This window comes from Maribacter polysaccharolyticus (assembly GCF_028882255.1).
Lineage (GTDB): Bacteria > Bacteroidota > Bacteroidia > Flavobacteriales > Flavobacteriaceae > Maribacter_A > Maribacter_A polysaccharolyticus.
The window spans coordinates 373,375-431,045 of the sequence record NZ_JARBUY010000003.1 but is presented as its reverse complement, the minus strand read 5'-3'; the positions used below and the strand labels follow the sequence as shown (position 1 = coordinate 431,045).

Genomic DNA, 57,671 nt, shown 5'->3' with positions numbered 1-57,671 from the left:
TTTTATAAGGGCGATTTTGATTGGGCACTGACCCAATTGAAAGTACTACGAAGTTCCACCTCCCAACTAATTGCCAACGATGCCATGCAATTGAGCCTTCTTATAGCGGACAATTCTTTGGAAGATTCGACAAAAACGGCTTTAAGAAAGTATGCCCGTGCCGATCTTCTGGCCTATCAGAATAAAACCAAGGAGGCCATTTCCACCTTGGAGGATATATTACAAAACCACAAAGGGGAGAAGATAGAGGACGAAGCACTGCTCAAACAAGGAAAACTGTTGGAAGAAATCAAAGACTATGAGGCCGCAATTTTCAATTATCAAAAAATAACGGAATTCTACTCCTATGACATTTTAGCCGATGATGCTTATTTTGCCTTGGGAGAGCTCTATCGAAAGGTATTGAACGAACCCGAAAAAGCGAAAGCACAGTACGAAAAAATCATTTACAATTACCAGGATAGCTACTATTTTCCCCAAGCCCGAAAGAATTTTAGGATACTGCGAGGCGACAGTTTAAATTAAACCGCCAACAAACCCGTAAAGTGCTTTCAAAAAAAGTTAAGTGCACCTTGGGCTTGGATAGTGAACTTGAAACAAATATTATGTACATATACAACGTTACCACGAATATCGATGAAACCATACATGAACAATGGCTTTCCTGGATGAAAGAAACCCATATTCCCGAGGTTTTGGCCACCGGGAAATTCCTTTCCGCTAAAATCTGCAAGGTTTTGGTCGAAGAGGAAATGGGGGGCTTCACCTATGCGGTACAGTACACTACGGTAGACAAGGAAACCCTGCAGTCCTATTACGAAGAATTTGCCCCGGCATTAAGACAGAAAGCCCAAAAGCTGTTCTCCGATAAATTCGTCTCTTTCCGGACAGAACTAGAAGTCATAAGCGAACATTGAAACTATGGGCAGAAAAAAGAACAAGGGGTCAAAACACTTTAAGCAAGACCGTAACTATCGCCCGGACAATGGTCCCGTAAAGGCAAAAAAACATTTGGGCCAGCATTTTTTGAAGGATGAGGGCATTGCCAAACAGATTGCGGACACCCTGACTTTTAAAGGGTACCATCATGTTTTGGAAATAGGTCCGGGAACCGGGGTCTTGACCAAATACCTGTTACAAAATGAGATCGATCTCGTAGCAATGGACCTGGATTCGGAATCGATTGATTACCTCAACCAGGATTTTCCCCTGGAACATCCGCAAATCTTTGGCGCCCATACTTCCTTTAAAGTCCTTGAGGCCGATTTTCTCAAATATGACCTATCGACCCTTTTCGATGACAAGCCCTTTGCCATTACCGGAAATTTCCCGTATAATATTTCCACACAGATTGTTTTCAAGATGTTGGAATGGCGCCATAGGATCCCTGAATTTTCAGGAATGTTCCAAAAGGAAGTCGCTGAGCGTATCTGTGCCAAGGAAGGAAACAAGACCTACGGCATACTTTCGGTCCTCGCCCAAGCCTTTTATTCCGCGGAATATCTCTTTACCGTAGCTCCGGACGTTTTTGATCCGCCACCAAAAGTACACTCCGGGGTACTACGCCTTATCCGTAAGGAAAACCAACAACTCGATTGCGATGAAAAGTTATTTTTCAGGGTAGTGAAAACCGCCTTTAACCAACGTAGAAAAACACTTCGCAACAGTTTAAAAAGCTTTGAGCTTTCCGATATTCTCAAAGAAGATACTATATTTGACCAACGACCAGAACAATTGGCCGTAGCCGATTTTATCGGGCTGACAAAGAAGATAGCGAATGACTCCATTTAAACTGACAGATGAGCTTCTATTGGAAATAGAGGCGTTGATCGAAAACCAACAGAATTCCAAATTGGAAAGCCTGTTGGAGGAAGTACATTACGCCGATGTTGCAGAGATCATCAATGAGCTTAACGAGCAAGATGCCACTTACTTGATCAAACTGCTCGATAGTGACAAAACCTCGGATATACTGACCGAAATCAATGAGGATATCCGTGAATCCATTCTCAACAACCTTTCTGCCAAGGAAATCGCAGGGGAGCTTGAGGAATTGGACACCGATGATGCCGCCGATATCGTTGGGGAACTCCCCAAGGAAATGATAAATGAGGTCATCTCTGAAATTGAGGATAGGGAACACGCCAAGGACATTGTCGAACTTTTACGGTACGATGAGAATTCCGCAGGTGGACTTATGGCAAAAGAATTGGTCAAGGTTCGTGAAAGTTGGAATATCCTTACCTGTGTGAAGGAAATGCGGGCCCAAGCCGAAAACGTTACCCGTGTACACTCCATTTATGTGGTTGACGACGATGACAAACTAAAAGGAAGGTTGTCGTTAAAGGATTTATTGACCACTTCCACAAAAAGCCATATTCGGGACGTTTACATCCCCAAGGTAGATTCGGTCAGTGTGAATGAAGACCCTGAGGAAGTCGCCAAGATCATGTCGAAATACGATTTGGAAGCTATTCCCGTAGTAGATGAAATGGGACGATTGGTAGGGCGGATCACCATTGATGATATTGTCGATGTCATAAAGGAAGAAGCAGAGAAAGATTACCAAATGGCAGCCGGTATTTCCCAAGATGTCGAAGCCGATGATAGTATTTGGGATTTGACCAAGGCACGTCTCCCATGGCTGTTCCTGGGCCTTGTTGGTGGAGTGGGCGCTGCGGCGATCATGGGCGGTTTCGAGGACATGATCAGCAAACACGCCATATTGTTCTTCTTTACCCCGCTCATTGCGGCCATGGCCGGAAACGTAGGGGTGCAGTCGAGCGCGATTATCGTACAAGGGCTTGCCAATGACGACCTAAAGGGCGGCGTCGCGAATCGATTGATCAAGGAAATGCTATTGGCCGCTTTGAACGGATTGATTTTAGCGGCTGTCCTGCTGATATTCACTTGGATCTATAAGGGTGATTTTTTAACCGCTTTGGCCATTTCCATATCCCTTGTCGCGGTTATTATCGTAGCCGGACTCATAGGTACCTTTATTCCTCTTTTCCTAGATAAAAGAGGTATTGATCCCGCCATTGCCACTGGGCCGTTCATTACCACAAGCAACGATATTTTCGGTATTTTGATCTACTTCTCCATTGCCAAATTACTCTTGGGGATTTGAACCAAATGCCGGCAATTGAATATACCTATTAACCCCTCCCCTTGTTTATATGGGACACCCGCGACCAAAAAACCGAAATTTGGGGACGTCGGACCCGTTAAAAAGACAAGTACTTTATATCTTTACCATATGAAAATTTTACATCTGGATTCCAATCACCCGGTATTGATCGAGCAATTGACCCAACTCGGGTTTGAAAACCACGAGGATTACACCTCTACCAAGGAAGAAATCGAAAAAAAAATACACACCTACGATGGTATTATCATCCGAAGTAGATGTACCATTGACGCTGCATTTTTGGATAAGGCCAAAAAGCTCAAGTTCATTGGGCGTGTAGGAGCAGGCTTGGAAAATATCGATGTTGACCATGCCAAGGCAAATAGCATCTTTTTGGCATCGGCCCCGGAAGGCAATAGGAATGCCGTTGGGGAACACACTTTGGGAATGCTGTTATCGCTCTTCAACAAACTCCATAAAGCCGACCAAGAAGTCAGGAACGGTCATTGGGACCGGGAAGGGAACCGAGGTATCGAACTCGATGGGAAAACCGTAGGCATTATCGGTTACGGCAATATGGGCAAGGCCTTTGCCAAAAAACTAAAAGGTTTCGATGTAGAGGTCATTTGTTACGATATCGTTGGGGGCGTGGGTGATGAAAATGCCCGCCAAGTGGGTATTATGGAACTTCAGCAAAGAACCGACGTTCTCAGCCTTCATGTACCCCAAACAGAGGAAACCATTGGCATGATCGATGATGAATTCATCAATTCCTTTCAAAAACCCATTTGGTTGTTGAATACGGCCCGAGGCAAATGTGTGATCACTTCGGATTTGGTTAAAAATCTCAAATCGGGCCAAATCCTCGGCGCCGGATTGGATGTATTGGAATATGAAAAATCATCGTTCGAAGACATGTTCGAAGACCAAAACCTCCCTGAAGCCTTTAATTTCCTGATTGAAGCGAAAAATGTACTCTTTACGCCACACATTGCAGGTTGGACGGTCGAGAGTAAGGAAAAACTGGCCCAAACCATCGTTGATAAACTCAAGGAAAAATTTTGCTAACTTTAAGGGTAAGGAATACAAAACCCATGGAGCATGCAATCCAAAGCCACAACACCGGAACAATATATTGCCGAATTACCCGATGACCGACAGGAAGCCGTTCGAAAACTTCGGGAAACCATTTTAAGAAATTTACCTAAGGGATTCGAGGAACGAATGAATTATGGGATGCTCGGTTATGTAGTGCCCCATAGCACATATCCCGACGGTTACCATTGCACGCCCGAACTTCCTTTGCCGTTTATGAGTGTGGCTTCCCAAAAGAACTTCGTGGCCGTATACCACTCAGGGATCTATGCCAGTAAGGAATTATACGATTGGTTCGTGGGTGAATATCCCAAGTATGTAAAGACAAAGTTGGACATGGGCAAGAGCTGTATCCGGTTTAAAAAGATGGATACCATCCCATATAAACTCATCGGGGAACTTTGTACTAAGATGAGTGTGGCCGACTGGGTATCACTCTATGAGGAAAACATTAAAAAATCATAAGCGATATGGATAAAAGGGTGACAGGTCTGGGGGGCTTTTTCTTTAAGTCGAAAGACCCGGACAAGATAAAGGAGTGGTATAAGAACCATTTGGGACTAAATACCGACCCATATGGTTGTACCTTTTGGTGGAAAGACGACAATGGTAACAAGTGTTCCACCCAATGGAGCCCGATGAATGAGGACACCGAATATTTTAAGCCCAGCGACAAACAGTTCATGATGAATTTCAGGGTCGATAATTTAGTGGATTTGTTGGAAACCTTAAAAGCGGAAGGTGTGACCGTTGTGGGTGAAATCGAGGAATATGACTATGGGAAATTCGGATGGATTTTGGATCCCGAAGGCAATAAATTGGAGCTTTGGGAACCTATTGACGATGCCTTTATCTAATTTTGGCAATACTTGCACCACCCATGAATGTCCGCAATTGTTATCCTAGGCAATTCCACCGTTTACCCCATGGTATTGTTTGCGCTCTTTCGGCCCATTATGTAAGTTTTTTTACTACTTTTAACCGAATATTAACCACCAAAAACATAGATCATGTCTGAAGAAAATAAAGATTTAGGGGATAAAGCCAAGGATCTTGGTGAAAAGGCCAGTGAAAAATTCGAAGATGCCAAAGAGGCCACCAAGGAATTTGCCGATGAAGCCAAGGAAACCGCGAAAGAGTTTTCCGATAGCGCCAAGGAAGCATTCAGCGGTGCCGGAGGCGAGAACAAAAAACTACTGTCCGGAATCCTGGCGATAGTACTTGGATCTTTGGGAATACATAAATTTATTTTAGGCTATACCAAGGAAGGTATTATCATGCTTGCCGTTACCATTGTACTTGGATTTTTCACCTGTGGTATTGGTGCTTCACTGATGGGAATTTTAGGTCTTATCGAAGGCATTTTATATTTAACGAAATCGGATGAGGAATTTTACAACACCTATCAGGTAGGTAAGAAACCTTGGTTCTAAAACAATAAAGGCCGGCAATAAACGCACGGCTTTTTTTATTCAACCATTAATCGCAATATTGCGATTCTAGGTTATAGTGGGATCCCATCAACCGAAATGGACTTTATAAACCATGGAAACTCGTAAAATGCTCCGATTCGACTGGGATACCGTCTCAAAAATTTATGGGGAGGGTATTGCTACAGGGTATGCGACCTTTGAAAAGACCATTCCATCTTTCGAAGCTTGGGACAAAGCCCACCTGCCTACCTGCAGGATCGTTGCGATCGAAAATGACCATATCCTAGGTTGGGCCGCATTGTCCCCTGTATCGAGTAGATGCGTTTACGGTGGTGTTGCCGAGGTCAGTATTTATGTCGGTAAGGAACACAAAGGCCAAGGCGTGGGTATTTTGCTGATGAAAACGTTAATTTCACAGAGTGAGGAAGAAGGTTTTTGGACCTTACAATCGGGAATATTCCCCGAAAACGAAGGAAGCATCGCTTTGCACAGGAAAGCAGGTTTTAGATATATAGGAAAACGGGAAAGGATCGGGCAATTGGATGGGGAATGGAAGGACAACGTACTTTTTGAACGCCGGAGTACCTCCGTCGGTATATAAATAATGGCCCTATGGAAAAAGGGGGAAAACAATCCATATAGCTCATAAGGAATCTTTAAACAAAGGCGCATGAAGAACATACTGGTCTTATGCACGGGTAATTCCTGTAGAAGTCAAATGGCCCATGGTTATCTTGACAAGTTACAGGATGGCTTGGCCAAAATTTTCAGTGCCGGGGTAGAGGTACATGGGATAAACCAAAGGGCCATCGCCATCATGGCCGAAGATGGCATCGATATTTCGGGCCATACCTGTAACAACGTTGATGAATATCTTGACATCGATTTCGATTATATCATCACGGTATGTGATCATGCCAATGAAACCTGTCCGTATATCCCTCCGAAAAATGCCAAACGCCTACATCATAATTTCATAGACCCTACGACGTTTGATGGCACCTCCGAGGAAAAACATAAATTGTTTCTAAAGGTGAGGAATGAGATCAAGGAATACTTTCAAAAATTCATCTTACGCGAATTGCACTAATCCCCGTTGTTCTGAAGATTTTCGGCAAACTTCCTTTCGAGTTCCGCCTGAAATTCTTCCATGACGGGTTTTACCGTACTCTCGGGCAAATCGGCGATACGGATATACATTAACCCGTCTACCGAATTATTGAATAAGGGATCCACATTAAAGGCAACCACTTTTGCATTCTGTTTTATATATTTCTTGATCAGCACCGGAAGCCTAAGATTTCCGGGCTCTACCTCATTGATCATACGGTCGAACTTATTGAGATCGGCTTTGGTCTCATCAAAAATAAATTCCTTATCCGCATCTTTCAGCTTCACCTTGAACTCTTTCTTAGGGCTAATATATTGGGCCACATAAGGGTCCCAATAATTACTCTTCATAAACTCGATCATCAATGACTTAGAAAAGTTCGAAAATTGATTGCTTATACTTACCCCTCCGATCAGGTATTTATGTTCGGGATGCCGTAAGGTCGTATGTACGATACCTTTCCACAACAAAAACAAAGGCATGGGTTTCTGCTGGTATTTTTTAATGATATACGCCCGGCCCATTTCTATCGACCGGCTCATCATACCATATAATTCGGGCTCAAAACGGAATAGATCCTGCAAATAGAATCCGTCTATCCCATAATTCCTATAAATTTCGGATCCCATTCCCATGCGGTAAGCCCCTACGATCTCTTTGTCCTGATCGTCCCAAAGGAACAAGTGACGGTAATACGCATCGAATTTGTCCAAATCGATGGAATTATTGGTACCCTCCCCGATTTCCCTAAAAGTAACCTCCCGTTGTCGGCCAATTTCCTTCAGTATAAAGGGCATATCATTTGCCGTTGCCAAGAAAACCTCATAGTTCTTGCTTTGCAACAAGCGACAGTCCTTCTCCCTCAATTTTTCAATTTCCCCTTCTATCACTTCCGTGCGCACGGCCGAGGCTATTTTTTTAGGGGCTTTGGGAATTTTCAATGACGTCGGTATCTGATCGATCAAACGCTCTTTTTCATAGGCATTGGAAAGTAAGTAGGTCTTTCTTCGAAGCAGATCGGTAAATTCCTCCAAGGTCTTTTGCTCTTTTTGCATCTCTATGGATATCGGCTGACCGATCCGCACTTTTATGGCCCTGTTCCGTTGGGAATAAATTTCTGAAGGTAATTTAGCCGTTCTAAATACATCGCTTATCTTGGATAATCTATAAAAGAACTTACTATTTCGAGCGTGAAAATAGATCGGGACCACCGGCACGTTCGCTTTTCGTATCAATTTAAGCGCCGCCTCTTCCCATGGCCTATCCACAATGAGCTTTCCATCTTTATAGGTAGACACCTCCCCTGCCGGAAAAACACCCAAGGGATGTCCGTCCCCCAAATGTGCCATGGCATTTTTAAAACCGGCAATACTGCTTTGGGCATCCTTATGGTTTTCAAAGGGATTTACAGGTAAAATGTACGGGGATATCGGCTCTATCCTATTAAGAAGGAAATTTGCAATGATCTTGAAATCACTTCGATGCGACACCAATAATTTCAATAATAACACCCCATCAATACCACCCAAAGGGTGATTGGATATGGTTATATAGGCTCCCTCCTTGGGCAACCGTTTAAAATCCTCTTCGGGAATCTCAAAATTGATCTCGTAGTGCCCAAGGATGGCATCCAAAAACGCCATCCCCTCTAAATGTTTGTGTTTTTTATAGAACCGGTTTATGCCCGATATCCTCGTTATCCTCATTAGGATCCAGCCCATAAAGGTCCCCAAGAAACCATACTTATCAAGGTTAATTGCCTTGGCTACCTCCTTTGCGGTTACTAAACCCATTCGCTTTGTCATTTAGGAACCATAAATATAACAAAATCCCTGTTGGAAGTACTATTTTAGGCGGATTGAAAAATAATCCCCCTATTTATTTTACCACCAATTGCACGGTTTCATTGGCCCTTTGCTCCAATAAAACCTCCTTCCCGTTTTGCAAGGTTTTTAGGGCGTCACTATTGAAATGCCGTACCGTGTATAAGGAAACCCCTTCATGGCATACAACTTTGAACCGTGCTTTCAGGAGATTCAATAATTCCTCCAATCGGCCGAATTTATTGTCTATGCATACCGAAAAACTTATCGCGGAATTTTGGATCATGCTTACCTTCATTTTGTGATCATGCAACATTTTAAAAAGTGCACTTATATTGTCCTCCACGATAAACGAAAAATCCAAGGAAGAAAGTCGCATCAATACCTGATCTTTCTTCATAATATAACACGGTACATGGGGCTCAAGGGTCGTTCCTTTGCCAACAATGGTACCATTCCCGTTGGGATCGATAAAAGATTTCACCAACAATGGTATCTCTTTTCGTTGCAGTGGCTGCAAGGTTTTGGGATGTATGACCGAAGCGCCGTAAAAAGCCAGCTCTATGGCCTCCCTGTACGAAATCTGGTTCAATAACAGGGCATCTTCAAAATAACGGGGATCCGCATTGAGTACACCCGGTACGTCTTTCCAGATAGTGACCGATTTGGCATTTAGGCAATACGCGAATATCGCTGCGGTGTAATCGGAACCTTCCCTACCCAGCGTAGTCGTGAAATTATTGTCATCGCTACCCAAAAAGCCTTGGGTGATATAAAATTTACTTTTATCCACCCCTTCCGATATCCTGGCTTGGGTCTTTTCCCAATCGATCAAGGCATCCCGGTAATTATTACTGGTTTTTATGAACTCCCGCACATCCAACCAAGAGTTTTTTACGCCAACCTCATTCAAATAGACGCTAAGGATGGTGGTCGAAACCAACTCACCATAGCCCACAACCTGATCATATACAAAATTGTAATTAGGCGATTTGTTCCAAGCCAAGAACCCTTGAACTTCGTCGAAAAGCACCTTTACCTTTCCGAACACAGGGTGCTTATCGGTATTGAAAAGATCTACTAAAATATCGTTATGATACGTGATTACCTCCTGTATGGCAGCATCGAGACCGTTCTTCCCATCAAAATAACAATCGACCACCTTCTCCATGGCATTCGTGGTCTTACCCATGGCAGAAACCACCAAGAGGGTATTATCATGTCCTACTTCCTTTAAAACCTTTACAAGGTTCTGTACACCAGCTGCATCCTTGACCGATGCACCACCAAATTTGAAAATTTTCATAGTTTATCTAAATAATTCCTTATTCCTTTTTCATCCAACTGCACAACATCCCAATCGCGCATCACGCGAGCCCCTTTTTTTTCATAAAAAGCTATGGCGGGCTCATTCCAATCCAACACCTCCCAATTGATCCGTTTAACCCCTTTCTTGGCCCCATAATCAACGACCGCATCCAAAAGGGCCGTGCCCAGACCCGATCCACGCATGGCTTCGGCAACGATCAGATCTTCCAAATGTATGATAGGACCTTTCCAAGTAGAATAACGATTATAAACCAAGGCCATACCGACCAGTTTTGAACCCGATTCCGCCACGAAACAATGGAAAAGGACATTCTCCCCAAATCCATCCCGAACCAAATCATCAACTGTGACCTCAACGGCATTTGCCTCCTTTTCAAAACGGGCCAACTCTTTAATAAGGGTTAAGACCCCTGGCATGTCCTCCGCTACGGCTTCACGAATAGTAAATTCCATAATTGTTATAAATAAAACACAAAGTTATAAATTTAAATAATCTAATTTCTTAGAATACATGGTAGTTTCACAAAATCTGCGATATTTGTAAATAAAACACACAAATTCACTATGGTAGGCACAAAACACAAGACACTCGGAGAGTTCATTATCGAAAACCAATCCTCGTTCCAATACACTTCAGGGGAACTTTCAAGACTCTTCAATGCCATACGACTGGCAGCTAAAGTGGTAAATCACGAGGTAAACAAAGCAGGTTTAGTTGATATTCTTGGAGCTGCCGGAGAAATGAACGTGCAAGGGGAAGACCAACAGAAATTGGATGTAATGGCCAATGACATTTTTATACAAACCCTTAAAAATAGGGAGATTGTCTGCGGTATCGCCTCAGAGGAAGAGGACGATTTCATCAGTATCAATAGTCAGGATAAAAATCACCAAAACAAATATGTGGTGTTAATAGACCCATTGGATGGCTCCTCCAATATCGATGTAAACGTATCGGTAGGTACTATTTTTTCAATCTACCGAAGGGTAACCCCTGTAGGTACCCCGGTAACGATTGAAGATTTTCTACAACCCGGAAACAAACAAGTTGCCGCCGGTTATATTGTGTACGGTACCTCTACCATGTTGGTTTACACCACGGGGGACGGTGTAAACGGATTTACATTGAACCCTGCCATCGGCACCTTTTACCTTTCCCATCCGAACATGCAATTTCCTGAAGATGGTAAGATCTATTCAGTGAATGAAGGTAATTATATCCATTTTCTGCAAGGGGTGAAAGACTATATCAAATATTGCCAGCAAGAAGAAGGTGATAGGCCCTACACCTCAAGATACATCGGTTCTTTGGTATCCGATTTCCATAGGAACATGATCAAGGGCGGAATTTATATGTACCCTAAAAGCAGCGTTACCGAAAATGGTAAATTGCGTTTGTTGTATGAATGCAACCCCATGGCATTCATCGCTGAGCAAGCCAATGGTATCGCAACGGGAGGCAGGACAAGGATACTCGATATCGTACCTACCGAACTGCACCAACGCGTTCCTTTCTTTTGTGGCAGTAAGAACATGGTCTTGAAACTAAAAGAGTTCCTGGACAAATATAAATAAGAACTTGTCCGATCCCATTTGTACCCCTTCAAGTGGGATCGTCCTATTTTTTGACCAAGTATAGATAGTCATCAAAATCTATTCTTCCCGAAAAAATCGCAATTGATTTTTCGATGATCCTGTCTGCCTTTTCACTTGGGTATCCCAACCCAATGGCATACTTCTTCAACAAGACCATTTCATCATCATCGACCTCGTTATCCGCAAATATTATTTTGAAAAGATCGAACAAACGCTCCAACCTTTTTTCAGAACTGTTTTGTGGCTCGATAGGATATTTGTTCGATTTTTTCATCACCTCCTTGAATTCCGCTTCGGTGATATTCAATTTTTGTGCAAAATTATCCAATAGCCTCATTTCTTGCGCATTAACTTCCCCGTCAACAGCCGCTAACGACGCTATTGCAGCAAAATGGGCCAAATTCCTACGTTTCTCGCTATGATTGTACAAATCTAAAATAGGCATGTCTACGTTTTTAATTTAAACAAATATAAATTTTTAAAAGCGATATTTTAGGTTACAATTCATTATTTTATCGGCTACATTCAGCTTTCAAAGTTGCATAGATGTATGACAAAAGACGAACTTTACGTACTGGCGGAAGACTGGTTTGAAAAGCAAAACTGGAAGCCCTTTGCCTTTCAGAGACGAACCTGGAAGGCCTTTCTACAAGGAAAGAACGGCTTGTTGAATGCACCCACGGGAAGTGGAAAGACCTATGCCCTATGGTTCCCGATCGTCTTGAATTACATCAAGGAACATCCCGATTACAAAACCAAACACACCAAAGGCTTAAAAGCAATTTGGATCACGCCCCTACGGGCCCTTTCCCAGGAAATAAAACAAGCTGCGGAACGTGTCGCCGATGACCTGGGAACAGGATGGAGCGTGGGCATACGTACCGGGGACACGAGTACGGGTGAAAGGGCAAAGCAAAAAAGAAACATGCCCGATCTACTCATTACCACCCCTGAAAGCCTACAATTATTATTGGCCACCAAGGGGTATCCGAAAATTTTTGGGCAATGTACCGCAGTCATTGTCGATGAATGGCACGAACTCTTAGGAACCAAAAGAGGGGTTCAGACCGAATTGGGGCTGTCCCGATTGAAATCGATCACCGATAACCTTCGCATTTGGGGAATTTCGGCCACCATCGGCAATTTGGACCAGGCCCGCCAAGTATTATTGGGCCCCGACTCCATGGCCTTGGTCAATTCCGTTTTGATAAAAGCGAACCTTAAACGGGAAATCAAGATCAAAAGTATCATTCCCAACGAGATGGAAACCTTTCCATGGCGTGGGCACTTAGGCCTGCGGTTGTTGGATACCACGATTCCCATTATCACGAAAAGCAAAACCACATTATTGTTCACCAATACCCGTAGCCAATGTGAGATATGGTTTCAAAAAATACTTGAAAAACATCCTGAACTGGCGGGTGAAATCGCCATGCACCACGGGAGCATAAACAAGGAAACCCGACAATGGGTAGAACAGGCCATTCGCAATGAAAGCCTAAAAGCGGTCGTTTGCACCTCGAGCTTAGATCTCGGGGTCGATTTCGCCCCGGTTGAAACCGTTGTACAGATTGGGGGCACTAAGGGTATTTCGCGCTTTTTACAACGGGCAGGTCGCAGTGGACACCGACCGGGAGCAAAAAGTGTCATCTATTTTTTACCCACACATGCCTTGGAACTCGTGGAAGCTTCGGCCTTACAGCAAGCGGTTAAAAAGATGGCCGTTGAAGACCGTATCCCATACCTCAATTGTTTTGACGTGTTGATCCAATACCTGACCACCTTGGCGGTATCGGACGGTTTCTTCCCCGATCGAATACATGACGAAATAAAGGGCACTTTCTGCTTTCAGGCCATAAACAGGGACCAATGGCAATGGATCCTGAATTTTTTGGTCATGGGCAGCCAAAGTTTGCACAGCTACGATGAGTTCAAGAAAGTCGAAGTGGGGGACGATGGACTTTTCAAAGTGAACCACAGGGGCATTGCCATGCGGCATCGATTTCAAATCGGGACCATCGTAGGGGACGCCAACCTAACGGTACGCTATCAAAAGGGAGGGTATATCGGTACCATTGAGGAATATTTCATATCGAAACTTAAGGCTGGGGATGTATTTACCTTCGCAGGACGGAACTTGGAATTCATACGCATAAAACAAATGCAGGTACTTGTGCGGAATTCAAATAAAAAATCGACAAAGGTCCCTGCCTGGATGGGCGGGAGAATGTCTTTTTCGACCCAAATGTCCGATTTGCTGCGCAATGAACTGTACTCGGCCTCCATGCCCATAAAGAAACAGTCCTTGGAAATAAGGTCGTTAAAACCCATATTCGACAAACAACGTGAAGAAAGTATCGTACCCAAGCCAGATCAATTTTTGATCGAGACCTTTACAACCAATGACGGTTACCACCACGTCTTTTATCCCTTTGAAGGGCGGGCCGTACATGAGGCCATGGGCAGCCTGTTGAGTTATCGTATTAGCCTGCTTTCCCCCATAACTTTTTCTTTGGCGTTCAATGATTACGGCTTTGAGTTGCTTTCCGACCAGGAATTGGACATTGGGGATATTCTGGACAACAACCTATTCACTACGGACCATATGTCCGATGATCTTCAAAAAAGCTTAAATTCAACCGAAATGGCCAAACGCAAATTCCGTGATATTGCAGTAATCAGTGGCTTGGTTTTTACGGGTTACCCTGAAAAAGGCATAAAAATGAAACACCTACAGAGTAGTTCCGAACTATTTTTCAATGTGTTCAAAGATTATGAAGCCGATAATCTTCTATACCAACAGGCTTTTACCGAAACCTTTGAACACCAATTGGAAGAAGGTCGTTTACGTTTGGCCTTGGAACGGATCAACGGACAAAAGGTCGTATGGAAACATTGCTCCCAACCGACCCCGTTCGCCTTTCCCTTGATCACGGATCGATTGAGGGAAAAACTATCCAGCGAAAAATTGGCGGAACGCATCAAACGCATGACCGCTAAACTCTTGAAAAAATAACCTGTGACACAGCACGTTCAAATACACGACAACAACTTTACCCTGCACCCGACGGGTTCCCTATTCTGGAAAGAAAGATCTTCCCTTTTGATCAGCGATGTGCATTTGGGCAAGGTAAGCCATTTTAGAAAATTCGGGGCCGCGGTCCCCCTAAAAGCCCTGCAGGCCAATTTTGATCTGATGGATAGCGCCATAGCCTATTTTTGTCCCAAAAGAATAATCTATCTCGGAGATCTGTTCCATGCCCATATCAACAATGAATGGCACCATTTTGAATCCTGGGTAGAACGAACCCCATTGGAAATGATCTTGGTAACCGGCAACCATGATGTGATTTCCCCATTGAAATACGAAGCGCTGGGCATACGATCGTACCACGAGCTCATCATCGACAAGTTCCTGCTCACCCACAAGCCCGAAAACCGAAAGGGATACTTCAACTTTTGCGGACACATACACCCCAACGTTAAAATCAAAGGGATCGGCAAACAATCGTTACGGCTACCTTGCTTTTTCAAACATCAAGATCAAATGATCCTTCCAGCCTTTGGGGAGTTCACGGGATCGCATTCCCTAAAGCCAAAAAAACAGGACGAGGTATTTGCCCTTGCAGATGGGTTGGTCATAAAAATCTGACCTTACCTTTGTGCAACCCATGGCTTCCGCTTATCTTTGCACTTCAAAAAATTAACAGCCCCAATACATTCGGGCATTGAACAACCAACTGTACTGACATCCAAATCGATTTATTTGGTCATTACAGGGGTATATTAAAATAAAAGCGGTTGACCCAAACTACGATCCAACAGCTATTCGAACAGTCTCCCCCTTTACGGAAACTGCAGACTGCCATTGCCCAATCACAAAATGCCCCGGGGAATTCCAACCCTTTACGGACAAGTTTAAAAGGACTGACCGGCTCATCACTTTCATTTGCGATTTCGAGTGTCTTCAAAAGTTCGAATCGGCCTTTCCTCCTGGTTTTCAATGACAAGGAAGAAGCCGCCTATTACCTGAACGACCTGGAACTTCTCATTGGTGAAAAGGATGTATTGTTCTATCCGGGAAGCTATCGCAGGCCGTACCAGATCGAAGAAACCGACAATGCCAACGTATTGCTCAGGGCAGAGGTCCTGAACCGCATCAATTCGAGAAAAAAACCTGCGGCCATCGTGACCTACCCCGATGCCCTTTTCGAAAAAGTGGTTACCCGGAAGGAACTTGATAAAAACACCTTGAAAATCAAAATCGATGATTCCCTATCCTTGGATTTTCTTAATGAGGTGCTTTTCGAATACCAGTTCAAACGTGTTGATTTCGTGACCGAACCCGGAGAGTTTTCGGTTCGTGGGGGTATTGTGGATGTCTTCTCATTTTCCCATGACCAACCCTATCGCATCGAATTCTTCGGTGATGAAGTGGATAGTATACGAACATTCGACATTGAGACGCAACTGTCTACCGAAAAGGTGAACAAGATCACCATCATCCCCAATGTGGAGAATAAATTTTTAAACGAGACCCGTGAGGGGTTCCTGAAATATATCTCCCCCAACACGCTTGTACTGACAAAAAACCTGGAACTGATCTATGACCGATTGGATGCATTTTTCGAAAAGGCGGAGGAGTCCTTTACAACATTGTCCCAGGAAATAAAACACGCCCTTCCCGAAGAACTGTTCGTAAATTCAAAACAGCTTAAAATCCAGTTACAGGATTATGGGCTGGTGGAAATGGGCGGGGCCATGGATACCCTAAAAAAGCAACCTTCCGAAGAAATCGTTTTTAAGACGAAACCACAGCCTTCCTTCAACAAGAAATTCGATCTATTGATTGAAAACCTCAATCGGAACAACGAAAACGGGTATACGAATTATATTTTCTGTGCTTCGGAACAGCAGGCCAAACGATTTCATGATATTTTTAATGAAGTAGACCACGATATCCAATACGCCACGGTAGTTTTCCCTATTTTCCAAGGCTTTATAGACGATGACCTTAAATTGGTCTGTTATACAGATCATCAGATTTTTGAACGTTACCACAAATTCCATCTTAAAAACGGTCATTCCAAAAAACAGGCGATTACCTTAAAGGAACTGAACAAACTGGAGATCGGGGATTACGTGACCCATATCGATCACGGGATCGGGAAGTTCGGTGGACTTCAAAAAATAGATGTTGAAGGCAAAAAACAGGAAGCCATAAAACTCATGTACGGTGATCGCGATATCTTGTATGTAAGTATCCATTCCCTACATAAGATCTCTAAATTCAACGGTAAGGACGGGGCCGCTCCCAAAATCTTTAAATTGGGTTCGGCAGCTTGGAAAAAGCTGAAACAAAAAACGAAAACCAGGGTCAAGAAAATCGCCTTCGACCTCATACAGGTATATGCCAAAAGAAGACTGCAGAAAGGATTCCAATATGCGCCTGACAGTTATCTGCAATTGGAGCTCGAGGCCTCCTTTATTTACGAGGACACCCCTGACCAAAGCAAGGCTACGGAGGACATTAAAAAGGATATGGAGAGCGAGCGACCCATGGACCGCCTCGTTTGTGGTGATGTCGGTTTTGGAAAGACCGAAGTTGCCATACGTGCGGCCTTTAAAGCCGTAGAAAATGGCAAGCAAGTTGCCGTTTTGGTACCTACGACCATTTTGGCCTTTCAACACCATAAGACCTTTTCGGAACGTTTGAAAGAAATGCCGGTCAACGTAGACTACCTCAACCGGTTCAGGACGGCGAAAGAAAAAAGGGAGACCTTGGAAAAATTGGAAAACGGCAAAGTCGATATCGTTATCGGCACCCATCAACTCGTCAACAAAAATGTAAAATTCAAGGACTTGGGGCTATTGATCGTTGACGAAGAACAAAAATTCGGGGTTTCCGTCAAGGACAAACTAAAATCGATCAAAGAGAACGTGGATGTTCTCACCTTGACCGCCACCCCTATTCCGCGAACCCTTCAATTCAGTTTGATGGCGGCGCGTGATCTATCGGTTATAAACACCCCTCCGCCCAACCGATATCCCATTGAAAGCCATGTCATCCGATTCGCTGAAGAAAATATCCGCGATGCGATTTCCTATGAAATACAACGGGGAGGACAGGTGTTTTTCATACATAACCGTATTGAGAACATCAAAGAAGTTGCCGGTATGATCCAACGCTTGGTGCCCGATGCGAAAATAGGTATAGGCCACGGACAAATGGATGGCAAAAAATTGGAAACCCTGATGCTCGCATTTATGAACGGGGAATTTGATGTCCTGGTTTCCACTACCATTGTTGAAAGTGGCTTGGATGTCACCAATGCCAATACCATCTTCATCAACAATGCGAATAATTTCGGCCTTAGCGACCTGCACCAAATGCGCGGACGTGTCGGTCGAAGCAATAAAAAAGCCTTCTGCTATTTCATTACGCCCCCTTATGAGGTCATGACGTCCGAAGCCCAAAAAAGAATACAGGCCCTGGAACAATTCACCGAATTGGGAAGTGGCTTCAATATTGCCATGAAAGACCTTGAAATCCGTGGGGCCGGTGATATCCTAGGTGGGGAACAAAGCGGTTTCATTAACGAAATAGGCTTTGATACCTACCAAAAAATTATGGCCGAAGCCATTGATGAACTGAAGGAAAATGAGTTTAAGGACTTATATGAAGAAGTAGAGGGCCACCACGAAAAAGTGTACGTAAAAGATACCCAGATCGATTCTGATTTCGAATTATTGTTTCCCGATGATTACATCAATAATATTACGGAAAGATTGAACCTGTACACAGCACTCAATTCCATTAAGGAAGAGGAAGCACTACAAACATTCGAATCCGAACTGGTAGATCGTTTCGGGGAATTGCCTACACAGGTCGTCGACCTTCTGAATTCGGTACGTATCAAATGGATAGCGAATAGTATAGGTCTTGAAAAAGTCGTCATGAAAAAGGGCAAAATGATCGGATATTTCATCTCCGACCAACAATCGGCCTTTTATCAAAGTGCTAAATTTACCCAGGTATTGCACTTTGTACAATCCCATGCCAACCTTTGCAAACTGAAAGAAAAGGAAACCCGGAACGGACTTCGGCTATTACTGACCTTCGATAAGATAACTTCGGCCGAAAAGGCCCTGAAGGCCTTGGCGCCATTCGAAAACCTGAACACCCCTATAGTAAAGGACGCTTAATGATTTTAAGGTTACCCCCGTTTAAAATCATTTACAGGTATTTTGCATAAAACCAACATTCGGGGCACTTCCGAATACCCAAAAATGTTTATCTTTCTGGTCAAATAACCAAAATACGATGTTGAAATATCTTCTTGCCCTTGTTATGGTATTTTCCATAACGGCAACTTCCGCACAAATCAGTGACTCCTTATACATACACCAAAATTACGACCTTAAGGAATACCGCATTCCCATGCGCGATGGGGCGGAACTCTTTACCGTGGTTTACACCCCTAAGGACCTATCGGAAAAAGCGGCGATTTTACTGAACAGAACCTGTTACAATGCCTCTAGGCATACCGATTACAATATTATTGGCTACCCTTCCACCTACCTGTTGAGAGACAATTATATACTGGTGTTTCAAGACGTACGGGGCAGATACATGTCTGACGGGACCTTTGACAACATGCGGCCCAATATCCCGGGCAATAACCGCAAAAACAAAACCGATATTGACGAAAGTTCGGATACCTGGGATACCATTGATTGGTTGATCAAAAACATCAAGGGCAACAATGGGAAAGTCGGTATGTATGGCATATCATACCCTGGGCACTATGCGGCGGCGGCCCTTCCCGATGCCCATCCTGCCCTTAAAGCTTCTTCCCCCCAAGCGCCGATTGCAGATTTTTTCTTTGATGATTTTCACCATCAAGGGGCCTATCTACAGAGTTATACTGCAGCTTTTGCGGTCTTTGGCTATCAAAAGGACAGTCTTACCCGGGAACCCTGGTATATCGATAAAATAAAACGCTTTTATGATGATCCGGCAGCGGATGGTTATGATTTTCATTTACGGTTGGGGCCCCTGAAAAATATCACCGAAAAATACCACTATGATAATTTCTTCTGGAAACAGATCACAGAACATCCCAATTACGATGAATTTTGGCAAAAAAGAAACATTCTTCCGCATTTGAAGGATATAAAACCTGCGGTAATGACCGTTGGGGGTTGGTTCGATGCCGAAGATCTATACGGACCGTTGTCGATATACAAGACCATTGAATCCTCAAGTCCGAAAGCAAAGAACACCATTGTCATGGGGCCTTGGGCACATGGCGGTTGGGCCAGGGAAAACGGAAAGACCATACACAACCATATTTATTTCGGGGACAGTATCTCTTCCTTTTATCAAAAAGAGATCGAACAGAAATTCTTTGCCCATTATTTGAAAGACCAGGACATCAACCCACTTCCTGAAGCGTATATGTTCGATACCGGCATTAAAAAATGGAAGACCTTCGAAGCTTGGCCTCCAAAGGAAATTGAACCCATAACCCTGTATTTTGGTGCAAAAGGCAAACTTTCGATCAACGAACCTACCGATACGGAGGCCACTTTCGAATACCTTAGCGACCCCATGAAACCCGTACCCTATACCTCGCAAACCGAAGGACTTACCTTTACCCCTCGGCGATTTATGTCCGATGATCAACGACAGGCTTCCCGAAGACCCGATGTATTGACCTTCGAAACCGGGATGCTTTCGGAAGATATCGTTCTTGCCGGGGAAATACTTTCAAAACTCAAGGTATCGATGACGGGCACCGATGCGGACTTTATCGTAAAGCTTATTGATGTTTATCCCGATGACCATCCCAATTATGAACATAATCCTGAAAATATTGTCATGGGCGGATATCAACAATTGGTACGATCCGAGGTGTTTCGGGGAAGGTTCAGAAACGGTCTTGACAAACCCGAACCTTTTATACCCAATGAACCCACCGATGTTGATTTTCGTTTGCAGGATGTACTGCATACCTTTAAAAAAGGGCACCGTATCATGATCCAGATCCACAGTACCTGGTTTCCGTATATCGACCGTAACCCCCAAAAATATGTCGACAACATCTACAAGGCCGAAGCATCGGATTTTATAAAATCGACCATAAAAATCCATGGTTCCTCTTCCGTACTTATAGGAAATTCATTGGAGTGTTGCCAACCTCCCATCCTACAGCAAACAGAGGACATCATTAAGAATTAAAATTTACAACCCCTTTGACCTTTCCAACTGCAACCAAAATTTGTAATTTGGACCGATTTTTGATTTTACCCGATTTATGAAGAAACTACTTTTTATCCTAGCCGTTTTCCTTGGCTTACAAATTAACGCCCAACATACCATTTCAGGAACATTTTCCCCTGCCAAAGAATATAAATGGGTAATTGCCTATCAGCTAAAACCGAGCTCCCAAAACTTTGTGGTCGACACGGCGATTAAAAACGGGGTATTCGAGTTAAAGATGCCGGAGAATGCTGCAGCAGGCACCTATAGATTGGTCTATGCCATTCCACAGGAACAATTTTATTTTGATGTCATTTATAACGGAAAGGAAGATATAACCCTTGCCTTTGATGCGACCTCTGGTGTATCGTTCTTCAATTCCAAGGAAAATATTCTTTTCAACACCTATTTTAAGGAAATAACGGATCTGGAACGACAGATTACCGATTACTATACCTCTGGCAACACGGATAAAAAGGATTTCATAGCACTTACAAAAGCGCTTCAAAATGTTCAGGACACCTATGAAAAGCGATCTATGGGTACGATGGCCCATCACTTTATCACCAGTAATAAACCCTATATCCCCAAAGATTCACCAACGGTCTATTCCTATATTGAAGGCAAAAAGAAACACTACTTTGATGCCTTGCAATTTCAAGATACCCTTTTACAGGCCTCAGGGTTTTTAACCGATAAATTGCTTAATTATACCTTTACGGCCCTTCCATTGAAAACGATGACCGATCAGGAAAGGCAGGAAGCCATGAATGCCAACGTCAATAAGATCAATGAAATTTTGGCCCATATCGGCGACCCGTACAAAATGCATGTTTTTTACAGTCTATGGACACAGGCCGCTACAAGCGCTTATGATATCACTTCCGATTACATTTATCATACGTACTTGAAAAAATTGGCCATCGCAACGAAAAACAAAAAATTAATAGGTGAGATCGAAGTACATAACCGACTTCGTATGGGAGCGGTGGCCCCCAATATCAAATGGGAAAAGAACAAGGTGCCCTTTACCCTCCAAGGGTTGCAAGGGGCAGAAAATTATATCCTTGTATTTTGGAGCAGCACCTGTAGCCACTGTTTGAATGAACTTCCCGCGTTGCATAAGAAATTGGAAGATTTTGGGTCCGAATCGGTAAAAGTGGTTGCCGTCGGACTCGAGAACGATTCCATAAATTGGGAAAAAGAATCGGCCCGTCTTCCGCATTTTGAACATGCCATTGCATTGGGCAAATGGGAAAGCGCCTATGCCAAGATCTATGACATCCAAAAGACCCCTACCTATTTCATATTGGACAAGGACAAACGAATTATCGCCAAACCCGAAACCGATAAAGACGTCGTGGTATTCCTGGAAAACAAATAAACCCTTACAAGGTTTTTAGGTCTTTAATGGTCTTAAAGGCGATATCGACCTGTTCATCGTTGACGATGATCGTAAACTCATTGGTCGTCGAAATAACCTCATAAAGGACGATACCTTCCCAAGCCAAGCGTTGGAAAATAAAATAATAGATTCCCGGAACCGAAACATTCTCTGACGGAAGTTTTACCGTTATCGAGGAAAGGTTATTCGCCTTTTGTGTACAGCGCTCCATTTTAAAAAGCCGTTCAACCGTATCATCCATCAGATTACTGATAACGATATTCATCTCATTTACCCCTCTGGACGAAGTATAAAACACATCCTGATTGGAATGTATTTCTTCCAATAATTTTGCTTGTTGGGTTAGAATGGTGTCAGAGGCCAAAAAGGTATAATCGGTAAGCGATGATCGCACGGTGATTTCACCGATATTCTTTAAAACCTTGATTATCTTATGGGTCGCCCTAAATTCCAAATCATCGGAAAGGCGTTTTAAAGCCATTACAATAGCCCCATTCCTGACATCCTTACCCAATTGCTCTTCGATTTCGGGCTTAACGATCCTTGAAAGCGATGTTAAATTTATTATACCCTGGGCCAAGGCACTTTGAAGAAACGGTTTCTTCTTAATATACTCTTCAACTACGGAGGAAATTGTTTTCATGGTCAAATTAATTAGTGCAAATATAACATATTGTTACATATAAAACAAATTGTGCAAAAATAAATTTAGAAATGGTAAAAAGCATTTTCCAAATGATCGATTTTAAAGACGTTTTTGTTCTTAAGGATCGTAATCACATCAAAACGGACTTCGACATCCAGATCTTCTTCCACGACATAATGGTCTGCCCCCTGCACCAATAGATCGATTTTCTTTTTGGTAATGGTCTCTGCAATATTTTCAATAAAGTCACTACTCCGCGAACGTACCTCGACAATGGCCAGAATAGTGTCTTTTTGGGCAATGATATCTATTTCGGACTTAAGATATCTGTAATTCGTATATTTGATGACATAGCCTTTATTGCGTAGGAAATCTACCGCAATCCGTTCTCCTTCTTTACCAAATTCATTATGTTTGCCCATAATATTTTATGTTTATTGTTAAAAATTATGCATTTTATCGAATATATTTAGCTTTCATCGTCTTTTTGATACATATCACCGTTATTTGGAATGCATAACAACGAAAATACTTGGATTTACATAATATCCAATTTGATTAGCCGTTAAGAATCTGCCCCCTACGCACATGAACGTTCTTAAAGCCTAAAAATACTATGGAATACTTCGTTAATTGTAACACCTCTACATTAGCGCCGTACACGACACCTTTGGATATTACCAGGGTTGCGCATCTGTACCGAAGATTGGGGTTCAGTGCCTCGGTTGAGACGATAAAACAAGGGGTCGGACTTTCAGCCGATGCTTTGGTAGATACACTTGTGAACCAGGCCATTGGTATGGCTCCAACCCCCGCACCTACTTGGGCAGATTGGAACAATGGTGACTATCCCGATGATGATGATGTCGCAAGCGATCTTAAGCGGGAACAACTGGAGTCGTGGAAAATCACTTATGCCAATGCCCTATTGGCCAATAATCTCAGGGATAGGCTCAGTTTTTTCTGGAGCAATCATTTTGTTACCGAAATAGACGTTTATAACTGTAATTCATTTCTTTATTATTACGTTAACTGTTTGCAACGTAATGCCATCGGTAACTTCAAAACCTTTGTCAGTGAAATTGGGTTGACCAGCGCCATGCTCTACTATTTGGATGGAGCCTATAACAATGGGAACAACCCAAACGAAAATTATGCCAGGGAATTGTACGAGCTTTTTACCTTGGGTGATGGCAATGGGTATACCGAAGACGATATTATTGAAACGGCCAAAGCCCTTTCAGGTTATGTCAACCGTGGGGATATTGGGTGTGAGGCGGTGACTTTCGACCCCACCAATTTCAACACCGAAAACAAGACCATTTTTGACCAAACGGGCAATTGGGGGTATGATGATGTCATCGATATCCTTTTTGAACAGCGCCCCGACCAAATTGCCGAATTCATTTGTAGAAAACTCTATGAATTCTTTGTACACCCCGATTCGAAGGATGAAGCCAACAATGCCCAAGTGATCATAGATGGCATGGCCAGTACCTTCATTTCGAACGATTTTGAATTGGCCCCGGTCTTGTCCCAATTATTCAAAAGCCAACATTTCTTTGATGATGAGGCGATTGGAGTGATCATAAAGAGTCCGTTCGATTTTTATTTCAATTTTTTGAACGAATCCGGATTTGCCTATACCGATACCAACGTAGCCGAAATGGTCAATTATTGCGAACTGCTCAGTCAGGAACTCTTCGATCCTTTCGATGTTGCCGGGTGGCAAAGGGACCGCTCTTGGATCAATACCAATTTCATCATCGGTCGTTGGTTGACCATAGAATCCATACTTGAGGATTTCTATCAGGCCGATAATGAACAATTCAGGGACTTTGGTATGGCCATTGTCGGCGATGACGGCCTAACGAGTAACAATCCGGAAACGATTGCAAGACCCATCATCGATTTTGTACTGTCTAAAGGCTTACTTACCGAATCGGATTATGAAAAGGCCTTCTCAGTATTCCGCAGCGATGTGGATGACACCTACTATGAAGGCGGCACGACCCCTTCCTGGACCTTGGCAACGTGGCAATCAGCCCCATTCCAAGTGTATTTATTGCTTCAGTATTTGGCAAGAGAACCTGAATTCCAACTTAAATAAACCTACGACTATGTGCGATATCCACGATAACACTCCCCATAAAGGCCTGGAACACCAAGGCCATGACCAAGAACATAAAACCTGGAGCCGAAGATCTTTTCTTCAGGCCATGGGCATTGCCGGTACGGGGACCATGGTCCTGGGTGCCAATATGCTAACGGCTTCGGCACCTTCACCTTTGACTGCGGCGATAGCGGCGGCTGAAACCGATAAAATCTTAATCCTGATCCGCCTATCGGGGGGTAATGACGGACTTAGTACCGTTATTCCCATTAACCAATATGACTCCTATGCCAATGCGCGGCCCAATATTTATATCCCGGAAAGTAAAGTATTGAAACTCACCGATGAATATGGGGTACCTTCCTATATGAAGTCACTCGAACCCATGTGGGCAGATGGCCAATTTAAAGCGGTCCACGGGGTTGGATACGAAAACCAAAGTCTGTCCCACTTTACGGGATCCGATATTTTTGCCAATACGGATCTGACCACCACGGGTTTCAGTGGGGAAAATACCGGATGGATGGGAAGGTATTTCGAAAACATCTATCCCGATTACCTTATCAATCCCCCAGCAGCCCCAGCGGCAATCCAAATAGGGCAATTCGGCAATTTGGTATTCCAAGGGGAAGAGACCAATTATGCCTTTGTGACCTCCAATGTCGACCAACTACAGGAAATCGCGGAATCTGGCCTACAATATAGTTTGGATGATACCCTTTTCGGGGATTGCATGTATGGCGATCAATTGAAATTCCTACGTGGGGTAGCAAATACCACCTACGAATATTCAGGACTTATTCATGCTGCCTATGAAAGAGGACAAAACCAAGTGGAATACCAGGACAATGGTTTCGCCAAACAATTGGCCCTATTGGCCCGTTTGATCAAAGGTAATTTAGGGACCAAGGTATATATGATTTCCATGGGCGGTTTCGATACCCATGGCAACCAGCCCTTGATCCACGAACAACTTATGACCAACCTATCGGTGGCCATCGACAATTTTTATGATGATATTGCCTTTACCGAACAAGACGATAAGGTGTTGAGTATGACCTTTTCCGAGTTCGGAAGACGAATTTTCGAAAATGGCTCGAACGGTACCGACCATGGGAAGGCAGCACCTACCCTTTTCTTTGGTTCCGGACTGAACGGTAGTGCCTTTGTCGGAGAACACCCGACCTTGGACAATCCCGATGGGCGCGGCAACCTCGAATACACGATGGACTTTAGGGATCTTTATGCCACCGTACTGGCTGAATGGCTCTGTGTGGATATTCCCTTGGTAGAACAGCATTTATTGGACCACCCCTATGCTCCGGTAAATCTTGGATTCAACTGTAGTGGTATCGATTTTCCCGATATTGTTTATAGCGATGGGGAACCTACCATACCTACAACAGATCCCGATTCCGAAACACCTTATGACCCCGATCTGTTGGATGCCATTGTACACAAACCTTTTTATCCTACCGATAGTACCCCCCATATTTATCTGGAAATGCCCTTTAGCGCCCAATTAGAAATACAGCTCTACAACATCCTGGGGCAAAATGTGGGTACCGTCCTTAACGAAATGATGCCTGAGGGATCTACCGAGATAAATATCAGGGAAAGAATGCCGAATTACCTTTCCACGGGAAAATATATTTATCGCATCAATGTACAAAACCAAAAAATGAGCAAATCCGTAATGGTTGCTTAACCGACCCCCACTTTACGAAAAAGGCCCTGATTATATACGATTAGGGTCTTTTCATTGATACCCCAAGCAGGCAAATCATCCAACTTCGGCCTTTCACATTTCCGTTCTTATGGGGGAATTCTCCCACCAAAATCTGTATTTTTGCGGTTTAATCCGGAAAGTCGATGACAGAAAACTTAAAAACCCCAGCCAGATATACCATTACGGCAGCATTACCCTATACCAACGGCCCCATTCACATAGGGCACTTGGCCGGTGTTTATGTCCCCGCCGACATTTATGCAAGATACCAGCGTTTATTGGGTAAAGACGTAGCCTTTGTTTGTGGTAGCGACGAACATGGAGTGGCCATTTCAATGAAGGCAAAAAAAGAAGGTGTTACCCCCAAGGATGTCATCGATAAGTACCACGCCATCATTAAAAAATCGTTCGAGGATTTTGGGATCTCCTTTGATAATTATTCAAGGACTTCGGCCGAGGTACATCACGAAACAGCTTCCGGGTTTTTCGTAAAGCTTTATGGACAAGGCGATTTTATCGAAGAGACCACGGCACAATTATATGACCAGGAAGCCAACCAATTTTTGGCCGATCGTTTTGTTGTAGGTACCTGTCCAAAATGTGGCCATGAGGAAGCTTATGGCGATCAATGTGAAAATTGTGGTTCTACCTTGAATGCAACTGATTTGATCAACCCCAAATCAACCATCACAGGTGCGGTACCCACCCTAAAAGAAACCAAACATTGGTTCCTGCCCCTTGACAGGTATGAGGATTTCCTTAAGGAATGGATCCTCGAAGGACATAAGAAAGATTGGAAACCCAACGTTTACGGCCAATGTAAATCGTGGATCGATGACGGCTTAAAACCTAGGGCCGTAACCCGTGATCTGGATTGGGGAATCCCTGTTCCCGTAAAAGGAGGGGAAGGCAAAGTACTATATGTTTGGTTCGATGCCCCCATCGGTTATATATCCTCTACGAAAGAATGGGCAGCGCGGGAAGGGAAGGACTGGGAACCCTATTGGAAAGACGAAAATACCAAATTACTGCATTTTATAGGGAAAGACAATATCGTTTTCCATTGTATCATATTCCCAAGCATCCTAAAAGCACACGGAGATTATATCCTACCCGATAACGTACCTGCCAATGAGTTCCTGAACTTGGAAGGCAATAAACTTTCAACCTCTAAAAACTGGGCGGTTTGGCTACACGAATATCTGGATGAATTTCCCGATATGCAGGATGTATTGCGGTACACCTTGACCGCAAATGCCCCGGAAACGAAAGACAACGACTTTACCTGGAAAGATTTCCAAGCCCGGAACAACAACGAACTGGTCGCCATTTTCGGGAATTTCATCAATAGGGTTGTGGTATTGACCCATAAATATTATAACGGACAAGTACCTGCCCCGGGACAATTGTCACAAGTGGACCAAGAAACCTTGGAGGCACTGAGTGGCTATCCAGACCTTATCTCGAGCTCCATAGAACGGTACCGTTTTAGGGAAGCAAGCCAAGAATTGATGAACTTGGCCCGTTTGGGCAATAAATATTTAGCCGATGAAGAGCCGTGGAAGGTTATAAAGCAAGATGAAGAACGGGTAAAGACCATTATGTTCGTCGCCCTTCAGATCGCTACCGGCCTGGCCGTATTGAGCGAACCCTTCTTACCCTTTACCGCTGATAAATTAAAGCAAATATTGGCTATGGGGTCGAGTACCACGGAGACCTCTTGGGCAGCGATCGGAACCAAGGATGTTCTTTTACCTCCCGATCACCAAATCAACAAAGCGGAATTATTGTTCCGTAAAGTGGAAGATCAGGAAATACAGGCGCAATTGGATAAGCTGGAAGCGACAAAAAAAACGAATGAACAAATGAACAAGGAAGTTGAACCACAGAAAGACACCATTACCTTTGACGATTTCTCAAAATTGGACATGCGTGTGGGCACCATCATAGAAGCTGAAAAAATGCCCAAGGCCAAAAAACTATTGGTTCTGAAAGTAGATACGGGCTTGGATACCCGAACGATCGTTTCCGGTATTGCGGAGAGTTTTACGCCTGAAGAAATCGTAGGAAAAAAAGTGACCGTTTTGGTCAATCTGGCACCACGGGCACTTCGGGGCGTTGAAAGTGAAGGGATGATCCTTATGACCGAAAATGCGGATGGCAAGTTGGTTTTCATCAACCCTGATGAAGATGGGGTCGACAATGGATTTACCATAAATTAAACCCTTAAACAAGGTAGGGCCATTAGTTATCTATTTTAAATGGGACGACGTGTCTTTGACAAAACACATGTCTTATGATGAAAATCGGCAAATACGACCTATTGCAAATTTTGGAGGCGTGTAGAAATATTTCGCCCAATGATTTTAAACCTACTGAATAAGATCAAGGTCTCGACTGCGCTCGACCGGATACCAAAAATCTAATATCAAAAAGATAAATGCAACTCATCCCCTACATCGTAAAACATACCGGGCTTCCTGAAAAAGGAGTTCTACATACGGTTGAATTATTGGACCAAGATTGCACGGTACCTTTTATTTCCCGTTATCGAAAGGAAAAAACGGGCAATTTGGATGAAGTCCAGATCGGCGATATCGTTACGTACAAAGCACAATTCGAGGCGCTGGAAAAACGAAAGGCGGCCATCCTCAAAGCCCTGAAAGAGCAAGAGGTACTGACTGCGGAACTCCAGGATAAAATAATTTCGGCCAGTGACGCCATCACCTTGGAGGATATGTACCTCCCCTTTAAAAAATCCAAAAAGACCAAAGCGGAAACGGCACGAAAAAACGGATTGGAACCTTTGGCCAAGATCATCATGGCCCAACGTACCGATGAAATCGAATATGAAGCATCACGGTTTTTAGGTGACACCGTCAAGAATGAGGATGAAGCCCTGGAGGGTGCCCGGCATATTATCGCTGAATGGATCAATGAACGTACCGACATTCGAAATCAACTACGGTACCAGTTGGAAAAATTCGCCCAGTTGACCACCAAAGTGATCGGCACCAAGAAGGAAGACGAAAAAGCCCAAAAGTATCGGGATTATTTTGACTGGAGCGAATCACTGAATCGGTGTCCGTCGCATCGCCTTTTGGCCATTCTCCGTGCTGAACACGAAGGATTCATAAGGGTGAAAATTGAAATCGATACCGATCGGGCACTTCAAAAAATTGAGGAACGGCTACTGAAAAGCAACAATTCGTGTACCGCCCAGATCCAATTGGCCATTCAAGACGCTTATAAACGTTTGTTGTTCCCGTCCCTTTCCAATGAAACCTTAAAAAAGGCAAAAGAAAAAGCGGATGATTCGGCCATTCAGGTATTCTCGAAAAACCTAAAACAATTATTACTGGGGTCACCTTTGGGCGAAAAGCGCATACTGGCCATCGACCCCGGCTTTAGAACGGGCTGTAAAGTGGTTTGCCTCAGCGCACAGGGCGAATTGGAACATAACGAGACCATTTACCCCCATGCCCCCCAAAATGACAGCAAAGGGGCCATTAAAAAGCTGAGCTCCTTGGCCGATGCCTATAAGATAGAAGCCATTGCCATCGGAAATGGTACGGCATCACGGGAAACCGAACAACTTATTAAACGGATCCAATTCAGAAACCCCGTCGAGGTTTTTGTGGTAAGTGAAGCCGGGGCCTCCATTTACTCCGCCTCAAAAATTGCCCGGGACGAATTCCCCAATTATGATGTAACCGTGCGTGGTGCGGTCTCAATCGGTAGAAGATTGTCTGACCCCTTGGCCGAACTGGTCAAGATCGACGCAAAATCGATCGGGGTAGGGCAATACCAACACGATGTGGACCAGAACAAGCTAAAGACCTCATTACATACGGTGGTCGAAAGCTGTGTGAATGCTGTCGGGGTCAATATCAACACGGCAAGTGTTCCGTTACTGAGCTATGTTTCGGGGATTGGTCCGAAACTGGCAGAGAATATCGTGGCCTATAGAAACGAAGCAGGGGCCTTTGAAAGTAGGACGGCCATTAAAAAGGTTCCGCGTTTGGGCGGAAAGGCATTTGAACAGGGTGCCGCATTCCTGCGTATAAAAAATGCGAAAAATCCATTGGATGATTCCGCCGTTCACCCGGAGAGTTACGGCATAGTTGAAAAAATGGCCAAAGACCTCGGTAAAAAGGTGTCGGACCTCATCGGAAACAAACCGTTGTTACAAAGCATAGACCTGGATAAATATTGCACGGAAACCATAGGGCTCTTTACCCTAAAGGACATCATCAAGGAATTGGAAAAACCCGGACTGGATACCCGTGAAAAAGCCAAAGTATTCACCTTTAATCAAAATATCAGGTCGATTACCGACCTACAGGCCGGCCAATTGCTCCCGGGCATCGTGAACAACATCACCAATTTCGGTTGCTTTGTAGATATCGGAATTAAGGAAAGTGGCCTTATCCATATTTCCAACCTTTCGGACTCCTTTGTAAAGGATGTAAACGAACATGTACACTTGCACCAGCAGATCATCGTAAAGGTATTGGAGGTAGATGTCCCCAGAAAACGCATTCAATTGGCCCTACACAAATAGCGGTCCAATCGAAAATTAAAAATCCTATATTTAAGCCAACTTAGCATACACTCCTATGAAAAATGTATCGGCATTGGTTTTTTTACTTGTCGCGATGGCCACCATAGCCCAGGAGACCACCGACAGAACACAGCAATCAACGTGGCAAGATCTCACCTATGACGTGGGCAATATGTTTAAAGGTATCGGGTATTCCTACACCAGACCCTTACATTGGAAAGGGCAACAATGGAAGACCATGGGAGCGGTGGCCGGAGGCACGGGACTATTGTACCTTTTTGACGACCAAACTTCGAAGTTTTTTAGGGATGGTAGGGAAAATGTCCCAAGCTTTATACGCCAATATGGGGAGTTTATAGGAAATCCTGAAAATAATTATATGGTCACCGCCGGTGTCTATTTCACAGGGCTTTTTACCAAGAACGAGAAACTGAGGCGAACAGGGGTTTTGCTGATCTCCTCGGCATCGGCGACAGGATTGCTACAACAGATCACGAAATCCTTGGCGGGTAGGGCCCGACCCATAAGCGGACAATCAAAAGATACTTTTGACCCCTTCAATGCCAGTAGAAATTACCACTCTTTTCCCTCTGGCCACGCGATTATGGCCTTTACCAACGCCTACGTAATTGGGAAACAATTTAAGAACCCATGGGTAAAGGCGGGAATTTATACCGTCGGAATGATTCCCGGGATCTCCCGCGTTTGGGACGGTCAACATTGGTTAAGCGATGTTGGTTTTAGCGTGGCCCTCAGTATCTTCACCGTAGAGGCCATAGATCGCTATTTGGATACCAAATACGATAAAAAATATAACGACCAAAGTAAAACGGTGAGCTGGAACCTTACTTTTTCCCCTGGACAGTTGGGAGTCATTGCCCGGTTTTAATCACACAAAAAGACTGGTCCATCCGGTAGTTATTCAAGAATTATGTAACTTTATAGGTACAAAAAAATGAACCTATGTTATCGGAAAAATTAGAAAAAGCACTTAACGAACAAATAAAGATCGAAGCGGAATCGTCCCAAGTATATTTATCGATGGCCTCCTGGGCAGAAACCAAGGGCCTTGAGGGTATCGCTACATTCATGTACGACCAGTCGGACGAGGAACGATTGCATATGTTGAAGCTGGTCAAATATGTGAATGAACGTGGGGGCCACGCCAAAGTATCTACCCTGAATGCCCCTAAATTGGAATTCGGCACCTTTCAAAAAATGTTCGTGGAATTATTGGAGCATGAGATTTTTGTGTCGAAAAGCATCAATGACCTGGTGCATATCACCCTAGAGGAAAAAGACTATGCCACCCATAACTTTTTACAATGGTACGTGGCCGAACAAATCGAGGAGGAAGCCTTGGCAAGGACCATTTTGGACAAAATAAACTTGATCGGAAATGATAAGGGCGGACTTTATCTCTTTGATAGGGACGTACAGCAGATTACGGTCAATAGTGCGGCAAATAATCTACCTCAATAAAATTTAACATCTTAAGTCTTATTTAGATTTAATTAAAATAGTACTTTTGTCCGGATTGCTGTTGCATTTCGTATGGGCAAAAAAAAGAAAACGAAAAAAAAGGAGTTGAAAAACCCCAAGAACAAACAGAAGCTGTTGGCGTTCATGGATTCTTCGGCGACCTTAAAAACCAAGTGTTGCGATAAGTACAAGAAAAAAGAATCAAAACGATGTAAGAAATGTCCGTGTTACGATCTGATGAAGAAAGTGGCATAAGAATACCTTACAAGGGTTCCTTCTATTCAACACCTGGAAAATCAACTATAAAAAAGCCCCGCTTCACTAGCGGGGCTTCACATTATCGATGCTATTTGTTACCCAACATAAGTAGTTCATTACATCGTATTTCGGTGATGTACCGTTTTTCACCCTCTTTGGTTTCATAGGAGCGATGGGTCAGTTTCCCCTCAACGGCCACTTCATTGCCTTTCAATAAATAGTTCTCTACGATCTCTGCCGTTTTACCCCAGGCTACCACATTGTGCCATTGGGTATCGGTTACCTTCTCCCCTTTCGCATTCTTATAGGTTTCATTGGTTGCGATAGAGAATTTAGCCAATTTGCTACCTCCGTCCAAGTTTACGATTTCCGGGTCGTTACCCAAGTTCCCAATCAACTGTACTTTGTTTCTAAGTGCGTTCATAATATCTGATTTTACGTGTTAAACAGTTAATGCTATCGAGCCTCCTTGACCCGACACTGCAAACCTATGACGGACCACCCAAATTACTCGGTTACAAAATATTTACTTTCGTTTGTAATCGTTTGTTGTCATTTGCAAACGATTTTATAGCTGATTCACAATGTTTTACATTCTTTATACCAAGCTTTTTCTTATCTTGTAGTAAGGATTGGCAAAGTCCTTTGGTCATCACAACTACAATCAAATCGTTATGGGCAACAAAAACAGTAACCTAAAATCACCTATTGCAGCGCTTTTGGTTGTACTAATGGTAGCGACCTCCTGTTTACCTAGCATCAAGGATCGAACTACGGGGTATGCCGGCGAAAATCCGAATAGCTATACAGGCCCAATCATCGACATGCACATACACGCATTCGATGAACAGCACCCCATGTTCGGCATGGCACATCCACCGACTTTGCGCAAGGAAACCTTTAAAGGGGTACGTTCCGCCAATGAACAAAAAGAAAAAACATTGGCCAAGTTTCGCGAACATCATATCGTTAAGGCCATTGTGACCAACGGTGGGTCGTGGTACAATGATGCCCCTGATATCATATTGATCGGTGATGCCGAAACCGGGATTGATGTTTTGAAAAAACAGTACAATAGGGGCCACCTTAAAGCCATAGCCGAAATGTCACCTTTTTACAGGGGCATAGTAGCCGATGACCCTTCACAATTACCTTATTTTAAACTGGCCCAGGAATTGGACATTCCATTGGGGTTCCACATTTTCCCCGGGGGGCCGAACTATGGTTTTCATATAATGCCACAAATGCTTGGCGGCATGCGAACCTACAATGCCAACCCTTTGCAATTGGAACGGGCCTTGGTAGCATATCCCCACGTAAAGCTCTACATCATGCACGGGGGTTGGCCTTATGTTGAAGATGTCAAAGCGCTCATGTATGCCCACCCCAATGTTTATGTAGATATTGCGGTCCTCAATTGGATACTGCCCCAAGAAGAATTCAACACCTACCTGAAATCCCTTATCAATGCCGGATTTGGAGATAGGATCATGTATGGGAGCGATCAAATGGTGTGGCCCGAAGTGATCAGTATCGGAATTGAAACGGTAAATAATGCCGCTTTTCTGACCTTGGAACAAAAAGAAAATATATTCTATGACAACGCAGCGGAATTTTTAGGCCTTAGTGAGAAAGAGATCATGAAACACAAAAGCGGGAATGACCCCTAAAATTCTTTATGACCATGGTTTAAAAACCTTTGGCCAAGCAATTCCCCAACCCAAGACGCCCAATAATTTTTAGATTTACCTGTTCAACCCAGTGTGCAAAAAATTCCCCGATTAATCGTATGGATACCGATAGTTATTACCTCAATAAAAATGAACCGAACAAAAGCTGTTTGTTGGCACTGCGAAAGATCATTCTCGACCAGGACGCAAACGTTTCCGAAACCCGAAAATATGGAATGCCTTGTTTTTGTTATAAGAACAAAATGTTCTGTTACCTATGGACGGATAAAAAAACAGATGAACCTTACATACTGATGGTAGCGGGAAACTACTTGAATCACCCTGACCTAAAACAGGGCAATCGTTCCCGAATGAAGGTTTACAGTGTAGACCCTACAAAGGATATCCCCATAACGACCATACAACATATACTAAACGCAGCCCTGGATCTGTATAGGAACGGTACGATCAAAACAAAATAAGCCATCTGAAGTAACCCTTAGGCCATAAAAACACAAAATGGTAAAGAACCCTTAACATTGACCCCCCCTATCCACAATGGGCAGTTCACTATTTTACCCTATTTTTGGCGCAATCAAAATTACCCCAAGGGGCTGTTAGAACAAAATCCATGTGGAAATTCATAAATGGAAGGATTAAAAGCATCGGCTATGCCATAAAAGGAGCCGTACTATTGGTTAAAACGGAACATAGCATCATCGCCCAATTATGCGTCTTCCTGTTCTTGACGATCCTTGGTTTGGTATTCGATATTTCCAAACAGGATTGGATCGACCAGATATTGGCCATGGGACTTGTCCTTAGTGTGGAAGGCCTAAATACCGCAGCGGAAAAACTGGCCGATTTCGTACACTTGGAAAACCATCCGAAAATCGGTTTTATAAAGGACATTTCCGCCGGTGCGGTTACATTCGCGGCACTATCGTGTTCGATCGTCATATTCCTGATCTACTATCCATATTTCAAGGATTGTTTCGGTTTATAAAAACGGGTTATAAACCTATGGTCCCTTTTATATTTTGGACCCCAATATCACATTTCACTTTTGTGCCCCATTAATTTAAAAGGTTCCCTTACCCTAAAAGTGGTACCATTTAGTCAATGTCTTATATGCATTTATCCATTCCTTGTTTTAGTGGAGTACAACATTTAAATTTGATGGCCTTGAAAAGGCCAATAAATCGATAGGCATCCAAGACGTTGGTGGGTATTTTTTACCTATAAAGTCCTTCTGATATCCTAACGCCCACTGACTTTTTTGAAAGTACCATTTTAAAACCATAGCATGCTAAAAACCCCGAGAATCCACCAAACCCTTTTTTATCTTATGATCACTGTTTTTTTAACCGGTTGTGGCAACAAACCGGCCGTATCGGTAATCGATATTACCCAAAATTGGACCTTCAAGTCCACTAAGGATACGCTTTGGAACAAAGCCAAGGTTCCGGGTACCGTACATACCGATTTAATGGAAATCGGTAAAATACCCGACCCGTTTTACCGCCTGAATGAGCATGGGCTTCAATGGATCGACAAGGAAGACTGGGAATATAAAACCAGTTTTACCCTCACTGAGGAAGACTTGGACAAACAGGAATTTGAACTCGACTTTTCGGGATTGGACACCTATGGTTCCATTTACCTGAACGATACCCTGATCTTAAAGACCGATAATATGTTCAGAAGTTATTCGGCCAGGGTAAAATCAAAATTGAAAGTAGGTGGGAACAACCTTCGGGTGGTATTGGAATCGCCCATTAAAAAAGGATTGAAAAAATACGATGCCTTGGGCTATCGGATTCCGGTTTCAGACAATGACCTGGCCAATATCGGTCAGGTAGTAGGGGATAAAAAAGTAAGTATTTTCACACGTAAGGCCGGTTACCACTTTGGTTGGGACTGGGGACCCCGCTTGGTTACCTCCGGTATCTGGAGACCCGTAAAACTCCGCAGTTGGAACCACCATAAAATCGATGACCTGTTCATTCAGCAAGATACTTTGGGCAAAAGTGCCCGTTTGACCGCACAACTTGAATTGACTGCCAATGAAATGGATGAAAAATCCGAAATCGAGATCCTGGTCAATGATTCCCTCATCAAAAAACAGGAAGTCGCATTAGCCGTAGGAAAGAACACCTTCCACATCCCTTTTAACATTGAGAATCCCGAATTATGGTGGCCCAATGGCATGGGGGAACAAGTATTGTACAATATCGAAGTGAAAGTTATTTCGGACTCGTACATAGACCAAAAATCCCATAAAATAGGTTTACGAACCGTGGAATTGGTGAGGGAACCCGACACCTACGGAACCTCATTCTACTTTAAGGTAAACGGTCATCCCGTATTTATGAAAGGGGCCAATTATATCCCTCAGGATGTTTTTCTTCCACGTGCAAAAGAAGCCGATTACGAGCATATTCTTTCCTCTGCCAAAGCAGCGAACATGAACATGATCCGCGTTTGGGGCGGAGGTATTTATGAGCATGACCGATTTTATGGCATGTGCGATGAAATGGGATTGCTCGTATGGCAAGATTTTATGTTCGCCTGTGCCATGTTCCCGGGAGACCAAAACTTTCTTGATAATGTAAAACAAGAGGCCATCGATAATGTAAAAAGACTTCGAAACCACACGTCCATTGCCTTATGGTGCGGCAATAATGAAATTCTTTCCGCTTGGGAAAATTGGGGTTGGAAAAATCAGGCCATCAAAGAACAATCCCAAGAAATTTCCGATACCATTTGGAAGGCCTATGACGACATTTTCCATAAAATACTGCCAGAAGTCGTTCAACATTATGATGGTAATCGTTCTTATTGGCCCTCATCCCCTGAAAGTGATTTTGGGCAACCGGAATCCTTGGAACAAGGGGATGCCCATTATTGGATGGTCTGGTGGGGCAAGGAACCCTTTGAAAAGTACACCACTGAAATTCCCCGTTTTATGTCGGAATACGGATTTCAATCCTTTCCGGAAATGTCAAGTGTAGCCCAATATACGGTCAAAGAAGATCACGACATCTATTCTGAGGTCATGAAATCGCATCAACGGTCAAGCATCGGTAATGAAACCATCGAAGAATATATGCTTCGTCATTATAAAAGACCTAAGGACTTCGATAGCTTTCTTTATGTAAGCCAGCTCTTGCAGGCCCATGGCATCAAAGTAGGGATTGAAGCCCATAGAAGAAACCGAGACCGCTGTATGGGAAGTCTTTATTGGCAAATCAACGACTGTTGGCCTGTCGCATCTTGGTCGAGCATCGATTATTACGGCAAATGGAAGGCACTCCACTACGAAGCAAAGAAATCGTTCGAAAACCTCTTGATCACCTATGAAGACCAAAGGGATAGTGTAAAGGTATTCGTTGTCTCGGATTCCCTAAAACCCATAGATGCCAAACTGAAGCTGCAATTGCGCGATTTTGATGGCAATGTAATCACTAAATGGGAAGAAGTGGTCGTTGTTGAGCCCAACCAAAGTAAGTCCTATCTAACCATTCCAAAAAGTGAATTGGTCAATAGGAATATTTCTAAAAATGTAGTCCTAACCGGTGAATTGATCCAAGGCGACAAGGTAGTGGCCCAGAATTTTAAATACCTATCGCCCTTCAAGACCTTGGATTTTCCCGATCCGGAACTTTCTTTCACCGTAAAAGAAAATACCGACCGGTTTGAAGTAACCTTGAGTACCCGGAAATTGGCTAAAAACGTTTTTATCTCCTCAGGCTCCGATGCCAATTTCTCGGACAACTATTTTGATATGCTCCCGAACACCCGTAAAACCATTACCGTTGCGAAAGGTGAAACTGAAACCTTGGAATCATTCAGGGGCAATCTAAAGGTGATTACTTTAGTGGATACCATTGGCCTGGATAGGATATAATCGAACTTACACGAAACCTCAAAACAAAAATCAATTAAAAATGCAAGCATTAAAAAATCTATCCATCGTATTGTTTTTCTCCTCATTTTCGGTGTTGTTCGCTCAAAAACCGCAATTTTCAGACCTACTTCAGAATATCGATTCCAGGGAAAAAGTTTCGCTGAACGGCTTGTGGGATATCATTATCGACCCTTTGGAAAACGGGTATTACAACCATAGACTACAACCCATGGACAATGGGTTTTTCAAGAACGCCAAAATGCAATCCCCTTCCGATCTTATCGAATATAACTTTGATACCAGTGACCAGATCATGGTACCCGGGGACTGGAATTCGCAAATGGAAAAATTATACTACTTCGAAGGTACCGTTTGGTATAAAAAAGATTTCAACTACACGCCAACCGCCAAAGAATTGGTCTATTTGTATTTTGAGGCCGTGAATTACGAAGCGATCGTATACCTTAATGGGGAACGCATCGGCACCCATACCGGAGGTTATACCCCATTTCAATTCGAAGTTACCGACAAGCTCAAAAAAGGAAATAATTTTGTTGTGGTCAAGGTCGACAATAAACGAAAAAGGGAAAATGTACCTACCGTAAACCAAGATTGGTGGAACTATGGGGGCATTACCCGATCCGTACATTTGATTTCCACGCCCGTAACCCATATTTCCGATTATTCCATTCAATTGGCAAAAGGTTCTACTACTACCATTGAAGGTTGGGTCAACGTAGAAAATGCCGTAAATGGCGAGAGGGTGGAAATAAGCATTCCCGAACTTCGCAAAACCATACATTCGGTAATAGAAAACGGAACCGCCCATTTCTCGATAAAGGCAAAACCCAAGCTTTGGGAACCCAACGACCCCAAGCTTTACGAGGTTTCAATAAAAACGACAACCGACAAACTAACGGATGCCATCGGCTTTAGGACGATTTCTACCCAAGGATCCAAAATCGTACTGAATGGCAAGGAGGTTTTTCTTAAGGGAATAAGTATCCATGAAGAGGCTCCTTTTAAGACAGGGCGTGTCACCACGAAGGAAGAATGTAGGATATTGTTACAATGGGCCAAGGAATTGGGCTGTAACTATATCCGATTGGCCCACTATCCCCATAGTGAAACCATGGTGCGCGAAGCTGAAAAGATGGGCTTTATGATTTGGTCGGAAATCCCTGTGTATTGGACCATCCTATTCGACAATACCGATACCTATGCCAACGCCAAGAACCAACTCACGGAAATGATTTCCCGTGACAAGAATAGGGCCGCCATCCTCATGTGGTCGGTGGCCAATGAAACCCCGGAAAGTGATGCCCGACTTGAATTCTTGGGCAATTTGGCCGAAGAGGCCAGAAAATTGGACCCTACCCGACTGATTACAGCGGCCTTGGATACCCAAAGTGAAGGGGAAAACGGTAAACTGATCGAAGATCCCTTAGGAAAGGCCGTCGATGTTATTGGCATAAACCACTATTGTGGATGGTATGTGGATGAACCCGAAAACTGCTCCTCATTAAAATGGGCAAGTGCCTATGACAAACCCATGGTCATGAGCGAAGTGGGCGGAGGTGCCTTATATGGCCTACATGGGGAAAAGAATGAACGCTGGACCGAAGAATACCAAGCCCATCTCTATAAGACCAATATCGAAATGATGCGGAATATCGATTTCCTTTCCGGATTGTCCCCATGGATTTTAATGGATTTCCGTTCTTCCAGACGCCCTTTGAAAAGGATTCAGGAAGATTTCAACAGAAAAGGACTGATTTCCGAACAAGGTATGAAAAAGCAGGCTTTTTATATCCTTCGTGATTACTACCTCAAGGAGAACAATTAAGATCGTTACCAATAAACCCCGGTTATGGGAACACCTTTTTCCAATGACCGGGGTTTCTTTATGCCTTCGTCTTGGCCCAGACCGGATAGATACAAGGAAAACTCCCTCCCCTTCCGTAAATTTCCCCTAGGTTTCTTATCTTTCTGCAACCGTTTCGGAACACATCGAAAAACCTAAATACCGACCGTATGAAACCTTTGCATCTTTTATTCCTTGCCCTTCTTATTTTACCACTTTCCGTACAATCCCAAAAACGCAAAAAGAAATCGACGCCTCCTGCCATCAGCGTGCAAGATTCGATGTTCCATGGATTAAAATGGCGTAATATAGGTCCGTTTCGCGGCGGAAGAAGTGTAGCCGCTACAGGAGTTGTCGGTCTACCAATGACCTATTATATGGGAAGTACAGGTGGAGGGGTTTGGAAAACGGTGGATGACGGAATTACCTGGAAAAACGTTTCTGACGGATTTTTCCAAACAGGTACCGTAGGCGATATTGCAGTATCTGAAAGTAATCCCAACCTTGTTGTCGTAGGTATGGGCGAACATGCGGCCCGTGGGGTAATGACCTCAATGGGAGACGGGGTATACAAATCAACCGATGCCGGAAAAACCTGGGAACATATAGGCCTGGACAGTACCCGGCATATTTCGGACGTCATCATACACCCTACCGACCCCGAAATCCTATTTGTTGCGGCACAAGGCGCACAATACGGCCCATCGCCAGATCGAGGGGTCTACCGCTCGTTGGATGGAGGAAAAAATTGGGAAAAAGTATTGTTCGTCAATGACATTACCGGGGCTTCATCCTTATCGATGGATATGGAAAACCCATTGATCTTATACGCGGCCCTATGGCAGCACGAAAGGTTGCCTTGGACCATTACCTCGGGCGGAAAGGATTCGGGCCTATACAAATCAACGGATGGGGGAAACACATGGGAAAAAATGAAGGAAGGCTTGCCCAAAGAATTCGGGAAAGCCGGGATTTCGGTATCCCGGGCCAATCCGGAAAGGGTCTTTGCCGTTCTAGAAGCCGAAGGCGATAAAGGTGGGGTGTACCGCTCCGATGATGCAGGTAAGAAATGGACCCAAGTAAACAAAGACCGGATCAATATAGCGCGCTCTTGGTATTATATGGAAATATTTGCCGACCCCGTGGATGAAAACCTCGTGTACGTCCTGAATGCCCCCGTAACAAAATCAATCGATGGCGGCAAGAGTTTTAAACCCCTTGCAACCCCCCATGGGGACAACCATGATCTTTGGATCCATCCGACCAACAATAATGTCATGATCAATTCCAATGACGGGGGTGCCAATATTTCAAATAACGGTGGTAAAAGCTGGAGTTCCCAACAGAATCAGCCTACCTCCCAATTCTATCGCGTCATCACCGATAATCTGGTGCCCTATAATATATATGGAGGCCAGCAGGACAATTCGGCCATTGCCATTGCCAGTCGTACGAATGACCAAGGTATTGATTGGAAAGATTGGTATTCGGTCGCCGGTTGTGAAAGTGCCTACTTGGCCTTTGACCCTGATAACCCGGATATGGTATTTGGGGGATGTTACCAAGGTATCATCGAAAAATGGGTGCGTGCTTCCCGAGAAGCGAAATCAATCAAGGAATATCCGGAACTAGGATTGGGGAATGCCCCGGAAAATTTCAAATTCAGATACAATTGGAACGCTCCCATTATCAGTTCACCCCATAATAGAAGTACGATATACCATGCAGGGAACGTCGTATTCAGATCTATCGACCATGGAACTAGTTGGGAGGTCGTAAGTCCGGACCTAACCCGAAACGACAAATCGCAACAAGGCCCTGGCTCCGGTCCGTACACCAATGAGGCAGCCGGTGGCGAAAACTACAATACCATTATGTATTTAGTGGAGTCCCCACACGAAAAAGGAGTGTTATGGGCCGGTAGTGATGACGGACTCATTCACCTTACACAAGATGGCGGTAAAAATTGGAAAAATGTCACTCCCCCTAATGTAAAGGAGGGAATCGTAAATAGTATCGAGGTCTCTCCCCATGATCCGGCAACGGCATACGTGGTTGTCATGCGCTACAAACAAATGGACCTAAAACCCTATATCTATAAGACCTCCGATTACGGAACCACTTGGTATAATATAACAAATGGTATAACGGGGGAACATACGTTTGTACGGGTGGTACGGGAAGATAAGCGCAAGAGAGGATTACTTTACGCCGGTACGGAAACCGGCTTGTTCATTTCTTTTGATGACGGACAAAATTGGCAACCCTTCCAATTGAATTTACCGGTGGTCCCGATCAATGATCTGGTCATTCATGACAATGATCTGGTTGCCGCTACGGCAGGTCGCTCCTTTTGGATATTGGATGACCTGGCTCCCATCCAAAATGTATCCTCCCATAATAAACCAATCAGTATTTTCAAACCCAAGGACACCTATCTTTTCTTTGGCGGACATACCGACAAACCCGTTCCGGGCTTAGGCCAGAATCCTAAATCAGGAGTGACCATCGATTATTATCTAAATACCGATGCCGATAGTTTGGATCTAAAACTTGAAATAGTGTTCAAGGGCGAAACCATTAGTACCTATACCAACAAAAAACCCAAGGATTTCAAATCGTGGCCCGGCGGTCCATCAAAACCCGAAACACTTCCATCTAAAAAAGGATATAACCGATTTACATGGGATTTTAGAAAGGAAACCTTGCCTGCAGTGGACAAGGTCTTTGTTTACGGCAGCTATGCCGGCTCCCACATTGGCCCCGGCACGTACCAATTGATACTGACCTTGGACGGATCGACGGCCGAGACCGAAGTGACCGTTCTAAAAAATCCGAATGTTGAAGGTTCACCGGCGGACTATGGGGAACAACAAGCCGTATTGACACAGATCGAGAGCAGTATAAAAAGCATTCACGAATCGGTGACCGCCATGCGGTCGGCCAAAACCCAATTGCAACGCTATGCCGAACTGTTAAAAGACAATGAAAAGGCCAAATCGCTATTGGATAAGGGGAAAACACTGTTGGAACGCATTGATACCTGGGAACAGCACTTGATCCAACCCAAACAAAAAACCTTTCAGGATGTAATCAATTTCAATAACCGTCTCAATGCGGAATTTATGGAACTGAAGAGTTATGTGGATGTTGCGGAACCCAAAGTGACCCAAGGTGCCAAAGAACGCCTTAACGACCTTTTGGCCGAATGGAAGACCTATGAAAATGAAAAGAAGGCCATCGTTGGTCAAGAAATGGGCGCGTATAACCAATTGTATAAAGATTTGGGATTACCTGCCATCATCATGGGTAAATAGGCCTGGATCCTTTTTTCAATACATATCCCAACATTCCTACTGATTATGGACAACCTTTTTATTGCCGACAAAACCTATAAAGGACAAGATTTCCGGAAAAACCGACTTCCCAAAGGGGAGTATGAAAACTGCATTTTCGAGCATTGCGATTTTACCGATGGGTATTTAGACAACCAAAATTTTACCGAGTGTGAATTCATCGAATGCAATTTCAGCAACACCAATGTTGTCCATACGATCTTCAATGCCGTGCTATTTTCGCAATGCAAAATATTAGGGGTAAAGTTCAATGAGTGTAACGAATTTTTGATGTCCTTCAATTTTAAGCATTGCACATTGAATTTCTCCTCATTCTATAAGATGAAGTTGACCAAGATCACCTTTAAACATTGCAAACTGATCGATGTTGATTTTACCGGGGCCGACCTTACCCAAGCCGTATTCGAAGCCTGCGATTTGGAAAAAGCGGTATTTTACAACACCCTATTGGAAAAGGCCGATTTCAGTACCGCTTACAACTATAAAATAGACCCTGAACAAAACAAAATGAAAAGGCACGTTTCTCCAAAGAAGGGTTAGCTGGCCTATTATTGAAATACGATATCCAAATCGACGATTAATATACCAATCGTTCATAATTTGATAATTCGTATCTTTCTATCAACAAGAGCGTTATTCCATGAAATTGTCCATTATTCCATTGCTGTGCTTTTCAATAAGTTGTTTTGCCCAGAACACTGTTTCTTTTAAAGAAAACGGCACATCGCCCAAAGCTACCTTGGAAGATGTTTCTTGGGTTGCCGGCCATTGGAAAGGGGAAGCCTTTGGAGGCATTGCCGAGGAAATCTGGAGTCCGCCCTTGGGAGATTCCATGATGTTCGTTTTTAAACTGGTGTCCGATGGTAAGGTACAGTTCTACGAAGTGGGCCACATTCAACAACGCGATGAAACCTTGATATTGCAATTGAAACATTTTCATGGTTCGCTGAAAGGATGGGAAGAAAAGGATGATACCGTGGATTTTAAATTGGTTAAGATGGATGGTAACAAGGTATATTTTGATGATTTCACCATAGAGAGAATCAGCGAAAACGAAATCAATATGTATGTGGTGGTGGGTGATGCGGATGGATCTTCAGAAGAGGTAAAGTTCAATTATAAAAGAATGCGGTAACATGCAGCGAAAGTGTTTGGAATGCGGTACCGAAATCAAGGGGAGGATCGATAAAAAATTCTGCTCGGACCATTGCAGGAATGCCTTTAACAACAAGGTGAACAAAGACAGCAAGAACCTGATTCGAAACATCAATAACCGACTGCGAAAGAACTATCGGATCCTGGATAGTTTTCCGCTTAAAGACGGTAAAACAAAGACCACAAGAACCCGATTGATCGATAAAGGTTTCGATTTTGAATTCATCACTAACCTATATACCACCAAAAAAGGCACGACCTATTACTTCCTATACGATTTGGGCTATCTACCCTTGGACAATGACTATTATATGATCGTTAAACGGGAATAGTTTACTATTTCCAGTTGTGCCCACTCAGTTTTAAGGCGGCGATAACGACATCCTTACGGCTTAATTGCCCAACGACCACCCCATCTTTCATAACGGGTAATCTCCTTCGGTTATGTTTGTCAAAAATACCGGCAGCATCGAATATGGAAATATCATGTGGAATGGTCTCTACCTCTTTCGACATATATTTCTCAACGCTTTTATCCAGAATCGGTTGATTGAAATAACGGCTCTCGGATATCTGCTTCATACAATCGGCCTCCGAGATAATACCGACCAACATCCCATTTTCGTCCAATACCGGACCCCCTGAAATATGATGGATGGCAAACTTTTCCATGACTTCCAATATGGATTGTTCAGGAGAAAATGTAATCAATTTGGTCGTCATATAGTCCGAGACCAGAATAGGGGCATCAAACTCTTTTTTTGTGGACTTCCTGATACCTTGAAAACTTTTTATAGCCATAATCTTAATGTTTAGGTTCCTTTTAAAGATAGAAAAAAATATCGAACCGCATTAAATACCCCTTAGGGCCTTGGATCATTCGAATATTTTATACTTTTAAGGTATAAGCATTTCTTATGAACCGATATACAAAAGCCACTACCCTTTTATTGATACTCTTAGCGGTTTATTGGAGTTTTAAGGCTTCCATGCCGTCCTATTCCAAGGATGCCGATGCCCCTTTGACCCGGTTTTCTACCGATAGGGCGTTGACCCATGTCGCAGTAATATCCAAAGAACCCCATGCCGTAGGATTCCCTGCCCATACCAAAGTGCGTGATTACATCATATCCCAATTACGATCCATGGGCCTGGAAACTACCATCCAAGAAGGGTATACCGCCGGTGATTGGGGCAACTTAAGCAAAGCGACCAATATACTTGCCCGGATAGAAGGTTCCGGGAATGGAAAGGCCTTATTACTGCTTTCCCATTACGACAGTAATCCACATTCCGCTTTGGGCGCCAGTGATGCCGGCAGTGGAGTGGCTACCATCTTGGAAGGCGTACGTGCCTTCTTAAGTAGGGACAAGCCTCCGAAAAACGATATCATTATTTTGATTTCCGATGCTGAGGAGTTGGGACTCAACGGGGCCGATCTTTTTGTAAACAAGCATCCTTGGGCCAAGGAAGTAGGCTTAACCTTGAATTTTGAGGCCCGCGGAAGTGGGGGGCCTAGCTATATGTTGGTCGAAACCAACCGAGGGAATGGGAGACTGATCGATGAATTCGTTAAGGCAGACCCACAATTCCCTGTCGCAAATTCTTTGGTGTACAGTATTTATAAAATGCTCCCGAACGATACCGATTTAACCGTTTTTAGGGAAGACGGGGATATCGAAGGCCTTAACTTCGCGTTTATTGACGATCATTACGATTATCATACGGCCAATGATTCTTTTGAACGTTTGGACCGCAACACACTAGCCCACCAAGGCAGCTATTTAATGCCCTTGTTGGTGCATTTTGCAGCAGCCGACTTAGGGGCCCTGAAAAGCTTGGATGATTTCATCTATTTCAATATCCCATTTTTTAGACTGGTCTCTTATCCTTTTGAATGGATATGGCCCATGTTCGCCTTGGCACTCTTCTTTTTCGGTGCGCTTTTGGTAATTGGCTTTCGAAAAAAGTCAATCCATGTACGCCACATACTTCTGGGCTTCGCTCCAATGACCATAACTTTGGCGATCAACGCCATTGTGGGTTATTACAGTTGGACGGTCTTAAAATGGTTCTATCCCGCTTATAAAGATATTTTACATGGCTTTACGTATAACGGCCATACGTATATCGTCGCCTTTGTCCTTTTTTCCATGGCCACCTGTTTTCTGGTGTACCATCAATTCCGCCATATTAAAACCCCGAACCTCTTGGTCGCGCCCATTGTATTATGGTTATCGATCTGTGGTTTGGTTGGGACCTATTTACCCGGAGCAGGTTTTTTCATCATTCCCCTGTTCGCACTTTTGGCCTCGTTGTTGGTGGTGGTCTACCAGAAAAAGCCCAACGTTTATTTATTCGTCTTTTTGGCATTACCTGCCCTATGGATCTATGCCCCGTTTATAAAAATGTTCCCCATTGGCCTAGGACTCAAAATGATGGTCGCGACTACCCTATTGACCACGTTGACCTTTTTCCTTTTACTCCCCATATTTGCCAATTATACGAACAAAGACAGATTGGGGATATTAGGTTTCATGGTTTTTATGGGATTCATGGTCTCTGCACATTTCAATGCCCGTTTTACTGAAAAACACCCGAAACCCACTAGCCTTTTATATGTCTTTGACGCCGATACCCAAATGGCAAATTGGGCAACGTATGAACAAGTCATTTCCGATTGGACCGCCCAATATATAGGGGAAACCAAACAGGTTCCCAAAAAACTGGCCGACAATACCATCAGCAGCAAGTATGCTACCGGGTTCACTTATGTGGCCAACGCCCCGTCCAAGGAAATATTAGGTCCTAAAATAGAGGTGCATTTGGATACCGTCATTGCGGAAAACCGCATTTTGGAACTTTGCGTAACCCCCCAACGCCCCGTAAACCGACTGGAAGTATTTTCCAATGCCATTGAAATCAAAAAAGCAGTCGTCAATGGTATTGCGCTCTCCGAATATTATTTGACCCAAAGAAAGAATGGTAAGTTGATCACACATTACATCAGCAATAATGATGAAACGGAAATTAAATTGTCCATACCAAAAGATGCCGTTTTGGAGTTGACATTTTATGAAGCCTCCAACGATTTGCTCACCAATCCTCAGTTTACGGTTCCTGAGCGCCCTAAAGACAATATTCCCATGCCCTTTGTCTTGAATGATGCCATATTATATACTAAAACCATTTCCTTTGATTAAGAACATTGCCATTATGGGTTGCGGATGGTTGGGTTTGCCCTTGGCGATTTCCCTGATCGGTAAGGGCCATAAGGTATCCGGGACCACGACCTCAAAGGATAAACTCCCTGCTCTGGAAAACGCCGGTATCATACCATACAGTATATCCGTATCCGAAGCGGGAATAGATGGCCCCATGGCGGCACTATTGGAGGATTCGGAGGTTTTGATCATAAACATTCCCCCGAAATTGCGAGGGGCGCATCCTGGGAATTATATCAGAAAAATGGAACACCTGCAAAAAGCCATTGGGAATTCGGCCCTGAAAAATATCATTTTTATCAGTAGTACATCGGTTTACGGTGCTGACCAAGGTAGGATCACCGAAAAAACCATAGCTCGACCGACTTCGGAAGCAGGCCGGCAATTGCTGGTTTCGGAACAACTATTCCAACAAATCCCAAATATCGTAACCACAATTATCCGATTCGCAGGTTTGATCGGTGAAGACCGGCATCCCATTACGATGTTATCGGGTAAAAAAGGATTAAAGAATGGGGACTACCCAGTTAATCTAATTCATTTGGATGACTGTATAGGAGTTATAGAAGCCGTCATTACGAAAAATTGGTGGGGTGAAATCCTCAATGCGGCATACCCGTTACATCCTACCAAAAAAGAATACTATCATCGGATTGCCCAACAAAGAGGGTTGATTCCTCCACAATATGGCCAAAATTCCAACTTGTCAGGCAAAATAATCGACTCCAGTAAGCTTATTCGTGTTAAAAAATATGCCTATAAGACTTCAATCCTGCAATGATTCACCACAAAAAATATGACTTTCACAACAAAAAAGGGGTGTTTTTACGTATTAACCAGTTGATTACCTTCATTTTATCGATGAAATACATAACTTTAAGAGAACCGTAAAATCGATTGACATGGAAAAAACAACATTAAAATCCAGAATTAAATCGGAGATCGAGAATTTGATTTCCAACAGTTGCACCAACCCCCAATCGACCAAAATATTCGAACCCTTACATGTTGCACTATTAAAAAAACACTATAATGCAGCTGATGTATCCATTGACTACCATAGAAAGAGGATTACTATGGATATTGTAATGGACGACAAGCTTTATGACCCTACCAAGGCCAATACCGGTATTCCTTTACTACATGCCAACCTCTTGTTCAACAACCTCAAGGATTTTCTAAAATCGTGTGTGGTAATGGCCCCTGAAAATATCGGTTTTTATGCCGGACTCCTTCGGCAGTTCGCTAAAAAGGAAGTAATTCTTACAATTGTTTAACGTTTCTGAACCTTATCATGAAAAAGGTGCCTTAGGGCACCTTTTTTATTGCCGAATAAATGGTGTTCTTAACAACTTTATACCAATAAATTTAATAGTTTAGCACACTTTAAATTTCAAAACAGAAGTACAATGAAAAAGATGGTCTTTTTTTTCCTAATAGCTACCGGTTTTACGCTAAGTGCCCAATCCACTGACCAGCTACTGAAACATTACCAGGCATTCTATAAGGAAATGAGAATGCAAGCCGATATAAATGGGATGACCAATGCGTTGACCCACCTCAATGTACTTTCCCCTTCAAAAGCACGAAAGGACACCTTGGCCTATATCTACGCCAATAACAACCAGCATATGCAGGCGCTGAACACCATAGGGTTTGAAAAAGACGATACGGATTCGGACTTGGCCGTACAGGTAAAGGCCATTTCGTTAAAAGCCATTAACCAACCCAAGAGGGCCTTAGAGCAAATGGAAATATTGAACAATCGTACCCCTAATGCCTATTTGGCCTATGAAATGGCCGATTTAAAAATACAGATCGGTGATAATGTCGGGGCAAGTGCCAATATTGAATACGGATTGGCCAATGCGAAGGACGAAATGAAATATGCTTTTTATGAAAGACAACAACCTTATGAAGTCTCCTTAAAAGCCGCATTTTTACATTTAAAAGGACTTATAACCTATAATCAGGACAAAGAAAACATCGATGAGGCCATTGCCCTGATCGATGAAGCCCTGACCTTGGAACCCAATTTCAACTTGGCCAGCTTAAGCAAGCAAGCTTTAGAGGCTAGAAAAGCCACTCCTGCCGAAGAAGGGAATTGATCTCTTATCGGCAACCCCGATTGCACCACGTGTTCGCTATTCCCCGTCCAAGATCAATTGGGCATCAAAGGTATGGCTGACCACGGCGTTGAACTGTTGGCGAAGTTTATTATAGGAGTCGATCAATTCATTTACCGAAGCTCCCGGATCTAAGTAGTAATACAGATCACCCTTGACCTTTAGGGCATAGGTCTTGAATACTTTTTGGCGACTTTTTATCTGTGGGGTATCGAACTCCTTGGGATAAGTCGATTTTTCAAGTACTTCCTGTTCTTCTATGATATTGTCGATGGTAAGCCTTAAGTCTTCCTTGTTCGCCACCGTATACAAGGCATCAAAACGACCATCCATGGCCAGGAATTCCGGCCAATCCTTTATAATGGCATCAACTTTAGGATCCAAAACGGCTTTTTTTGGCCATTTTTCAGTACTGATCTCATATAGGGAACCCTCCTGCCCTGCCACTTCCTTTGCGCCTTCCTTACAGGAGAGAACAAGGAAAAACACTAATGCTGCACTTGCGAATTTATACATAAGGCGAATGTACGAATTTTAATAAAGGCTATATTTACGTCATATTCATTTAACGTGTATTTTATGCAAAAACCCATCTTAATATTAGGGGCTTGTGGACAAATAGGTACGGAACTTACCTATGAACTCCGAAAAAAATACGGTGCTACCCGGGTTATAGCCAGTGATATCCGTGAGGGTAACGAAAACCTTATGGACTCAGGTCCGTTCGAACTTTTGGATGCCACGGATTATAATGCTTTGGAAGAAGTCGTGGCCTACTATGAAATCAGTGAGGTATATTTAATGGCAGCCATGCTCAGTGCCACCGCCGAGAAATTTCCCATGCGCGCTTGGAACTTGAACATGAATTCACTTTTCAATGTATTGAACCTTGCCAAGGAAAAAAAGATCGACAAGGTTTTCTGGCCTTCGAGCATTGCGGTTTTCGGTCCGAATACCCCGACGGACAATACTCCTCAAAATACGATCATGGAACCGAATACGGTTTACGGTATCAGCAAGCAATCGGGGGAACGTTGGTGTAATTATTACCATCAAAAATTCGGCGTCGATGTCCGTAGTCTCCGTTATCCCGGTTTGATCAGCCATAAGACGATGCCCGGTGGAGGTACAACCGATTATGCCGTGGAAATATACCACCAGGCACTTTCCAAGAAAGCCTATACCTGCTTTTTGAACAAGGACACCAAACTACCGATGATGTTCATGGACGATGCCATACGGGCAACCCTTCTGTTAATGGAAAGTGATCCCAAAGACATAAAGATCCGTTCCTCTTACAATCTCGCGGCCATGAGTTTCAGTCCGGAGGAAATCGCCAAGAGCATCCAAACCAGGATACCGGATTTCAAGATAGATTACAAACCTGATTTTAGACAGGAAATAGCAGATTCCTGGCCCAATAGCATCGATGATTCCCAAACCCGATCCGATTGGGGTTGGAAACCCGAATTCGATCTGGAACGGACTACCCAAGAAATGTTGGACAACCTTGGTAAAAAACCAAATTAAAAACCCCTAGGGCCGCATCATGGCCGTTGTGGCCTTACCTCAATTGGCCAACTTCAATTTACGTTCAATTGCCGTGATCATCTCATTGGCAATATCCTTACCTGTGGCATTCTCGATACCCTCCAGACCTGGCGAGGAATTCACTTCCAATAACAGGGGCCCCTTATTGGACCGGATAATATCGACCCCTGCCACGGACAAGTTCAATACTTTCGCGGCCTTAATGGCCAGTTTCTTTTCTTCAGAGGTGATTTTTATGGTAGAGGCTTTGCCCCCTTGATGGATATTGGCCCTAAACTCCCCTTTTTCGGCCTGCCGCTGAATTGATGCGACCACTTTCCCGTTAATCACGAAACAACGGATATCTTGCCCGTTGGCTTCTTTGATGAACTCTTGTACCAAAATGTTCGTGTTGACGCTTTTAAACGCATTGATCACACTCTCGGCCGCCTTGTTGGTCTCTGCCAAAACAACGCCCTTACCTTGGGTACTCTCCAATAATTTTATGATCAGTGGGGCACCATTGACCATTTTTATAAGGTCTTTCGTGTCCATGGGGGATTTTGCAAAACCCGTAATGGGTATGTGGATATCGTTTTTAGAAAATAACTGTGAGGCAAAAAGCTTATCCCTTGATTGGTTTATCGCCTCTGCGGTATTTTGGCAATACACCCCCAGATTATGGAATTGCCGTAATAAAGCACACCCATAGAAAGTCACCGAAGGTTTGATCCGGGGGATGACCGCATCAAATTCATTTAGGATATTGCCTCCCCGATATCGAATTTCGGGCGAATGGGCATCCAACTTCATATAGGCCAATTCAACATTGAGGAAAACAATTTCATGGCCCCTGGCCTCTGCTGCCTCAATAATGCGCTTATTGCTGTAAAGCTGCGGGTTACTGGCCAAAAGGGCAATCTTTAACCCGGTCTTCTGTTTGTAAAAAGGCTTGTACTTTAGGTCTATTTCGTCATTCGAGAAATGTTGTAGTTTAAAACTTTCGGCCGGATTCACCATAAACCTATCCATTAAGGCCTCCCGTCCCAAAAGCATACGATACTCCATGGTATCCCTATTGGCCAAGGTCAATTCAATATCAAAAGATTCATTGCCAAATGAAATCGGGGTTTTTACCACCATACGTTCCTCGGAAATACCGGAAGAACTTTTGACCATGCGCCGATCGATCAACCTCGCTTCACACACTAAACTGATACTCCTGTTTTCCTGTAAGGGATTTACCTCAAAGCTTACCCATTCCTGAACCCCTTTATTGATTATTTTGATATTGGTGGCTTGGATCGAAGAGGTTTTTGCCCCTGAATCGACCCTGGCCTTGATGGCCGGAATACCCAATTGGTCAAAACTACACCATTCTTCACTTCCAATAATACGCAACGTGTTCTGCGCCATAATTTATCCTGATTTTATAAACTACTATAAACGTATCGATCCAAGGTTTATCGATTGAAACCAATTGGCCCACAATCGATCTGAATGGAATATAAAAACCATCGAACTTGAATTTGGATACGGATTACTTTTTCCTGACCTCGTAAAGATCGGTCCTTCTATCCTTCAAGTTGCGGACCGCACCGAATTGATTGAGTTCCCTCAACAAATCGATATCCACGTCGGCGATAAGGATCATCTCCGAATTCGGAGTAGCCTCTGCCTTGATGCCATTGGTAGGAAAAGAAAAATCACAAGGTGTGAAAACCATGGATTGGGCGAATTGGATATCCATATTCTGTACATTGGGCAAATTGCCCACACTACCCGCAATGGCCACATAACATTCATTTTCAATCGCCCTTGCCTGGGCGCAATTGCGGATCCTTGAATAGCCGTTTTGGGTATCGGTCAAAAATGGAACGAACAAAATATTCATTCCATCATCGGCCAAAATACGGCCCAATTCCGGAAACTCCACATCGTAACAGATCAAGATCCCTATTTTGCCACAATCGGTATCGAATGCCTTGATCTGGCTACCGCCTTGCATTCCCCATACCTTGGACTCATCAGGCGTTACATGGATCTTTTCATACCGCTCAACACTCCCGTCCCTTTTGCACAAATACCCTACATTCAACAACTTTCCATCGACCACCTCGGGCATACTTCCGGTGATGATATTGATGTTATAGGATATCGAGAATTCGGAGAATTTCTGCACAATGGCCGGTGTATACTTCGCTAGTTCCCGAATGGCATCGGGGGTGGAAAGGTGATTGTGGTCGGCCATCAACGGAGCGTTGAAAAATTCGGGCATCATCGCAAAATCGGAACGATACCCCGATACGGCATCGATAAAGTATTCCGCCTGTTCCAATAAGGCCTCAAGGTTCCCATAGGGCCTCATTTGCCACTGGATCAACCCCAAACGGATAATGGTTTTCTTTGTCGCTGCTTTTTTTGAGGGCTTTTGATAATAAATATTGTCCCACTCCATTAAAATGGCATATTCATTGGATGCCTCATCCCCTTCCAAGTACCCTTTCATGACCTTTGCAGGATGAAAGTCATTGCTGATCTGAAAATTGAGGACTGGATCTTGGATTTCCTTCAATCTTACTTTTGCGATGTATTCCTTAGGGGTGATCTTTTCCGCATATTTATGATAATTGGGCATTCGGCCTCCAAAAACGATGCTTTTAAGGTTTAATTTCTCACAAAGCTCCTTGCGGTAATCATAGAGCCTACGGCCTAATCGAAGCCCCCTGTATTCGGGTTTTATAAAGACATCGATCCCGTATAAAACATCTCCTTCATCGCTATGTGTATCAAAGGAATAATTCCCCGTTATCTCTTCATAGGTATGATTATCCTCATACAGATCATAATCGACAATGATCGACAAGGCGCAACCAGCCAACTGCCCATTGATCATGATCACCACCTGACCTTCAGGAAATTTATCGACCAATAGTTTTATTTGTTCCTCTTTCCAATACGAACCGGGCATATTCGTATAAGAAGAAAGCATGGCTTCCTTAAGTTCTTTATAATCGTCCAGATCAAGGAACCTTAATTCAATATTTTCAATTTCTTTTATTTTCATTTTAGGATAGGTGATAAGGTGGCCATTGATCCCTTGGGCGAATAGCTTGGGAGTTATAGGTATGGTTACCCCAATAAAGGGGTAACCATTGAAAAATTGAATTGATTGTTCGTGCCGAATCAGTCATCGTCGTTACCACCTTCGGGCAAATCGGGATCGGGAACGCCTTCTGGATCGTCATCGTCATAATCCTCATAATCGTCCTCATCATAGTTCTCCATGGTATATTCCAATTTTGCACTGATCTTGACGAGATATTTGGTGTCTTCGGTCAAAACCTCAACAGCCTCGACCCGTTCCCCATTGGCATTTCGGAATGAAATGATATTCCTATCATCATATCCATCAGGGTATCTATCGACCAAAAGCTTAAGAACTTCCGGGGTCAACTTTTTAAAATCTACGATTACTTTTTTTAAATGTGGGTGCTTGTCCATAATTACATGTCTAAAAGATAAGCAAAAATTAATGGTGCCACAATGGTCGCATCACTTTCTATTATAAATTTCGGGGTGTTGATATCCAATTTGCCCCATGTGATCTTTTCATTGGGTACGGCACCTGAATACGACCCATAACTGGTGGTAGAATCACTGATTTGGCAAAAATAGCTCCAAAATGGGGTATCTGTCCGTTCCATATCCTGATACAACATCGGCACCACACATATAGGGAAATCGCCTGCTATACCTCCTCCTATCTGGAAAAAGCCGATACCGTTTTTTGAATTTTCGGTATACCAATCGGCCAAGAAGGTCATGTATTCAATACCCGATTTCATGGTATTCGCCTTTAACTCCCCTTTTAGAACATAGGAAGCGAAAATGTTGCCCATGGTGCTATCTTCCCATCCAGGACAGACGATCGGGAGGTTTTTTTCGGCCGCTGCGTACATCCAAGAATCTTTAAGGTCTATTTCGTAATATTCCTCCAATACCCCGGACAGCAACATTTTGTACATGTACTCATGGGGTAAATACCGCTCCCCTTTCGCTTCGGCCTCTTGCCAGATCTTGAATATATGTTCTTGCAACCTTCGAAAAGCCTCTTCTTCAGGGATACAGGTATCCGTAACCCTATTAAGGCCTTTTTCCAATAAAGCCCATTCATCCTGGGGGGTCAAGTCTCGATATTCCGGCACCCTTTTATAATGGGAATGGGCCACCAGATTCATGATATCCTCTTCCAAATTGGCACCGGTACACGATATGATCTGTACTTTATCCTGACGGATCATTTCGGCAAAGATCTTACCCAATTCCGCAGTACTCATTGCCCCGGCCAAGGACACCAGCATTTTGGAACCCTGTTGCAATTGCTCCTCATACCCTTTGGCCGCATCAACCAATGCCGCGGCATTGAAATGCAGATAGTATTTCTCGATAAATTCGGAAATAGCTCCTTTAGTCTTCGTCATCTTCAAATTTTGATTGGGCATTGTTCCCCGATTTATAATTCACATCATAGGTATTGTCATACTCATCACCGACATCTTCGCCCATGAATTTATAGCTTAACATTTTATAATACAACTTGGCCGCCAGAAAATCCGATGATTTATCTTCGGGATTGGGGCATAGTTCAACAATATCAAACCCTACCACATTCTTTTCCTCAAATACCTGCTTTAGGAATTCCAGTGTTTCATACCAGAACAGTCCCCCTGGCTCAGGGGTCCCCGTTGATGGGAGAATGGACGGATCCAAGGCATCGAGATCAAAAGTGATGAACACGTTCTCGGTCATTAGGTCGATGACCTTATCCATCCAATATTCGTCATTGACCATGTCATGGGCGAAAAAGGTCTTTTCCTCATCCATAAAGGTCTTTTCAATGGCATCCATCGAACGTATGCCCACTTGGATCAAATTCGTTGATTGACTGGCTTCATGTACCGCGCAGGCATGATTGCAGGTCGAACCGTTATAAGATTCCCGTAGATCGGCGTGCGCATCGATATGTAAAACGGTAAGGTTGTCAAAACATTCATTGAACGCCTTGATACTTCCTATTGAAATGGAATGCTCACCCCCAAAAAGGGTAACGAATTTGTTACGTTTTATGTACTCTTTGGTTATTTTATGAACCGCGTTGACCATTGTTTCGGGAGAATCGTTTTCGGTTACCGGCTTTGTCAAGTGTATGCCTTGTTTATACACTTCGGAATCGGTTTCAATATCATACAATTCCATATTCTCCGAGGCATTCAAGAAGGCGTCCGGACCTTTATCCGACCCTTTCCCCCAAGTGCTTGTCCCATCATAAGGAACAGGGATCAAAATTACCTTTGCAGTTTCCAATTGTGCGAATTCATCGGTAATACCCGCATAATTCTTTATTGTACCCATTTTTTTAAAATTGATTTATTGTTTTTAGTATCCTTATAAAGGCATTGTCATTTCGTTAAGTACCTCTTCGGTGATTTTTTCAGGCACCTTGGTTTCATATCCCAATATCTGTAACATTTGCTCGGCTTTTTGCTGAGGCTTGAACAGGGTTGTTGTTAGCTCACCATTTTCATCCCTATCGATGATAATGTGTTTGGGTTGAGGTATAAGGCAATGCTGCAGTCCCCCAACACCCCCAATGGAATCTTGATATGCCCCGGTATTGAAGAAACCTATATAAAGGGGCTTACTTTTACTGTATTTGGGTAAATAAATGGCGTTCCTATTCTGTTCACTATTGTAATAGTCATCACTATCACATGTGAGTCCGCCCAAAAGGACCCGCTCATATTCATCGTTCCATCGGTTGATCGGCAACATGATAAATCGTTTATTTATGGCC

General features: G+C 43.5%; 51 protein-coding genes (2 of these 51 only partly in view). 36 read left to right on the top strand and 15 right to left on the bottom strand.

Annotated elements, in window-relative coordinates; genetic code table 11:
• The 10 genes from PHU20_RS11440 to PHU20_RS11395 form a co-directional block, all read left to right on the top strand.
• Positions 1-525, top strand: the end of a protein-coding gene (locus PHU20_RS11440) for a tetratricopeptide repeat protein (protein WP_420828675.1). Its footprint begins 1,260 nt before the window's first position; the window shows 525 of its 1,785 coding nt (coding positions 1,261-1,785); its start codon lies beyond the left edge, outside the window; it ends in the stop codon at positions 523-525.
• Positions 526-605: 80 nt separating this feature from the next.
• On the top strand, positions 606-917 hold the full coding sequence (locus PHU20_RS11435; RefSeq protein ID WP_274825505.1) for a DUF4286 family protein: 312 nt from the start codon (positions 606-608) through the stop codon (positions 915-917).
• A 4-nt stretch (positions 918-921) separates the two neighbouring features.
• On the top strand, positions 922-1,791 hold the full coding sequence (rsmA, locus tag PHU20_RS11430; RefSeq protein ID WP_274825504.1) for a 16S rRNA (adenine(1518)-N(6)/adenine(1519)-N(6))-dimethyltransferase RsmA: 870 nt from the start codon (positions 922-924) through the stop codon (positions 1,789-1,791).
• The gene (gene mgtE, locus PHU20_RS11425; RefSeq protein ID WP_274825503.1) at positions 1,778-3,130 is read left to right on the top strand and encodes a magnesium transporter; all 1,353 of its coding nucleotides are present in this window, start codon (positions 1,778-1,780) and stop codon (positions 3,128-3,130) included. The genes rsmA and mgtE overlap by 14 nt, the downstream gene beginning before the upstream one ends.
• 129 nt (positions 3,131-3,259) lie before the next feature.
• A complete protein-coding gene (locus PHU20_RS11420; protein WP_274825502.1) occupies positions 3,260-4,198 on the top strand; it encodes a 2-hydroxyacid dehydrogenase in 939 nt (312 codons plus the stop codon).
• Positions 4,199-4,231: 33 nt separating this feature from the next.
• Positions 4,232-4,690 (top strand): DUF1801 domain-containing protein, encoded by a 459-nt coding sequence (locus PHU20_RS11415; protein WP_274825501.1) that lies wholly within the window; start codon positions 4,232-4,234, stop codon positions 4,688-4,690.
• Positions 4,691-4,695: 5 nt separating this feature from the next.
• Positions 4,696-5,082: a VOC family protein gene (locus PHU20_RS11410; RefSeq protein WP_274825500.1), complete on the top strand. Its 387-nt coding sequence runs from the start codon at positions 4,696-4,698 to the stop codon at positions 5,080-5,082.
• 153 nt (positions 5,083-5,235) lie between these two features.
• The gene (locus PHU20_RS11405; protein WP_274825499.1) at positions 5,236-5,658 is read left to right on the top strand and encodes a TM2 domain-containing protein; all 423 of its coding nucleotides are present in this window, start codon (positions 5,236-5,238) and stop codon (positions 5,656-5,658) included.
• A gap of 112 nt (positions 5,659-5,770) precedes the next feature.
• Positions 5,771-6,259: a GNAT family N-acetyltransferase gene (locus PHU20_RS11400; protein WP_274825498.1), complete on the top strand. Its 489-nt coding sequence runs from the start codon at positions 5,771-5,773 to the stop codon at positions 6,257-6,259.
• 69 nt (positions 6,260-6,328) lie between these two features.
• Complete coding sequence (locus PHU20_RS11395) at positions 6,329-6,748, top strand: arsenate reductase ArsC (protein WP_274825497.1); 420 nt, start codon at positions 6,329-6,331, stop codon at positions 6,746-6,748.
• Here the strand turns inward: PHU20_RS11395 and PHU20_RS11390 are convergent.
• From PHU20_RS11390 to PHU20_RS11380, 3 genes are all read right to left on the bottom strand, one after another.
• Positions 6,745-8,562: a lysophospholipid acyltransferase family protein gene (locus PHU20_RS11390; protein ID WP_274825496.1), complete on the bottom strand. Its 1,818-nt coding sequence runs from the start codon at positions 8,560-8,562 to the stop codon at positions 6,745-6,747. The genes PHU20_RS11395 and PHU20_RS11390 overlap by 4 nt on opposite strands.
• Before the next feature lie 85 nt (positions 8,563-8,647).
• Positions 8,648-9,898, bottom strand: coding sequence for an aspartate kinase (locus PHU20_RS11385; protein ID WP_274825495.1), 1,251 nt, complete (start codon positions 9,896-9,898; stop codon positions 8,648-8,650).
• Positions 9,895-10,374 (bottom strand): GNAT family N-acetyltransferase, encoded by a 480-nt coding sequence (locus PHU20_RS11380; RefSeq protein ID WP_274825494.1) that lies wholly within the window; start codon positions 10,372-10,374, stop codon positions 9,895-9,897. The genes PHU20_RS11385 and PHU20_RS11380 overlap by 4 nt, the downstream gene beginning before the upstream one ends.
• Before the next feature lie 111 nt (positions 10,375-10,485).
• On the opposite strand from PHU20_RS11380, the gene fbp reads away from it, so the two are divergent.
• A complete protein-coding gene (gene fbp, locus PHU20_RS11375) occupies positions 10,486-11,496 on the top strand; it encodes a class 1 fructose-bisphosphatase (protein WP_274825493.1) in 1,011 nt (336 codons plus the stop codon).
• A 43-nt stretch (positions 11,497-11,539) separates the two neighbouring features.
• Here the strand turns inward: fbp and PHU20_RS11370 are convergent, their stop codons facing one another.
• Positions 11,540-11,962 carry a tellurite resistance TerB family protein gene (locus PHU20_RS11370; RefSeq protein ID WP_274825492.1) on the bottom strand — a complete coding sequence of 141 codons (423 nt, stop codon included), beginning with the start codon at positions 11,960-11,962 and terminating at the stop codon, positions 11,540-11,542.
• A 105-nt stretch (positions 11,963-12,067) separates the two neighbouring features.
• Here PHU20_RS11370 and PHU20_RS11365 point away from each other — a divergent pair, with 105 nt between their 5' ends.
• The 5 genes from PHU20_RS11365 to PHU20_RS11345 all read left to right on the top strand — a co-directional run bounded on the left by PHU20_RS11365 (position 12,068) and on the right by PHU20_RS11345 (position 22,166).
• On the top strand, positions 12,068-14,533 hold the full coding sequence (locus PHU20_RS11365; protein WP_274825491.1) for a ligase-associated DNA damage response DEXH box helicase: 2,466 nt from the start codon (positions 12,068-12,070) through the stop codon (positions 14,531-14,533).
• Between the two features lie 3 nt (positions 14,534-14,536).
• Positions 14,537-15,169 carry a ligase-associated DNA damage response endonuclease PdeM gene (pdeM, locus tag PHU20_RS11360; protein ID WP_274825490.1) on the top strand — a complete coding sequence of 211 codons (633 nt, stop codon included), beginning with the start codon at positions 14,537-14,539 and terminating at the stop codon, positions 15,167-15,169.
• 149 nt (positions 15,170-15,318) lie between these two features.
• Positions 15,319-18,723 carry a transcription-repair coupling factor gene (mfd, locus tag PHU20_RS11355; RefSeq protein ID WP_274825489.1) on the top strand — a complete coding sequence of 1,135 codons (3,405 nt, stop codon included), beginning with the start codon at positions 15,319-15,321 and terminating at the stop codon, positions 18,721-18,723.
• A gap of 118 nt (positions 18,724-18,841) precedes the next feature.
• Positions 18,842-20,761 (top strand): CocE/NonD family hydrolase, encoded by a 1,920-nt coding sequence (locus PHU20_RS11350; protein ID WP_274825488.1) that lies wholly within the window; start codon positions 18,842-18,844, stop codon positions 20,759-20,761.
• 76 nt (positions 20,762-20,837) lie between these two features.
• Complete coding sequence (locus tag PHU20_RS11345; RefSeq protein ID WP_274825487.1) at positions 20,838-22,166, top strand: peroxiredoxin family protein; 1,329 nt, start codon at positions 20,838-20,840, stop codon at positions 22,164-22,166.
• Positions 22,167-22,170: 4 nt separating this feature from the next.
• Here PHU20_RS11345 and PHU20_RS11340 read toward each other — a convergent pair whose 3' ends face one another.
• Both PHU20_RS11340 and PHU20_RS11335 read right to left on the bottom strand, forming a co-directional pair.
• Positions 22,171-22,830, bottom strand: a complete 660-nt coding sequence (locus PHU20_RS11340) for an aspartate kinase (RefSeq protein ID WP_274825486.1) — start codon at positions 22,828-22,830, stop codon at positions 22,171-22,173.
• A 65-nt stretch (positions 22,831-22,895) separates the two neighbouring features.
• The gene (locus PHU20_RS11335; RefSeq protein WP_274825485.1) at positions 22,896-23,255 is read right to left on the bottom strand and encodes a YraN family protein; all 360 of its coding nucleotides are present in this window, start codon (positions 23,253-23,255) and stop codon (positions 22,896-22,898) included.
• Between the two features lie 194 nt (positions 23,256-23,449).
• Between PHU20_RS11335 and PHU20_RS11330 the strand changes: the two genes are divergently transcribed.
• The 6 genes from PHU20_RS11330 (at position 23,450) to PHU20_RS11305 (ending at position 32,721) form a co-directional block, all read left to right on the top strand.
• Positions 23,450-24,943 carry a DUF1800 domain-containing protein gene (locus PHU20_RS11330; protein ID WP_274825484.1) on the top strand — a complete coding sequence of 498 codons (1,494 nt, stop codon included), beginning with the start codon at positions 23,450-23,452 and terminating at the stop codon, positions 24,941-24,943.
• A 10-nt stretch (positions 24,944-24,953) separates the two neighbouring features.
• Complete coding sequence (locus tag PHU20_RS11325) at positions 24,954-26,654, top strand: DUF1501 domain-containing protein (protein WP_274825483.1); 1,701 nt, start codon at positions 24,954-24,956, stop codon at positions 26,652-26,654.
• Positions 26,655-26,818: 164 nt separating this feature from the next.
• The gene (gene metG, locus PHU20_RS11320; protein WP_274825482.1) at positions 26,819-28,897 is read left to right on the top strand and encodes a methionine--tRNA ligase; all 2,079 of its coding nucleotides are present in this window, start codon (positions 26,819-26,821) and stop codon (positions 28,895-28,897) included.
• Between the two features lie 218 nt (positions 28,898-29,115).
• Positions 29,116-31,239, top strand: coding sequence for a Tex family protein (locus PHU20_RS11315; RefSeq protein WP_274825481.1), 2,124 nt, complete (start codon positions 29,116-29,118; stop codon positions 31,237-31,239).
• 55 nt (positions 31,240-31,294) lie between these two features.
• On the top strand, positions 31,295-32,128 hold the full coding sequence (locus tag PHU20_RS11310) for a phosphatase PAP2 family protein (RefSeq protein WP_274825480.1): 834 nt from the start codon (positions 31,295-31,297) through the stop codon (positions 32,126-32,128).
• 74 nt (positions 32,129-32,202) lie between these two features.
• Positions 32,203-32,721, top strand: coding sequence for a ferritin (locus PHU20_RS11305; RefSeq protein ID WP_274825479.1), 519 nt, complete (start codon positions 32,203-32,205; stop codon positions 32,719-32,721).
• Between the two features lie 346 nt (positions 32,722-33,067).
• Here the strand turns inward: PHU20_RS11305 and PHU20_RS11300 are convergent, their stop codons facing one another.
• Positions 33,068-33,403 carry a single-stranded DNA-binding protein gene (locus tag PHU20_RS11300; RefSeq protein WP_274825478.1) on the bottom strand — a complete coding sequence of 112 codons (336 nt, stop codon included), beginning with the start codon at positions 33,401-33,403 and terminating at the stop codon, positions 33,068-33,070.
• Between the two features lie 250 nt (positions 33,404-33,653).
• On the opposite strand from PHU20_RS11300, the gene PHU20_RS11295 reads away from it, so the two are divergent.
• The 9 genes from PHU20_RS11295 (at position 33,654) to PHU20_RS11255 (ending at position 45,266) form a co-directional block, all read left to right on the top strand.
• A complete protein-coding gene (locus PHU20_RS11295; RefSeq protein ID WP_274825477.1) occupies positions 33,654-34,649 on the top strand; it encodes an amidohydrolase family protein in 996 nt (331 codons plus the stop codon).
• A 119-nt stretch (positions 34,650-34,768) separates the two neighbouring features.
• On the top strand, positions 34,769-35,131 hold the full coding sequence (locus tag PHU20_RS11290) for a DUF1801 domain-containing protein (RefSeq protein WP_274825476.1): 363 nt from the start codon (positions 34,769-34,771) through the stop codon (positions 35,129-35,131).
• A 149-nt stretch (positions 35,132-35,280) separates the two neighbouring features.
• Positions 35,281-35,655 carry a diacylglycerol kinase gene (locus tag PHU20_RS11285; protein WP_274825475.1) on the top strand — a complete coding sequence of 125 codons (375 nt, stop codon included), beginning with the start codon at positions 35,281-35,283 and terminating at the stop codon, positions 35,653-35,655.
• A gap of 342 nt (positions 35,656-35,997) precedes the next feature.
• Entirely contained in the window at positions 35,998-38,559 is a 2,562-nt protein-coding gene (locus tag PHU20_RS11280; RefSeq protein WP_274825474.1) for a beta-mannosidase, read from the top strand.
• A gap of 40 nt (positions 38,560-38,599) precedes the next feature.
• A complete protein-coding gene (locus PHU20_RS11275) occupies positions 38,600-40,405 on the top strand; it encodes a glycoside hydrolase family 2 protein (protein ID WP_274825473.1) in 1,806 nt (601 codons plus the stop codon).
• Between the two features lie 188 nt (positions 40,406-40,593).
• Positions 40,594-43,740: a VPS10 domain-containing protein gene (locus PHU20_RS11270; protein WP_274825472.1), complete on the top strand. Its 3,147-nt coding sequence runs from the start codon at positions 40,594-40,596 to the stop codon at positions 43,738-43,740.
• 45 nt (positions 43,741-43,785) lie between these two features.
• Positions 43,786-44,319: a pentapeptide repeat-containing protein gene (locus PHU20_RS11265; protein ID WP_274825471.1), complete on the top strand. Its 534-nt coding sequence runs from the start codon at positions 43,786-43,788 to the stop codon at positions 44,317-44,319.
• 100 nt (positions 44,320-44,419) lie between these two features.
• On the top strand, positions 44,420-44,914 hold the full coding sequence (locus PHU20_RS11260; RefSeq protein ID WP_274825470.1) for a DUF6265 family protein: 495 nt from the start codon (positions 44,420-44,422) through the stop codon (positions 44,912-44,914).
• A 1-nt stretch (position 44,915) separates the two neighbouring features.
• Positions 44,916-45,266 (top strand): hypothetical protein, encoded by a 351-nt coding sequence (locus tag PHU20_RS11255; protein WP_274825469.1) that lies wholly within the window; start codon positions 44,916-44,918, stop codon positions 45,264-45,266.
• A 4-nt stretch (positions 45,267-45,270) separates the two neighbouring features.
• Here PHU20_RS11255 and PHU20_RS11250 read toward each other — a convergent pair whose 3' ends face one another.
• On the bottom strand, positions 45,271-45,735 hold the full coding sequence (locus PHU20_RS11250; protein ID WP_274825468.1) for a CBS domain-containing protein: 465 nt from the start codon (positions 45,733-45,735) through the stop codon (positions 45,271-45,273).
• A 116-nt stretch (positions 45,736-45,851) separates the two neighbouring features.
• Between PHU20_RS11250 and PHU20_RS11245 the strand changes: the two genes are divergently transcribed.
• The 4 genes from PHU20_RS11245 to PHU20_RS11230 all read left to right on the top strand — a co-directional run bounded on the left by PHU20_RS11245 (position 45,852) and on the right by PHU20_RS11230 (position 50,266).
• Positions 45,852-48,137 (top strand): M28 family peptidase, encoded by a 2,286-nt coding sequence (locus tag PHU20_RS11245; RefSeq protein WP_274825467.1) that lies wholly within the window; start codon positions 45,852-45,854, stop codon positions 48,135-48,137.
• On the top strand, positions 48,130-48,939 hold the full coding sequence (locus tag PHU20_RS11240) for an SDR family oxidoreductase (RefSeq protein WP_274825466.1): 810 nt from the start codon (positions 48,130-48,132) through the stop codon (positions 48,937-48,939). The genes PHU20_RS11245 and PHU20_RS11240 overlap by 8 nt, the downstream gene beginning before the upstream one ends.
• Positions 48,940-49,060: 121 nt before the next feature.
• Positions 49,061-49,435: a hypothetical protein gene (locus PHU20_RS11235; protein ID WP_274825465.1), complete on the top strand. Its 375-nt coding sequence runs from the start codon at positions 49,061-49,063 to the stop codon at positions 49,433-49,435.
• A gap of 132 nt (positions 49,436-49,567) precedes the next feature.
• Positions 49,568-50,266: a hypothetical protein gene (locus PHU20_RS11230; RefSeq protein WP_274825464.1), complete on the top strand. Its 699-nt coding sequence runs from the start codon at positions 49,568-49,570 to the stop codon at positions 50,264-50,266.
• Positions 50,267-50,302: 36 nt separating this feature from the next.
• Here PHU20_RS11230 and PHU20_RS11225 read toward each other — a convergent pair whose 3' ends face one another.
• Entirely contained in the window at positions 50,303-50,800 is a 498-nt protein-coding gene (locus PHU20_RS11225) for a hypothetical protein (RefSeq protein WP_274825463.1), read from the bottom strand.
• Positions 50,801-50,863: 63 nt separating this feature from the next.
• Here PHU20_RS11225 and PHU20_RS11220 point away from each other — a divergent pair, with 63 nt between their 5' ends.
• Complete coding sequence (locus PHU20_RS11220) at positions 50,864-51,814, top strand: NAD-dependent epimerase/dehydratase family protein (protein WP_274825462.1); 951 nt, start codon at positions 50,864-50,866, stop codon at positions 51,812-51,814.
• A 39-nt stretch (positions 51,815-51,853) separates the two neighbouring features.
• Here the strand turns inward: PHU20_RS11220 and rimK are convergent, their stop codons facing one another.
• The 6 genes from rimK to PHU20_RS11190 all read right to left on the bottom strand — a co-directional run.
• The gene (rimK, locus tag PHU20_RS11215; RefSeq protein WP_274825461.1) at positions 51,854-53,230 is read right to left on the bottom strand and encodes a 30S ribosomal protein S6--L-glutamate ligase; all 1,377 of its coding nucleotides are present in this window, start codon (positions 53,228-53,230) and stop codon (positions 51,854-51,856) included.
• Between the two features lie 124 nt (positions 53,231-53,354).
• Positions 53,355-54,881 (bottom strand): carbon-nitrogen hydrolase family protein, encoded by a 1,527-nt coding sequence (locus PHU20_RS11210; protein WP_274825460.1) that lies wholly within the window; start codon positions 54,879-54,881, stop codon positions 53,355-53,357.
• Positions 54,882-55,000: 119 nt separating this feature from the next.
• Positions 55,001-55,318, bottom strand: a complete 318-nt coding sequence (locus PHU20_RS11205) for a hypothetical protein (protein ID WP_274825459.1) — start codon at positions 55,316-55,318, stop codon at positions 55,001-55,003.
• Between the two features lie 2 nt (positions 55,319-55,320).
• The gene (locus PHU20_RS11200) at positions 55,321-56,298 is read right to left on the bottom strand and encodes a deoxyhypusine synthase family protein (protein ID WP_274825458.1); all 978 of its coding nucleotides are present in this window, start codon (positions 56,296-56,298) and stop codon (positions 55,321-55,323) included.
• Positions 56,285-57,229 (bottom strand): agmatinase, encoded by a 945-nt coding sequence (speB, locus tag PHU20_RS11195; RefSeq protein ID WP_274825457.1) that lies wholly within the window; start codon positions 57,227-57,229, stop codon positions 56,285-56,287. Before speB ends, PHU20_RS11200 begins: the two co-directional genes overlap by 14 nt.
• Positions 57,230-57,262: 33 nt before the next feature.
• Positions 57,263-57,671 carry the final stretch of an arginine decarboxylase gene (locus PHU20_RS11190; RefSeq protein ID WP_274825456.1) on the bottom strand. The gene runs 1,043 nt beyond the window's last position, so the window shows 409 of its 1,452 coding nt (coding positions 1,044-1,452); its start codon lies beyond the right edge, outside the window — the gene reads right to left on this strand; the stop codon is at positions 57,263-57,265.

Bases quoted from the DNA above. Each gene is read 5' to 3' on its own strand.
- PHU20_RS11435 (WP_274825505.1), top strand. From the start codon at position 606: ATGTACATATACAACGTTACCACGAATATCGATGAAACCATACATGAA.
- rsmA (WP_274825504.1), top strand. From the start codon at position 922: ATGGGCAGAAAAAAGAACAAGGGGTCAAAACACTTTAAGCAAGACCGT.
- mgtE (WP_274825503.1), top strand. From the start codon at position 1,778: ATGACTCCATTTAAACTGACAGATGAGCTTCTATTGGAAATAGAGGCG.
- PHU20_RS11420 (WP_274825502.1), top strand. From the start codon at position 3,260: ATGAAAATTTTACATCTGGATTCCAATCACCCGGTATTGATCGAGCAA.
- PHU20_RS11415 (WP_274825501.1), top strand. From the start codon at position 4,232: ATGCAATCCAAAGCCACAACACCGGAACAATATATTGCCGAATTACCC.
- PHU20_RS11410 (WP_274825500.1), top strand. From the start codon at position 4,696: ATGGATAAAAGGGTGACAGGTCTGGGGGGCTTTTTCTTTAAGTCGAAA.
- PHU20_RS11405 (WP_274825499.1), top strand. From the start codon at position 5,236: ATGTCTGAAGAAAATAAAGATTTAGGGGATAAAGCCAAGGATCTTGGT.
- PHU20_RS11400 (WP_274825498.1), top strand. From the start codon at position 5,771: ATGGAAACTCGTAAAATGCTCCGATTCGACTGGGATACCGTCTCAAAA.
- PHU20_RS11395 (WP_274825497.1), top strand. From the start codon at position 6,329: ATGAAGAACATACTGGTCTTATGCACGGGTAATTCCTGTAGAAGTCAA.
- PHU20_RS11390 (WP_274825496.1), bottom strand. From the start codon at position 8,562: ATGGGTTTAGTAACCGCAAAGGAGGTAGCCAAGGCAATTAACCTTGAT.
- PHU20_RS11385 (WP_274825495.1), bottom strand. From the start codon at position 9,898: ATGAAAATTTTCAAATTTGGTGGTGCATCGGTCAAGGATGCAGCTGGT.
- PHU20_RS11380 (WP_274825494.1), bottom strand. From the start codon at position 10,374: ATGGAATTTACTATTCGTGAAGCCGTAGCGGAGGACATGCCAGGGGTC.
- fbp (WP_274825493.1), top strand. From the start codon at position 10,486: ATGGTAGGCACAAAACACAAGACACTCGGAGAGTTCATTATCGAAAAC.
- PHU20_RS11370 (WP_274825492.1), bottom strand. From the start codon at position 11,962: ATGCCTATTTTAGATTTGTACAATCATAGCGAGAAACGTAGGAATTTG.
- PHU20_RS11365 (WP_274825491.1), top strand. From the start codon at position 12,068: ATGACAAAAGACGAACTTTACGTACTGGCGGAAGACTGGTTTGAAAAG.
- PHU20_RS11350 (WP_274825488.1), top strand. From the start codon at position 18,842: ATGTTGAAATATCTTCTTGCCCTTGTTATGGTATTTTCCATAACGGCA.
- PHU20_RS11345 (WP_274825487.1), top strand. From the start codon at position 20,838: ATGAAGAAACTACTTTTTATCCTAGCCGTTTTCCTTGGCTTACAAATT.
- PHU20_RS11340 (WP_274825486.1), bottom strand. From the start codon at position 22,830: ATGAAAACAATTTCCTCCGTAGTTGAAGAGTATATTAAGAAGAAACCG.
- PHU20_RS11335 (WP_274825485.1), bottom strand. From the start codon at position 23,255: ATGGGCAAACATAATGAATTTGGTAAAGAAGGAGAACGGATTGCGGTA.
- PHU20_RS11330 (WP_274825484.1), top strand. From the start codon at position 23,450: ATGGAATACTTCGTTAATTGTAACACCTCTACATTAGCGCCGTACACG.
- PHU20_RS11325 (WP_274825483.1), top strand. From the start codon at position 24,954: ATGTGCGATATCCACGATAACACTCCCCATAAAGGCCTGGAACACCAA.
- metG (WP_274825482.1), top strand. From the start codon at position 26,819: ATGACAGAAAACTTAAAAACCCCAGCCAGATATACCATTACGGCAGCA.
- PHU20_RS11315 (WP_274825481.1), top strand. From the start codon at position 29,116: ATGCAACTCATCCCCTACATCGTAAAACATACCGGGCTTCCTGAAAAA.
- PHU20_RS11310 (WP_274825480.1), top strand. From the start codon at position 31,295: ATGAAAAATGTATCGGCATTGGTTTTTTTACTTGTCGCGATGGCCACC.
- PHU20_RS11305 (WP_274825479.1), top strand. From the start codon at position 32,203: ATGTTATCGGAAAAATTAGAAAAAGCACTTAACGAACAAATAAAGATC.
- PHU20_RS11300 (WP_274825478.1), bottom strand. From the start codon at position 33,403: ATGAACGCACTTAGAAACAAAGTACAGTTGATTGGGAACTTGGGTAAC.
- PHU20_RS11295 (WP_274825477.1), top strand. From the start codon at position 33,654: ATGGGCAACAAAAACAGTAACCTAAAATCACCTATTGCAGCGCTTTTG.
- PHU20_RS11290 (WP_274825476.1), top strand. From the start codon at position 34,769: ATGGATACCGATAGTTATTACCTCAATAAAAATGAACCGAACAAAAGC.
- PHU20_RS11285 (WP_274825475.1), top strand. From the start codon at position 35,281: ATGTGGAAATTCATAAATGGAAGGATTAAAAGCATCGGCTATGCCATA.
- PHU20_RS11280 (WP_274825474.1), top strand. From the start codon at position 35,998: ATGATCACTGTTTTTTTAACCGGTTGTGGCAACAAACCGGCCGTATCG.
- PHU20_RS11275 (WP_274825473.1), top strand. From the start codon at position 38,600: ATGCAAGCATTAAAAAATCTATCCATCGTATTGTTTTTCTCCTCATTT.
- PHU20_RS11270 (WP_274825472.1), top strand. From the start codon at position 40,594: ATGAAACCTTTGCATCTTTTATTCCTTGCCCTTCTTATTTTACCACTT.
- PHU20_RS11265 (WP_274825471.1), top strand. From the start codon at position 43,786: ATGGACAACCTTTTTATTGCCGACAAAACCTATAAAGGACAAGATTTC.
- PHU20_RS11260 (WP_274825470.1), top strand. From the start codon at position 44,420: ATGAAATTGTCCATTATTCCATTGCTGTGCTTTTCAATAAGTTGTTTT.
- PHU20_RS11255 (WP_274825469.1), top strand. From the start codon at position 44,916: ATGCAGCGAAAGTGTTTGGAATGCGGTACCGAAATCAAGGGGAGGATC.
- PHU20_RS11250 (WP_274825468.1), bottom strand. From the start codon at position 45,735: ATGGCTATAAAAAGTTTTCAAGGTATCAGGAAGTCCACAAAAAAAGAG.
- PHU20_RS11245 (WP_274825467.1), top strand. From the start codon at position 45,852: ATGAACCGATATACAAAAGCCACTACCCTTTTATTGATACTCTTAGCG.
- PHU20_RS11235 (WP_274825465.1), top strand. From the start codon at position 49,061: ATGGAAAAAACAACATTAAAATCCAGAATTAAATCGGAGATCGAGAAT.
- PHU20_RS11230 (WP_274825464.1), top strand. From the start codon at position 49,568: ATGAAAAAGATGGTCTTTTTTTTCCTAATAGCTACCGGTTTTACGCTA.
- PHU20_RS11225 (WP_274825463.1), bottom strand. From the start codon at position 50,800: ATGTATAAATTCGCAAGTGCAGCATTAGTGTTTTTCCTTGTTCTCTCC.
- PHU20_RS11220 (WP_274825462.1), top strand. From the start codon at position 50,864: ATGCAAAAACCCATCTTAATATTAGGGGCTTGTGGACAAATAGGTACG.
- rimK (WP_274825461.1), bottom strand. From the start codon at position 53,230: ATGGCGCAGAACACGTTGCGTATTATTGGAAGTGAAGAATGGTGTAGT.
- PHU20_RS11210 (WP_274825460.1), bottom strand. From the start codon at position 54,881: ATGAAAATAAAAGAAATTGAAAATATTGAATTAAGGTTCCTTGATCTG.
- PHU20_RS11205 (WP_274825459.1), bottom strand. From the start codon at position 55,318: ATGGACAAGCACCCACATTTAAAAAAAGTAATCGTAGATTTTAAAAAG.
- PHU20_RS11200 (WP_274825458.1), bottom strand. From the start codon at position 56,298: ATGACGAAGACTAAAGGAGCTATTTCCGAATTTATCGAGAAATACTAT.
- speB (WP_274825457.1), bottom strand. From the start codon at position 57,229: ATGGGTACAATAAAGAATTATGCGGGTATTACCGATGAATTCGCACAA.